The organism is Dysgonomonas sp. UBA7630 (assembly GCF_002483985.1).
Lineage (GTDB): Bacteria > Bacteroidota > Bacteroidia > Bacteroidales > Dysgonomonadaceae > Dysgonomonas.
In genome coordinates, this window is sequence record NZ_DLIY01000037.1 from 123,076 (window position 1) to 180,746 (window position 57,671).

At 37.4% G+C, this 57,671-nt stretch carries 45 protein-coding genes and 1 pseudogene (2 of these 46 only partly in view); 19 read left to right on the forward strand and 27 right to left on the reverse strand.

What is annotated here, in order from left to right; genetic code table 11:
• From B3P17_RS15320 to B3P17_RS15330, 3 genes are all read left to right on the forward strand, one after another.
• Window positions 1-299, forward strand: the 3' portion of a protein-coding gene (locus B3P17_RS15320) for a DUF1697 domain-containing protein (RefSeq protein WP_252636580.1). 259 nt of this gene lie to the left of the window's left edge; 299 of the gene's 558 nt are visible here — the last part of the coding sequence; its start codon lies off the left edge, out of view; the stop codon is at window positions 297-299.
• A 5-nt stretch (window positions 300-304) separates the two neighbouring features.
• Window positions 305-1,993, forward strand: a complete 1,689-nt coding sequence (gene ettA / locus B3P17_RS15325; protein ID WP_252636581.1) for an energy-dependent translational throttle protein EttA — start codon at window positions 305-307, stop codon at window positions 1,991-1,993.
• Window positions 1,994-2,123: 130 nt separating this feature from the next.
• Window positions 2,124-4,682 carry a DUF5686 and carboxypeptidase-like regulatory domain-containing protein gene (locus B3P17_RS15330; RefSeq protein WP_252636582.1) on the forward strand — a complete coding sequence of 853 codons (2,559 nt, stop codon included), beginning with the start codon at window positions 2,124-2,126 and terminating at the stop codon, window positions 4,680-4,682.
• A gap of 2 nt (window positions 4,683-4,684) precedes the next feature.
• Here B3P17_RS15330 and B3P17_RS15335 read toward each other — a convergent pair whose 3' ends face one another.
• Window positions 4,685-5,632 carry a diacylglycerol/lipid kinase family protein gene (locus B3P17_RS15335; protein ID WP_252636583.1) on the reverse strand — a complete coding sequence of 316 codons (948 nt, stop codon included), beginning with the start codon at window positions 5,630-5,632 and terminating at the stop codon, window positions 4,685-4,687.
• A gap of 449 nt (window positions 5,633-6,081) precedes the next feature.
• Here B3P17_RS15335 and B3P17_RS15340 point away from each other — a divergent pair, with 449 nt between their 5' ends.
• Window positions 6,082-7,365 (forward strand): serine dehydratase subunit alpha family protein, encoded by a 1,284-nt coding sequence (locus B3P17_RS15340; RefSeq protein WP_252636666.1) that lies wholly within the window; start codon window positions 6,082-6,084, stop codon window positions 7,363-7,365.
• 95 nt (window positions 7,366-7,460) lie between these two features.
• Here the strand turns inward: B3P17_RS15340 and B3P17_RS15345 are convergent, their stop codons facing one another.
• The 4 genes from B3P17_RS15345 to B3P17_RS15360 all read right to left on the reverse strand — a co-directional run bounded on the left by B3P17_RS15345 (window position 7,461) and on the right by B3P17_RS15360 (window position 15,899).
• Entirely contained in the window at window positions 7,461-9,677 is a 2,217-nt protein-coding gene (locus B3P17_RS15345) for a glycoside hydrolase family 97 protein (protein ID WP_252636584.1), read from the reverse strand.
• Window positions 9,678-9,852: 175 nt separating this feature from the next.
• Window positions 9,853-11,247, reverse strand: coding sequence for a SusF/SusE family outer membrane protein (locus B3P17_RS15350; RefSeq protein ID WP_252636585.1), 1,395 nt, complete (start codon window positions 11,245-11,247; stop codon window positions 9,853-9,855).
• A gap of 22 nt (window positions 11,248-11,269) precedes the next feature.
• On the reverse strand, window positions 11,270-12,877 hold the full coding sequence (locus B3P17_RS15355; RefSeq protein ID WP_252636586.1) for a RagB/SusD family nutrient uptake outer membrane protein: 1,608 nt from the start codon (window positions 12,875-12,877) through the stop codon (window positions 11,270-11,272).
• A gap of 13 nt (window positions 12,878-12,890) precedes the next feature.
• Window positions 12,891-15,899 (reverse strand): SusC/RagA family TonB-linked outer membrane protein, encoded by a 3,009-nt coding sequence (locus B3P17_RS15360; RefSeq protein WP_252636587.1) that lies wholly within the window; start codon window positions 15,897-15,899, stop codon window positions 12,891-12,893.
• Window positions 15,900-16,503: 604 nt separating this feature from the next.
• On the opposite strand from B3P17_RS15360, the gene B3P17_RS15365 reads away from it, so the two are divergent.
• Genes B3P17_RS15365 through B3P17_RS15375 form a run of 3 tightly spaced genes read left to right on the forward strand, consistent with a single transcriptional unit; the run spans window position 16,504 to window position 22,197 of the window.
• On the forward strand, window positions 16,504-17,676 hold the full coding sequence (locus B3P17_RS15365; RefSeq protein WP_252636588.1) for an efflux RND transporter periplasmic adaptor subunit: 1,173 nt from the start codon (window positions 16,504-16,506) through the stop codon (window positions 17,674-17,676).
• Window positions 17,673-20,825: an efflux RND transporter permease subunit gene (locus tag B3P17_RS15370; RefSeq protein WP_252636589.1), complete on the forward strand. Its 3,153-nt coding sequence runs from the start codon at window positions 17,673-17,675 to the stop codon at window positions 20,823-20,825. Before B3P17_RS15365 ends, B3P17_RS15370 begins: the two co-directional genes overlap by 4 nt.
• A complete protein-coding gene (locus tag B3P17_RS15375) occupies window positions 20,818-22,197 on the forward strand; it encodes an efflux transporter outer membrane subunit (protein ID WP_252636590.1) in 1,380 nt (459 codons plus the stop codon). Before B3P17_RS15370 ends, B3P17_RS15375 begins: the two co-directional genes overlap by 8 nt.
• An 82-nt stretch (window positions 22,198-22,279) precedes the next feature.
• Here the strand turns inward: B3P17_RS15375 and B3P17_RS15380 are convergent, their stop codons facing one another.
• The 3 genes from B3P17_RS15380 to B3P17_RS15390 all read right to left on the reverse strand — a co-directional run bounded on the left by B3P17_RS15380 (window position 22,280) and on the right by B3P17_RS15390 (window position 27,847).
• On the reverse strand, window positions 22,280-24,931 hold the full coding sequence (locus B3P17_RS15380; RefSeq protein WP_291106196.1) for an AsmA-like C-terminal region-containing protein: 2,652 nt from the start codon (window positions 24,929-24,931) through the stop codon (window positions 22,280-22,282).
• Window positions 24,932-25,234: 303 nt separating this feature from the next.
• Window positions 25,235-26,131, reverse strand: a complete 897-nt coding sequence (locus B3P17_RS15385) for a class I SAM-dependent methyltransferase (protein ID WP_252636592.1) — start codon at window positions 26,129-26,131, stop codon at window positions 25,235-25,237.
• 210 nt (window positions 26,132-26,341) lie between these two features.
• The gene (locus B3P17_RS15390; RefSeq protein WP_252636593.1) at window positions 26,342-27,847 is read right to left on the reverse strand and encodes a helicase HerA-like domain-containing protein; all 1,506 of its coding nucleotides are present in this window, start codon (window positions 27,845-27,847) and stop codon (window positions 26,342-26,344) included.
• 146 nt (window positions 27,848-27,993) lie between these two features.
• Between B3P17_RS15390 and B3P17_RS15395 the strand changes: the two genes are divergently transcribed.
• From B3P17_RS15395 to B3P17_RS15410, 4 genes are all read left to right on the forward strand, one after another.
• Window positions 27,994-29,319 (forward strand): hypothetical protein, encoded by a 1,326-nt coding sequence (locus tag B3P17_RS15395; protein ID WP_252636594.1) that lies wholly within the window; start codon window positions 27,994-27,996, stop codon window positions 29,317-29,319.
• An 83-nt stretch (window positions 29,320-29,402) separates the two neighbouring features.
• Window positions 29,403-31,340, forward strand: coding sequence for an ABC-F family ATP-binding cassette domain-containing protein (locus tag B3P17_RS15400; RefSeq protein ID WP_291106201.1), 1,938 nt, complete (start codon window positions 29,403-29,405; stop codon window positions 31,338-31,340).
• Between the two features lie 11 nt (window positions 31,341-31,351).
• Window positions 31,352-32,020 (forward strand): GDSL-type esterase/lipase family protein, encoded by a 669-nt coding sequence (locus B3P17_RS15405; RefSeq protein WP_252636595.1) that lies wholly within the window; start codon window positions 31,352-31,354, stop codon window positions 32,018-32,020.
• Window positions 32,021-32,034: 14 nt separating this feature from the next.
• Complete coding sequence (locus tag B3P17_RS15410) at window positions 32,035-34,095, forward strand: M13 family metallopeptidase (protein ID WP_252636596.1); 2,061 nt, start codon at window positions 32,035-32,037, stop codon at window positions 34,093-34,095.
• A gap of 69 nt (window positions 34,096-34,164) precedes the next feature.
• On the opposite strand, the gene B3P17_RS15415 is transcribed toward B3P17_RS15410, so the two are convergent.
• Both B3P17_RS15415 and B3P17_RS15420 read right to left on the reverse strand, forming a co-directional pair.
• A complete protein-coding gene (locus B3P17_RS15415) occupies window positions 34,165-34,548 on the reverse strand; it encodes a GH25 family lysozyme (protein WP_291106296.1) in 384 nt (127 codons plus the stop codon).
• Entirely contained in the window at window positions 34,521-34,907 is a 387-nt protein-coding gene (locus tag B3P17_RS15420) for a GH25 family lysozyme (protein WP_291106207.1), read from the reverse strand. The genes B3P17_RS15415 and B3P17_RS15420 overlap by 28 nt, the downstream gene beginning before the upstream one ends.
• Window positions 34,908-35,031: 124 nt before the next feature.
• Between B3P17_RS15420 and B3P17_RS15425 the strand changes: the two genes are divergently transcribed.
• Together B3P17_RS15425 and B3P17_RS15430 are read left to right on the forward strand one after the other, a co-directional pair.
• Window positions 35,032-35,415: a CD225/dispanin family protein gene (locus B3P17_RS15425; protein WP_006842542.1), complete on the forward strand. Its 384-nt coding sequence runs from the start codon at window positions 35,032-35,034 to the stop codon at window positions 35,413-35,415.
• Window positions 35,416-35,478: 63 nt separating this feature from the next.
• Entirely contained in the window at window positions 35,479-35,892 is a 414-nt protein-coding gene (locus B3P17_RS15430) for a DUF2752 domain-containing protein (protein ID WP_252636598.1), read from the forward strand.
• Between the two features lie 30 nt (window positions 35,893-35,922).
• On the opposite strand, the gene B3P17_RS15435 is transcribed toward B3P17_RS15430, so the two are convergent.
• The 17 genes and pseudogenes from B3P17_RS15435 to kdsA form a co-directional block, all read right to left on the reverse strand.
• Window positions 35,923-37,044 (reverse strand): aspartate aminotransferase family protein, encoded by a 1,122-nt coding sequence (locus B3P17_RS15435; RefSeq protein ID WP_252636599.1) that lies wholly within the window; start codon window positions 37,042-37,044, stop codon window positions 35,923-35,925.
• 14 nt (window positions 37,045-37,058) lie between these two features.
• Window positions 37,059-38,396: a MutS-related protein gene (locus tag B3P17_RS15440; protein ID WP_252636600.1), complete on the reverse strand. Its 1,338-nt coding sequence runs from the start codon at window positions 38,394-38,396 to the stop codon at window positions 37,059-37,061.
• 11 nt (window positions 38,397-38,407) lie between these two features.
• The gene (locus B3P17_RS15445; protein ID WP_252636601.1) at window positions 38,408-39,763 is read right to left on the reverse strand and encodes a MutS-related protein; all 1,356 of its coding nucleotides are present in this window, start codon (window positions 39,761-39,763) and stop codon (window positions 38,408-38,410) included.
• A 228-nt stretch (window positions 39,764-39,991) separates the two neighbouring features.
• The gene (locus tag B3P17_RS15450; protein ID WP_252636602.1) at window positions 39,992-41,122 is read right to left on the reverse strand and encodes a glycosyltransferase family 4 protein; all 1,131 of its coding nucleotides are present in this window, start codon (window positions 41,120-41,122) and stop codon (window positions 39,992-39,994) included.
• Window positions 41,123-41,131: 9 nt separating this feature from the next.
• On the reverse strand, window positions 41,132-41,788 hold the full coding sequence (locus B3P17_RS15455; protein ID WP_291106215.1) for a hypothetical protein: 657 nt from the start codon (window positions 41,786-41,788) through the stop codon (window positions 41,132-41,134).
• 10 nt (window positions 41,789-41,798) lie between these two features.
• On the reverse strand, window positions 41,799-42,767 hold the full coding sequence (gene argC / locus B3P17_RS15460; protein ID WP_252636604.1) for an N-acetyl-gamma-glutamyl-phosphate reductase: 969 nt from the start codon (window positions 42,765-42,767) through the stop codon (window positions 41,799-41,801).
• Between the two features lie 43 nt (window positions 42,768-42,810).
• Window positions 42,811-43,185, reverse strand: a complete 375-nt coding sequence (locus B3P17_RS15465; protein WP_252636605.1) for a GxxExxY protein — start codon at window positions 43,183-43,185, stop codon at window positions 42,811-42,813.
• A 46-nt stretch (window positions 43,186-43,231) separates the two neighbouring features.
• A complete protein-coding gene (gene argG, locus B3P17_RS15470) occupies window positions 43,232-44,431 on the reverse strand; it encodes an argininosuccinate synthase (RefSeq protein ID WP_252636606.1) in 1,200 nt (399 codons plus the stop codon).
• Complete coding sequence (locus B3P17_RS15475; protein ID WP_291106220.1) at window positions 44,428-45,066, reverse strand: GNAT family N-acetyltransferase; 639 nt, start codon at window positions 45,064-45,066, stop codon at window positions 44,428-44,430. Before B3P17_RS15475 ends, argG begins: the two co-directional genes overlap by 4 nt.
• Before the next feature lie 10 nt (window positions 45,067-45,076).
• Window positions 45,077-45,571, reverse strand: a complete 495-nt coding sequence (argR, locus tag B3P17_RS15480; protein WP_252636607.1) for an arginine repressor — start codon at window positions 45,569-45,571, stop codon at window positions 45,077-45,079.
• Window positions 45,572-45,637: 66 nt separating this feature from the next.
• Window positions 45,638-46,540, reverse strand: a complete 903-nt coding sequence (locus B3P17_RS15485) for a hypothetical protein (RefSeq protein ID WP_291106223.1) — start codon at window positions 46,538-46,540, stop codon at window positions 45,638-45,640.
• 11 nt (window positions 46,541-46,551) lie between these two features.
• The gene (locus B3P17_RS15490; RefSeq protein ID WP_414647347.1) at window positions 46,552-48,879 is read right to left on the reverse strand and encodes a glycoside hydrolase family 3 N-terminal domain-containing protein; all 2,328 of its coding nucleotides are present in this window, start codon (window positions 48,877-48,879) and stop codon (window positions 46,552-46,554) included.
• A gap of 28 nt (window positions 48,880-48,907) precedes the next feature.
• The gene (locus B3P17_RS15495) at window positions 48,908-49,648 is read right to left on the reverse strand and encodes a biotin--[acetyl-CoA-carboxylase] ligase (RefSeq protein WP_252636610.1); all 741 of its coding nucleotides are present in this window, start codon (window positions 49,646-49,648) and stop codon (window positions 48,908-48,910) included.
• The gene (locus B3P17_RS15500; RefSeq protein ID WP_252636611.1) at window positions 49,645-50,016 is read right to left on the reverse strand and encodes an MmcQ/YjbR family DNA-binding protein; all 372 of its coding nucleotides are present in this window, start codon (window positions 50,014-50,016) and stop codon (window positions 49,645-49,647) included. The genes B3P17_RS15495 and B3P17_RS15500 overlap by 4 nt, the downstream gene beginning before the upstream one ends.
• A gap of 75 nt (window positions 50,017-50,091) precedes the next feature.
• Window positions 50,092-50,457, reverse strand: a pseudogene (locus B3P17_RS15505) (YraN family protein).
• Window positions 50,458-50,464: 7 nt separating this feature from the next.
• Window positions 50,465-51,175 carry a 2-phosphosulfolactate phosphatase gene (locus B3P17_RS15510; protein ID WP_252636613.1) on the reverse strand — a complete coding sequence of 237 codons (711 nt, stop codon included), beginning with the start codon at window positions 51,173-51,175 and terminating at the stop codon, window positions 50,465-50,467.
• Entirely contained in the window at window positions 51,176-51,970 is a 795-nt protein-coding gene (kdsA, locus tag B3P17_RS15515; protein WP_252636614.1) for a 3-deoxy-8-phosphooctulonate synthase, read from the reverse strand.
• Window positions 51,971-52,122: 152 nt separating this feature from the next.
• Between kdsA and B3P17_RS15520 the strand changes: the two genes are divergently transcribed.
• From B3P17_RS15520 to B3P17_RS15545, 6 genes are all read left to right on the forward strand, one after another.
• A complete protein-coding gene (locus B3P17_RS15520) occupies window positions 52,123-53,454 on the forward strand; it encodes a PhoH family protein (RefSeq protein ID WP_252636615.1) in 1,332 nt (443 codons plus the stop codon).
• A 37-nt stretch (window positions 53,455-53,491) separates the two neighbouring features.
• Window positions 53,492-54,589 carry a sialidase family protein gene (locus B3P17_RS15525; protein WP_252636616.1) on the forward strand — a complete coding sequence of 366 codons (1,098 nt, stop codon included), beginning with the start codon at window positions 53,492-53,494 and terminating at the stop codon, window positions 54,587-54,589.
• Between the two features lie 267 nt (window positions 54,590-54,856).
• On the forward strand, window positions 54,857-55,699 hold the full coding sequence (locus tag B3P17_RS15530; RefSeq protein WP_135103901.1) for a prephenate dehydratase: 843 nt from the start codon (window positions 54,857-54,859) through the stop codon (window positions 55,697-55,699).
• Between the two features lie 40 nt (window positions 55,700-55,739).
• Entirely contained in the window at window positions 55,740-56,906 is a 1,167-nt protein-coding gene (locus B3P17_RS15535; RefSeq protein WP_291106231.1) for a pyridoxal phosphate-dependent aminotransferase, read from the forward strand.
• A 3-nt stretch (window positions 56,907-56,909) separates the two neighbouring features.
• A complete protein-coding gene (locus B3P17_RS15540) occupies window positions 56,910-57,446 on the forward strand; it encodes a transposase (protein WP_252636618.1) in 537 nt (178 codons plus the stop codon).
• Window positions 57,447-57,615: 169 nt separating this feature from the next.
• Window positions 57,616-57,671: the 5' portion of a bifunctional 3-deoxy-7-phosphoheptulonate synthase/chorismate mutase type II gene (locus B3P17_RS15545; RefSeq protein ID WP_252636619.1), read on the forward strand. The gene runs 1,006 nt beyond the window's last position; only the first 56 of its 1,062 coding nucleotides appear in the window; the start codon lies at window positions 57,616-57,618; the stop codon falls past the right edge of the window.

Here is a 57,671-nt window from a genome sequence, read left to right on the forward strand (position 1 = left end):
GTATCCCTTTTTCGGAGAATAATATTCGATATATAGAGCAAAATGCAGAAGGTGAAGTGTTCTATTTGTTTCTGTATAAAGAAGCTTTATCTCACGCTAGCAGAGAACGTATATCAGCACGAAAACAAGAAAATGATAGGCTAGAGATAATCAATCGGGATGTATATGTTTTATTTGATAAAACGATCAGAAATTCGAAACTAGCCAATGCTTTGCAGAAAGCAGATGAATATTGCACTTCTCGAAATATAAAAACAATAAATAAATTAGTAGAATTAGGTACAAATAATTTTATATAACAGACATGTCAGTAGACGATAAAAAAATCATCTTTTCAATGATTGGCGTAGGTAAAACGTACCCGCCACAAAAACAAGTATTAAAGAATATCTACCTCTCTTTTTTCTATGGTGCTAAAATTGGCATCATCGGGCTCAACGGTTCGGGTAAGTCAACATTACTAAAGATCATAGCCGGTATAGACAAAGAGTATCAGGGAGAAATTGTATCAGATAAAGGATACTCGGTTGGGTACTTGGAACAAGATCCAAAACTTGACCCCGCAAAAACCGTTAAAGAACTTGTGCAAGAAGGTGTACAACCGATAATGGATGTACTAAAGGAATATGAAGGCATAAACGAGAAATTCGGTCTGCCTGAATATTATGAAGACCCGGACAAAATGGATGCCCTCTTTGCACGTCAGGCAGAATTGCAAGACAAGATAGATGCAAGTGACGCTTGGAATATAGATAACAAACTAGAGCGTGCGATGGATGCTCTTCGTTGTCCGCCCGAAGACCAATTGGCAGCCAACCTGTCGGGAGGAGAAGCCCGCCGTGTAGCTCTGTGTCGTTTGCTATTACAAGAACCTGACGTATTATTGCTGGATGAGCCAACCAACCACCTTGATGCAGAATCAATTGACTGGCTGGAGCAACATCTCCAACAATACAAAGGTACTGTAATTTGTATTACCCACGACCGCTACTTCCTAGACCATGTAGCCGGATGGATTCTTGAGCTCGACCGCGGTGAAGGTATTCCTTGGAAAGGAAACTACACCTCATGGCTCGAACAAAAGACCAAACGTATGGAACAAGAGGAAAAACAAGCAAGCAAACGCCGCAAGACCCTCGAACGTGAGTTAGAATGGGTAAGAATGGCCCCTAAAGCACGTCAGGCAAAAGGGAAAGCCCGCTTGAACGATTACGAAAAACTCTTGAACGCCGACCAAAAAGAACGTGAAGAAAAACTGGAAATATTTATTCCGAATGGGCCTCGTTTAGGAAACAAAGTGATTGAAGCACACGGTGTAGGCAAAGCATTTGGAGATAAACTATTGTTCGACAATCTCGAGTTTATGCTTCCACCATCAGGTATTGTGGGTATTATAGGACCGAATGGTGCAGGAAAAACCACGCTCTTCAGACTGATACAAGGACTCGAGCAAGCGGATAAAGGCACATTCGAAGTGGGCGAAACCGTAAAAATAGGATATGTAGATCAATCACATGCTGATATAGATCCTAACAAAACGGTATATCAGGTAATATCCGGAGGGAGTGAATTTGTTCGTGTAGGAGGCAAAGAAATCAATGCACGTGCTTATCTTTCTCGTTTCAATTTTTCGGGAGGCGATCAGGAAAAGTTGACAGGTGTATTGTCGGGTGGTGAGCGTAACCGCTTGCATTTAGCACTTACACTGAAATCGGAAGCGAATGTATTGTTACTGGATGAGCCGACCAACGATATTGACGTAAACACCTTACGTGCTCTTGAAGAGGGGCTCGAAAACTTTGCAGGCTGTGCAGTGGTTATTTCCCACGACCGTTGGTTCCTCGACCGTATTTGTACTCATATACTGGCATTTGAAGGAAACTCGGAAGTTTTCTTCTTCGAAGGTAGCTATAGCGAATACGAAGAAAATAAAAAAATACGATTGGGTAATGTTGAACCAAGACGTATCCGCTATCGTAAGCTTATGAATTAAAAAAAGTAACGTTTTATGCAACGTTACAGAAATTACATAGTCTAATTAGTATTGATAATCAAGAGTAAATATCGATATTTACTCTTGATTTTTTAAATACAAAAAACAAATGTGATTCCCCAATAAAAGAATGAGTAAAACTCCACAATATATTATACTAAAGAAGACAGTTTTTCTCTTTTTATTCTGTTGTTTTTGTGGCATGACATACGCCCAATCCCTCACAGTAGTACGTGGAACTGTTAGAGATGCTGTAACAAAAGAAAAGTTACCTTTCGTAAGTGTTACGATCGACAATACATCTGCAGTAACATTTTCGGACGAAGATGGTGAATATAGACTAAGCTATAGGGGAAATAGAACGACAGTTTCGGCTTCACTGTTGGGGTACAAAAGCCAATCATTCACGATACATCCGGGCGTAACCACCACAAGAGAGATATTACTAGAACCAGAAGACAAACAACTGAAAGAAGTAATAGTACGTCCACAAAAAGAAAAATATTCGAAAAAGAATAATCCGGCTGTAGAACTGATCAAGAAAGTAATAGCCCACAAAGATATCAATAGTATTTCGGCATTAAAGTACTATCAGTATGAAGAGTACGAGCGTACATTTATAGCTCTGAATGAATTCAAGCCTGAACAATCGCAATTTAAGCGTTACAAATTCCTCCCTAATTATATAGATACATCTTTGATAGATAAAAAGCCTATCTTGCCGGTATCGGTAAGAGAAAAGCTAACAGATGTGTTCTATCGTAAAGATCCGAAAGGCAACAAACGTATTGTAAAAGGCTATCATATAGAAGGTCTTGATCAGACTTTCGAGACCGAAGCTCTCGATGCCATTATCAAAGAAGTTTTTAAGGATATTAATATTACAGACAACTCAATCACTTTACTATTTCAACAATTTGTCAGCCCGCTAAGTGATCACAGCTCTGTAAATTTCTATCGCTGGTATATATCCGACACAGTTAATATAGATCATAACCGATATGTGAAGCTCGACTTTGCCCCGTTCAATTCACGAGATATTGGCTTTACAGGGAACTTATTTATTTCTCTGGATAGTATGTATGCTGTAAAAAGAGCAATATTGAGAACTCCCCAAAAGATGAATATCAATTTTGTGGATGAACTGATCATACAACTCGATTTCAAAAAAACAGCAGACAACAAATGGATTCCGGACAAAGAGCGCATGGCCATAGACCTGTCGATGATAAACATGGTAAAATTCTATGTAGATAAAGTAAAGTCATACGAGAGATTTACAATAGACAATCCGATGGATCCCGTTTTTGCTTTGGCTGCTCCCGAAGCATTTGAAAAAGACTATCTGAAAAGAGATAAAAAATATTGGACTAACAGCCGTCCTCCGGATTTCAAGAAAGATTACCGGATGGATCAGATGATGGAAGATGTAAACAAAGTAGCTCTATTCAAAGTTTTGCTGAATGCTGGAAGTGTATTATCAACAGGCTATTTTCCTACCACCAAAAACAAGGAGGATACAAAGCTGGAAATTGGAAGACTCCCTACAATGTATAGTTTCAACCCTGTTGAAGGGAATCGTTTTAGATTGACCCTCAATACAACGAAGAACCTTCATAAACATCTCTTCTTATACGGATATGCAGCTTATGGTACTAAAGACGAAAAGTTTAAATACTATGGCGAAGCAACATGGGCTTTTAACGATGTAAAATATACCAAAGACGAATACCCAAGAAACAACCTGACGGTAGCTTATAAATATGATGTAAACACGCTTGGGCAACGACAGACACAAGCCGAGAAAGATAACATATTTATGTCGTTTCGCAGATCGAATAATGTGAAGATGACATACAACCGCCAGGCTGAAATATCGTACGATAAAGAATTTTACGGTGGATTCTCATTCACGCTCACCGGGCATACTTTTGATGAAGAAGCAGCCGGAAAACTTCTCTTTGAGAAGATGGACGAAAACGGTAACAAGTACAATGTAAATAGAATACGTACTACCGAAACAATGCTTACCTTGCGCTATGCACCGAATGAGAAATTCTACCAGATGCGCAGAAAGAGAAGTTCGTTGACTGCACCACGAACCATCTATACCTTATCGCATGTGATGGCAGTAAATAATCTCTTTGGTGGGCAATACAATTACAACAGAACTTCATTATCATTCTTCAAACAAATGTGGGTAGCTCCCTACGGAAAGCTGACCTTATCAGCACAGGCTGAAAAGCTGTGGGGCGAAGCTCCTTTTCCATTCTTGATTACGCCAAGCGCTAACAATTCATATACAGTCCAACGTGGTAACTATTATTTGATAGAACCGTTGGAGTTTGTGCACGATGCTCAAGTATCATGGGAAATATATTACCATCTGGGAGGCTGGTTATTCAATAGAATCCCTGTGCTTAAATGGTTGAAATGGAGAGAAGTATTTGGGTTCAGGGGATTCTATGGAGATTTGAGTAAGCGCAACAACCCTCGGTTTAATCACAATTTATTGTTATTTCCACAGGAGACGTTTGCAACCACAAATACCCCTTATATGGAATATAACATAGGTATCGAGAATGTTTTTAAATTCTTCCGAGTAGATTATGTTAGAAGGGTAAATTATCTCTACCATCCGAATGTAGATAAAGACGGAATCAGAATATCATTCGAGCTAACCTTTTAAAATTAGATAGAACCTAAAACTCTCAACAGTAGTTCTTGAGGATCAAGAGGGTGTTTCTTTTGTGTTTTTTTAGGAACAAGGACTTTCAATCCGAATGGAATTATTTTCACATGTATTTCTTTCCCCATCTCTACCGGATCACCGTCAATGTGCATCACCCCGGCTTGCTCTCTGATAATAGTAACTTCATTGGTCAAAAGCTCAACCATCTTACTATTTTCATCTATTTTTTTTGTAAACAATTGTAGTGAAGTTTGAGGTACATCCAATATTGAAAGAGGTTTCAATATCGCCACATTCATCAACCCGTCCTGTATATCGGCATGAGGTGCAATATGGGCATTGTATCCGTACTGCGATGCATTAGCACAAGTAACAACGAAGGCTTTATCCTTTATTGTACCTTCGGGGCATGTAACTATATACTCTTGTGGCTTTTGTTGAAAAAATATTTCAAGCATATTTCTGAGATACATCAAAGAACCTCTATTTTTCCTACCCGAAACCTTAGCTGCAACTTCAGCATCGAACCCTACTCCGCAGGTACAAAGGAATATACGGTCATTCACTGTTCCGTAATCAATGGATATTATATTTTCTTCTAATATGATCTCCATTGCTTTCTTCGGATCGATTGGAATGTTCAGGTCGCGTCCTAAACCATTTCCCGAGCCCATTGGTATAATACCAAGAGCTACATCAGAACCTACGAGAGCCCCTCCTACTTCATTTACGGTACCATCTCCCCCCACGGCAACCACATAGTCGGCCTTATCTTTTATTGCCTGAGTAGCTATTTCTGATCCATGACCGGGATAACCGGTAACAAAAATATGCACATCAAACTTATGGGCGTCAAATGCTTCAGCAATCTTATGCGGAATATTTTGCTTAGCCGAAGTACCCGATTTAGGGTTGATTATTACATATATTTTTTTCTTCTGAACCATAATGAAATGAATCTGTTTTGCGGTACAAAAATACTCTTTTAACTATCACTGTCAAAATAAATAAGTATTGAATTATATGACACGTAAAAAGGCTATTGATGCGATCCTATTATGGGTCTCCATATAAATAAAGTTATATTCTAAATTTATCTTATATATGAAGAAAGGCTTTCATAGATTGCTATAGTATTTTCTATACAAAACGAAAAGTAACACAATAAAATAACTCAAGAACTGTCACCTTTGTCACCTTTTAAACTTAAACATCTGTTTATATGACAATTACAAAAATAACTATTGTTACTTTTTTTATAAACTAAAACATCATCTATTGTTTGACTTATTGTCAATTATTTCTTTGCTTTTCCTTTTTTATGAAGCCTTTAACAATAAATAGAAAGAAGAACCTGTATCTTTGTCTCAATAAAACCTAAATCAGCTAAATGAGCATGCTAAACGAATGTGAACGTAGTCTAATCATCAGTTTAATCAAAAAAGAAGTTGTTCCGGCTATTGGATGTACAGAGCCTATTGCGGTCTCCCTATGTGTAGCCAAAGCCACTGAGGTATTGGAAACCGTGCCGGAGAAGATAAAAGTATACCTGAGCGCCAATATATTGAAAAATGCAATGGGCGTTGGTATTCCGGGAACAAAGATGGTAGGACTGCCTATAGCGATCGCACTAGGAGCTTTGATAGGTAAAAGTGAATATGGACTACAGGTGTTGAAAGACTTGAAGCCGGAAGATGTAGATACAGGGAAAGAATATATTGCGGAAAAACGCATAGAAATAGGGCTTAAAGAGGATATAGATGATAATCTATATATTGAGGTGCACTGCCTTAAGAACGAAAATGAAGCTGTAGCTATAATAAAAGGAACACACACACATTTTTCTCACATCTCTAGAAACGGAGAAATAACAGTAAATGAATGTGACAACAGCCTTTGCGAAGAGAATAAAGATGAGATAAAGTTATCCTTTTCAAAAGTATATGAGTTTGCGACAACTACTCCGATAGAAGATATTCGTTTTATACTTCAAGCGGCGGAACTAAACCGTACCGCTTCGAAGCTGTCAGCCCAAGGAAGCTATGGTCACAATGTAGCTAAAACGATGACAGGAGCATTGGGAAAACAAATATTCGGAGATTCAATGCTTACTCACATGATGTCGTATACCGCCGCGGCATGTGACGCACGTATGGATGGTGCTATGATACCGGTAATGAGCAATTCGGGCAGTGGTAATCAAGGAATTACGGCAACCCTGCCGGTTCTGACGTATGCAGAAGATACATATTGCTCGGAAGAGAGTCTGATAAGGGCATTAATTCTCAGCCACCTTACAGTAGTATATATAAAGCAGAAGCTAGGACGATTATCGGCTCTATGTGGTTGTGTTGCAGCTGCAACAGGTGCTAGTTGCGGGATAACTTACTTGATGGGAGGAGATTACAACCAAATAACATTTGCCGTAAAAAACATGGTTGGCAATATCACTGGGATGATTTGCGACGGGGCAAAGCCTAGTTGTGCCTTGAAGATATCCAGCGGAGTGTCTACAGCCGTGCTTTCGGCAATTATGGCAATGGAGCAAAAAGTAGTTTCTTCGCTAGAGGGTATTGTTGATGACGACGTGGACAAAACCATAGAGAACCTGACAAGTATAGGTGCTGTAGGTATGCAGGAAACAGACAAATTGGTGTTAAAGATAATGACCAGCAAATAACTCTTATGATTCATAGATTGAAATAAAAGAGCCGCCCCAAATGGAGCGACTCAAACCTAGATAACCAAACCCTATAACTAACTGTATCTTGCCTTTTAGAGCTTCTTTAAACCTTTTATATCGTTCTTACCTGCTTCTACAATGCTTATTGCATATCCTCCGGCAGGAGCACAGGATTGAGATAGTTTAGACTTATTAGAAATCACTACTTTTCGAATTGTATATGCCTGCGGATTGGTCTTATAATGAGCATCTTTTGCATCGCTATATATTGTAGCAATATATGTTTTTGCCGGATCGAGATAATCAAATGTAATAGTTGATGTACGTCCATTTTCATCACATACACTTCCTACAAACCAATTATTTGAACCCTTTGCCTTACGTGCTATTGTGATATATTCTCCCGGTTCTGCTTCAAGTATCTTACTTTCGTCCCAATCGATAGCTACATCTTTTATAAACTGGAAAGCATCAAGATGCTGTTTATAATTTTCTATCAAGTCGGCGGCCATTTGCAACGGACTATACATCGTCACATACAGTGCCAATTGATTCGCTAACGTACTGTTCACATGTGAATGATTATCAGGATTAATCTTGCTTACATCCATCTGGAAAATACCGGGAGTATAATCCATCGGTCCACCAATCAAACGGGTAAAAGGTAGTATGGTAACATGATTCGGTTTGCTACCTCCAAATGCCTGATATTCTGTTCCACGAGCTGACTCATTACCGATCAGATTAGGGTACGTACGACATACGCCTGTAGGACGAACTGCTTCATGAGCATTCAACATTATTTTATAATCGGCTGCTTTTTCCAAAGCATATTGATAATGATTTACCATCCATTGTCCGTAATGATATTCTCCACGAGGAATGATATCTCCTACATATCCGCTTTTTACAGAGTTATAACCATTATCCACCATAAATTTATATGCCTGATCAATATGGCGCTCATAATTACGAACCGAAGCCGATGTTTCGTGATGCATCATCATTTTAACACCTTTGCTCTTCGCATAATCATGCAATCCTTTCACATCAAAGTCTGGATATGGAGTAACAAAGTCAAACACATAATCTTTTGACTTACCAAACCAATCTTCCCAGCCTACATTCCAGCCTTCAACCAATACAGCATCAAACCCATGTTCTGCTGCAAAATCTATATATTCTTTCACATGAGCGGTATTTGCACCATGCTTACCATTTGGCTTTGTTTTAGAATAGTCTGTAACACCTAGCTGTACGCTATAGACATCATCAGTATAAGCCCATGTGCTTTTACCGGTAATCATCTCCCACCATACACCTACATATTTTACAGGCTTGATCCACGATGTATCTTCAATCTTACACGGCTCATTCAAGTTGAGTGTAATATGAGAAGCCAATACATCACGTGCATCATCACTCACTATCACAGTACGCCATGGCGTGTTACATGGAGCTTGCATATATCCCTTGTTGCCTTGTGCGTCAGGAGTCAACCAAGATTCGAATACCATATTCTTATCATCCAAGTTGAGATGCATACATGCGTAGTTTATCAAAGCAGCCTCATGCAGATTGATATACAACCCGTCATTTGTTTTCATCATCAATGCTGTTTGTACTCCTGTTGGAGAAAACGGTGTCTGAGAAGAGTTAGGAGTAATAGCCTTACTCATCAGCCCTCTTATCTCTGACAACTTCGATGTTGTATAATCATATTCTTGTGTATCATAATCGCCCGGGATCCAGAATGCTTTATGATCGCCTGCCATAGCAAACTGAGTTCGCTCTTCTTTTATAACAAAGTATATAAGATTCTTTTGCTCGGGAAATTCATAGCGAAAACCTAAGCCATCATCAAAGAGGCGAAAACGAATAAGGATGTGCCTGTCTGTTGATTGCTGATTTAGCGTTACAGCTAATTCATTATAATGATTGCGTATTTCTTTTACTTCACCCCATACAGGCTGCCATGTTTCATCAGAAGATGATGTCTTGGTGTCTATAACCTGAAATCCATTAAGTAAAGAAACCTTATCTTCCTTTTGCGAGTCTGTATTTCCTTTTATAGAAAAGTCATTGAAATCGGTATGAGAGTCACTGTTGTCTTTTAACTCCAAACCCAGCTTACTAGGCTTAATTACATCTTTTCCCTTATACGTTAAAGTATAAGTTGGCACACCATTACCCTGCAAATAAAACTTTAATGTAAGATTTCCATTTGGTGATTTGAGTTCTTGCGCTTTCACTGTTCCAAAGATTAAATAAAAGCCAATAAAAATAGAAATACTGATGATTTTTTTCATGATTCTTAAAAAAATATTTTCCTATATACAAAGAAACTACATTTAGAGCTGAGTGTTAGAATCCTTTTCTTGTAAACCAAACAAAATAATCTGCAAACGTTTGCAGATATTATAGCAAAAAGAAGAGATGACCTGATCAGCCATCTCTTCTAATAAGTATTTCGATTAATCTAATTTATTCAATTGTTCCTGTACCGGCATTGAAATCAAGAGTAACTTTTTTGCCTGCAGCAACAGGTACTGCTGCTTGATCGCCTCCGGCTCCTCTATATTCTATTTTTCCATTAAATATATTAAACTCACGAGTCCACCAATCAGTTGTAGCAGCAGATGAACCAGCATAGATTCTTAGATCTCCTGCAGCGGTAGTAGTTATTGTCATTTTATTCCCAGATATTGTAAACGGATATGTAGCCGCATCCCATCCCCCAAAGGCATTACCTATTCCGTATACCTTAGCAGGCTCTATAACAATCTTATCTGCAACCATATCAATGTACACCATGTAAAGACCGTCAGCATCAACTACAGCATTACCATCTTTTATTGAATATCCTTCTTTAGATGCAAGCTCTGAAAAGTCGCCACCATCCCAAGATGGTTGGGGAGCCCACTTGAAACCTTGGTTTGCAGTAAAATATCTTACACACCAGAATGAACCACTAGCTCCATTGACTGGAACCATTTTAACAACACCCGCAGGATCAGAGAACCAATTGCCAAACTCATTTCCTGTCATATAGAGTTCTTCGGGATAGGTAGGCTTTATAATTTCTCCTTGTACTGCTGAAACTGAAAATTTATTAGTACGAAGGTCAAGTTTTAGCGTCACATCGTATGCCGCACCAAGAGGTACACTAAGGTTTTTACCTCCTCCTTTGAGTTCAGTAGAAGACGAAGCAAGTGCAACTCCACCATCAGAGTCTCCGATAGATCCCATATTAGTATGAAATTTAATAGTAGATGATGCATCGTATGGAATAGTAATACCCCAATCTCCATTAAACCTAAACTTCATTTGATCCTTTGTAAAAGGGAAAGTGCCTTTAAATTCAACTGTAGCAGTCGACTCGTTATAGTTAACACTAGTAAAAGGGGATTCGGCATTCCATCCCTGAGGAGTGGCCGCTCCAATAACTCCAAACTTAGCCGGAACTATCGTGAGTTGACTTAAATTACTGTTATAAATAAGAAAATATAAACCATCCTCAGTCACTTTGTAAGCAGGACCTTCTGCTACAAGCTCACTAGTTACAGAAGAAACCTCTGCACCTTTTCCATAATTGATTATATTTCCTGTTGCATCAGCTTTTGTTATAAATAAATCTCCACTTGCTTTTAACCATGTAAAAATAGTAGACACACCTTCTCTCTCATCGGTGTCGGGATCTGGATATCCGGCCTTGAATGATGCTGCCGGTGCAATCGATTTATATACCACAGCCGACCCTGATACATAAACACCAGGCTGCACGTCATCGACTACCACCCAATTATCATTTTCACCACAAGCGGTGAAGCCCAGTATAAGGCAGAGTGTTATTCCCCAATATATAATTTTATTTTTCATCTTATTGCTATTTAATTTAGTATTAATATTTAGGGTTTTGAGTTAGATTCTTATTGTTATCCAAAACTGCGAATGGAATAGGGAACACTTTCCGATATGGCTCAGAAGGACTTCTGTCCATAGCAGCTTTATTAAATTGTCCAAATCGAATCAAATCTTGACGACGGAATCCTTCCCAAGATAATTCTAGCATTCTTTCCTTTAGTATATTTTCCAATGTTGCTGGTCTCTCGGATGCACTAACTCGATCTCGAACTTCTTTTAATAAGGCATCTGCATTTTGTCCGTCTCTAACCATAGCTTCAGCTTTCATCAATAAGACATCGGCGTAGCGATATAACACATAATCGTTGCTAACCAATTGTCCTCCGGCCTGAGCATTAGGGTCAAATTCATATTTTTTCCAACGAGCTCCTGCAGTTTTTTCTGTAGCCTCATTACTCGTATTTATTTTTATAGCATCAGGTTTGTACTCTAACACAACATCTCCATCCATTATATCACTACCATCGGGACCTTGTACCTTTCCTGTAAAGAAGCAGATATTCAGACGAGGATCTTCTCCACCTTCTCTAAAGACCTTTAATAAATCTGTCGTTGCTGATGCTCCATTCCATCCATCTTGTCCCCAAGCTTTAGCGTGAGCATAGTGACGAGTACGCACACAATACATATTTCTCGCTTTATATAATGTAGGATCCATTGGTATGACAAAAATATTTTCTACCGAACCTTCATTTTTAACAGCAAAATTGGCCGAATAACTTGGATTTAATGTGTAACCTTCTTCTTTTATCAAATCACAGTATTTGATAGTAGCTTTCCAAGCTCCTATGTCACTTCCATCAACAGAGAATGAAGTTGAGCCGTTAGGAACTCCGTTATTATCTTCCCAGTTATCGTCAGAATAGACCTGAGCATTTAATGCCAGCTTGGCTAGAAGAAAGTATGCTACAGATTTTGTCATACGCCCATAATATTCTCCCGGGACTGCACTCTTTGCCGATTTTAACAGGGGTAACGCTTCCTGTAATTCTGTCTTTACAAAGTTGAAAACTTCACTCCTTTCAGCTTGTTTTACCTCACTGATCTCTGTAGAAGAAGATGTTACAATAGGTACGCGGGCAAAATTATCTAATAAATAATAGTAATACATAGCACGAAGCGCTCTTACCTCTGCAATATATTCTTTAAGGTATACATTTTCACTATCCTGATCTAAATAGAACTGCATCTTATCTATCGACTGATTACACTTACCAACAACACGGTAGAGGTAGTCCCAAGAACCTTTTACAAGGTCGTTAGTAGATGTCCATTGATGCTGATACAGATTTACCCATAGCCCTCCATCGTACCAGTCAGCTCCTCTGGTTGGCAAAACAGCTTCATCTGCAGTAAAAAGATTGAGGTCATTCAAACCACGATCAGTTCCTGCCAAGCCACTACCTCCTCCATCAGCTCCAATCTCTGTATACAATCCAGCTACAGCATTCAAGTAGATCAACTGCTGACTTTTGTAAGCCTCATCTTCCGGCAATTGATCAATCGGTTTTTCGTCCAAAGAGCAAGCATTAAGTCCTAGAATAACTGCTCCTGCAATAAAACTATATAGAAATTTCTTTTTCATAATTGCTTATTCTTTAAAAATTAATATTAAGACCAATAGAGTATGTACGGCTCAATGGATAGAAACGTTTATCATCTATACCTAGATCGTTATCTGTTTTATTAGCATCTAGTGTCGAGCTATTAATCATCGGAGAAAGACCTTTATAAGCTGTGAATGTATGTAAATTGTTTACAGACGCAGTAATACGCATCGTCTTTATATATTTGCTAAACTTAGATGTATTGATATTATAGCCTAAAGTTAAATATGCTATATTTAGATAATCACCTTTCTCCAGCCAATAATCACTTACTCTGTTGTCTCTTATGTTCATCTTAGGAGCATCAGGCAGCACATTGTATGTTGGAAAATTATTCATATTCATATAAGATAAGTATGTACCGTTGAATATTTTATGTCCAAATGCGCCATTCAATTGAGTTTGAATATCAAAGTCCTTATACCTAAAGTTTATGTTTGCCCCAAGGAAAAACTTAGGAATTGACTGTCCTGCTATATAACGATCTTTACCCGCAGAAGTAATCACTGAGCCATCATTATCCAAGTCCAAAATATTATAAGAATAGCTATCAAAGCCATCGTTGATAATACCAGTCGCCTTAGGAAGATAAAATACGCCTAATGGTTGACCGACCAAATTGTAAACCACGTTGTTATCACCCCCGATCGATCCTGCACCAGAGATACCTCCAAGAGACATGTAAGTAGCAGCATTAATCTCCTGACCTTTGTACACACCATCTAGAGACAATAACTTATTTTTCTGGTATGCGCCATTAGCAGAAATAGTCAGCCCCATATCTTTTTTCTTTATCGGAGTAAAGTTTACTGCCAGTTCGAGCCCTTGATTCTCCATTGACCCCATATTAGCAAGTAAAGTAGGATGAATAAATGGAGGTACCGGTACTGTATAATTGAATAACAAGTCTGAAGTTTTAGAATAATAATAGTCAAAGGTTATATCTAACTTATTTTTCAAGATAGACAAATCAAATCCAGCATCAAAAGTTTTTTTAGTTTCCCATTTCAAATCAGGGTTAGGATTTCTTAAGTAGCCATATGATACAGCAGGGTCGCCATTTACGGTAACAAGTCCTGTAGGCCCCATTAACTGTAATGAATTATATGCAGAAATTGCATCCTGATTACCCGTAACACCATAACCAGCTCTCAGTTTAAAATTATCGATAACAGATATATTTTTGATAAATTCTTCTTCACTCATATTCCATGCTAGTGATCCTGAAGGGAAGAAGCCCCATTTGTTGTTATCTCCTAATTTAGAGGATCCATCGCTTCTTAAATTGACTGTTGCGATATATTTTCCATTATATACATAGTTAAAGCGTCCAAGTATTGAAAATATATCATATCCATTTCTGTATGAGCTGACATCTCCATATTTTACCAAAGCACCACCTTTCAAATTATCTGTATCAAAATAATTAGTACCAAAGCCTCTCGACTGAGAGGTAAAACCATGATATTTATAATTTTGACCTTCAACTAACCCTAGAATGTCAATAGCATGTACATCATTTAGGGTCTTCTTATAATTTAATCCTAGATTACCCATTAATATGTCTGAATTAGCCAATCCTCTATAGGCTAACCCCTTCTCTCTTATACCTTCTTTTATGTTTGTTGGTAAATACTTCGAATTTTCTTTCGAATTATATGTATATGATCCAAATGCACTAAACTTAAGTCCATCTATTATCGTCCAAGTCAATTTAGCATGAGCATTCAGATAAGCATTATTTTCTCTATCATTGATAGTCAAACGCCCTAGAGGATTATCAACCTCGTTAGCATTAACATCTTCCGGCCATGTTCCATCTTCATTTTGTGTAGCTGGAAATGTAGGATTAAATGAAGCCGCTGAATAAAAAGTCTTTTGATAGTTATTTACATATCGTTGTTCTTTCTTAGAACCGAATATCCCCATTTCCAATTGAATTTTTTTATCGAAAAAGAACTGGCTAATATCAATTTTAGCAGTATAGTTTTTCATCCAGTTATTTTTGATTATACCTTTCTGATCTACAATACCTAGAGATGCCCGATAGTTTGAATCCTCTGTTCCTCCACCAAAGGCAATTCTATGATTCTGGGTATAACCAAGTTGTTGCATTTCTTCTAAGAAATTAGTATTGGCTCCTCCATCAATAGCATTTGTCAATCCCAAATCCTGAACTGCCTGACGATATTGGTTTCCGTTAAGCATTTTGATATTCTTATACACCGATTCAATACCAAAAGTTCCATCATAACTCAAGCTTCTAACTCCATATTTTCCCTTTGTAGTTGTTACCACAATAACACCACTAGCCCCACGAGATCCATACTGAGCAGTTTCTGAAGCATCCTTCAATATCGTAAAACTCTCAATATCAGAAGGAGCAATTGCATTAAGTAACCCTAAATCTCCAAATACTCCATCGATAATAACAAGTGGATCATTACCTCCTGACAAAGAAGTCGTTCCACGCACACGAATAGAAGCCCCTGCTGTTGGATCTCCTCCAACCTTAGAAATATTAACTCCGGCAACTTTACCTTTAAGTGCATCTAATGGATTATTAACCACTCCGGCATTCATATCCTCTTTACTGATTTTTTGTACAGCACCAGATACAGTATGCTTACTACCGGTAGCATACCCAATAGCTATTACATCTGACAACATAACAGCGTCTTCTTCCATTAACACATTAATATTTGTTTTTCCTGATACAGAGACTTCTATGTTTTTGAAGCCGATATAAGAAAAAACCAAAGTACCATTGGACGGAACATTATTGATTTCATAATTACCATCCAAATCTGTTATAGTACCATTAGTTGTACCCTTAACAACAACACTACCACTAATGATAGGTTCACCGTTATTGTCCTTCACATTACCTTTAACTGTGATATTTTCGCCTTGCGCAAAAATATTTGATGTTGACACCAATATTCCTAGCATAAATAGTAGGAATACATTTAAACATCTGTTCTTAATCTTTCTTTTCATGCGAAATAATATTAAGATTAACATTAATATTGATTAGTTTATTACTTATTTCTATATAATCGGTTTATATATTCTATCGTACATAACATACTATTCGTATTCAATAAAAATTCTTATCAACCCTGAATTTTAAATAGAGGACAGAAGAGACAAATGTTATATTTTGTATATTTTTAAATAAATCTCGGTCTAGATTTAACATTAGAAACACTTGTATTTTCATGACATTTTAGGATTATAGTACAAATATGAGAAGACCTATTTTGTTTTGTATCAAAAGATTTTATAAAAAGCTGCTTTTTGNNGCAAACGATTGCAATCGGATTGTAACATATATTTTGTTTATCAACCTTTTATAATCTTTAATATAACCATTATACATAATATATTAAATGAATGTGTACATTTGCGATGATATGCTGGACATTTGCAATTAGCAAAACTTATTTCGAAACGAAGACAATTTCTATACGATATATATACACAATTATAGAAGACTCTAAATTGCCGTCCCCTGTACACTAAAAGAAATAATATAAACTCAATATATGTTAAACAAAAAAGCTTAATGGGTTGTTTAAGATTTGACTACAATTAATTATTTATGAATAACATAAAAAGTATTTTATCTATCACCTTACTTAGTACATTACTACTATGCGCATGTAAAAAAACTCAAGTCGAGGCTCCAATTGTTGAAGTTGAAACTGTAACAACAGATAATTTCGAAATATACGGAGAATACGTGGGCCTTATTAAAGCATCACGTAATGTGGAAATTCATGCACGTGTAGAGGGATTCCTCGAAAAGATGACCTTTAATGAAGGAAAAGGAGTGAAAGCGGGAGAACCTTTATTTTACATTAACGACAGAACTTACAAAGCTAAAGTTGAAAAAGCAAAAGCAAAGCTAAAAAGAGATGAAGCGCAGGCTCTAAAAGCAGAAAGTGATCTCAAAAGAATAGAACCTTTATATAATCAAAATGCTGCCAGCAAGCTAGACCTTGACAATGCAGTAGCTGCACTGAATATGTCGAAAGCTGATGTGGCTATGAGTAAAGCCGACTTGGAACAAGCCGAACTGGAGTTAAGCTATACAGTGGTACGGTCTCCCCTATCCGGCTATATTAGCGAACGGTATGTGGACATAGGAACATTGGTAGGAAATTCGAAGTCGTTATTGGCTACAGTAGTAAAAAGAGACACCGTATTGGTCGATTTCAAACTTACTTCTCTCGACTATCTAAGAAGTCAACGCAGGAATGTGCATTTAGGCGAACTGGATACAACTCGGTCGTGGCAGCCAACTGTTACTGTTACGCTTGCAGACAACTCTGTATACAGCGAAAAAGGAATTGTAGACTTTGCATCCCCCCTTGTTGACCCTAAAACAGGAACTTTTGGCGTTCGTGCCGTATTGCCTAATCCCAATCAGGTTCTTCTACCGGGACAATTCACGCGTGTAAAACTATTACTAAATGTATTGGAGAATGTTGTCGTTATTCCCCGCAAAGCTATTTCGATAGAAAAAGGAGGAGCTCATATATTCGTTATACGTCCGGACAGTATAGTAGAAAAACGCTATGTAGAGACCGGCCCCGAACATGATAATAAGATAGTAGTTATCCGTGGATTGAGTCCGAATGAGCACATTGTTGTAGAAGGATATCAAAAGCTTACTCACGGACAAAAGGTTATATCGAGGACTACTAAAGAGGAAGCAAAAATAGAGGCTCTCGAGAAAGCGGATGAAAAGAAGAAGGAGGATAAAAAATGAAGCCGGGATTATTTATAGACAGGCCTGTACTTTCTACCGTCTTATCCTTACTGATTGTTATTATAGGTATCATTGGGCTGGTACTATTGCCGATAGAACAGTATCCGCAAATAACACCTCCCGTTGTAAAAATAGGAGCTTCTTACCCGGGAGCAAATGCAACAACAGTTTCTCAAGCAGTGGCAACACCCATCGAACAAGAGTTGAACGGTACGCCCGGTATGATATATATGGAATCAAGCAGTTCCAATTCGGGAGGACTATCCATCACCGTTACGTTTGATGTAAATACCAATGCTGACCTCGCAGCAGTAGAAATACAAAACAGGGTAAAGTTAGCCGAAAGTCGTCTACCGGCTGAAGTTCTACAAGGTGGGATTTCTGTTGAAAAGCAAGCACCCGGACAATTAATGACTATTGCTTTGACATCTGACGACCCTAAATATGACGAGATATACTTAAGCAACTATGCAACTATAAATATACTTGACGTTATCAGGCGTATACCCGGAGTGGGACGTGTTTCGAATGTCGGCAGCCGATATTATGGCATGCAAATATGGGTATATCCGGACAGGCTCGCCAGTTTTGGACTAACAATCAAAGATTTGCAGGATGCTCTAAAAGATCAGAATAGAGAGTCGGCTGCGGGTGAACTCGGTAAACAACCAATTGTTCATGTGGATGTGACTATGCCCATCACAGCACAAGGACGTTTGTCTACAGTGAGTGAATTTGAAGATATTGTAGTAAAAGCCAACAACGACGGTTCGTTCATACGCATGAGAGACGTTGCAAGAGTCTCTCTGGAAGCATCATCATATAGTACAGAAAGTGGTTTGAATGGCAAATATGCAACCATGTTGAGCATCTATCTTCTTCCCGGTGCTAATGCGATGGAAGTAGCGGATGAAGTAAAGGCAGCCATGGGAAATATAAAACAAGATTTTCCCGAAGGCTTAGATTATCTGATACCTTTCGATATGACGGAATACATCGGAGAATCTATCCACGAAGTTTATAAAACATTGTTCGAAGCTCTGACGCTTGTTATTATAGTAGTATTCCTTTCGTTACAAAATTGGCGTGCGGCTATTATTCCGATAGTTGCCGTGCCTATTTCCTTGATAGGAACATTCGGATTTATGCTTATGATGGGATTCTCCCTTAATATGCTGACTCTTTTGGGATTAGTTTTAGCGATCGGTATTGTTGTGGATGATGCGATTGTCGTCGTCGAGAACGTAGAACGTATTATGGAACAGAAGGGGGTAAATGCACGGGAAGCCACACACAGGGCAATGAAAGAGCTGACAGGCGCTTTGATTGCCACATCGTTAGTATTGGCTGCTGTATTCGTTCCGGTAAGCTTCCTTGACGGGATAACTGGAGCACTCTACAGGCAATTCTCTGTAACCATTGTCGTATCGGTACTTATTTCTGCAGTAGTAGCTCTTACACTTAGTCCTGCCATGTGTGCTATAATATTAAAGCCATCGAAAAAGAAAAAGCACTTCATCTTCCGCAAAATAAATATCTGGCTAGGGAATGGCAATAAGAAATATGCCAATATCTTACTAAAGGTTATAAACAACCCTAGACGTACGATGGCTGCATTTGGTATGGTGCTTGTATTTATTTTCGTATTGAATAAAATAGTTCCTACCAGTTTCATTCCGCAAGAAGATCAAGGTTATTTTACCGTAGAGCTTGAAATGCCCGAAGGCACAACACTAGAGCGTATGCGAACGGTTACGGATAGAGCTGTAGCTTATCTGGACAATCATGAAGCAGTAGAGTATGTACAAAATGTGACAGGATCAAGCCCTCGTGTAGGAACCAATCAGGGACGCACAACACTGACGGTTATCCTTAAACCGTGGAAAGAAAGAAGTACGGGAGTGGATCAAGTGATGCGTGATGCTCAAAAAGAATTCTACAATTACCCCGAAATAAGAGCATTTGTGAGTCGCCCTCCCGTCATTCCGGGACTCGGATCGGCAGGTGGCGTTGAAATGAAGCTTCAAGCCCGCTCCGATGCTCAATGGGACGATCTGGTGGCTGCGTCTGATACTTTTATGTATTATGCAAATAAGTCTAAGATCATTTCAAATGTATCTTCCTCTCTACAATCAGAAATACCTCAACTATATTTTGACGTAGACCGTGATCAGGCAATGCTACTCGGAGTGCCAATGTCTGATATTTTTTCAACAATGAAAGCCTATCTGGGGTCAGTATATGTAAATGATTTCAATATGTTTAACCGCATATACAAAGTATACATTCAGGCCGATCAATCATACAGGGCAACAGCCAGCGATATCAATCTTTTTTTCGTGAAAACGAAAAGTGGAGACATGGTTCCGCTTACAGCTTTGGGTAAAACCAGCTATACCACAGGACCGGGGAATATATCGCGCTTCAATATGTACACATCGGCATCTATGCAGGTTACCCCTTCGGCAGGACATAGCTCGGGACAAGCGATGAGCGAAATTGTAAACATCGCAAAAGAACACCTACCCGCTAATATCGGGGTAGCATGGAGCGGTCTCTCTTTTCAGGAACAAAAGGCTAGCGGGCAAACAGGTACAGTTTTAATACTGGTTCTGATATTTGTATTCTTGTTCTTAGCTGCATTATACGAAAGTTGGACTGTACCAATTTCTGTGATATTATCCTTACCCATTGCTGCGCTAGGAGCATTTATCGGCATTTGGATATTAGGACTGGACAATGATGTGTATTTTCAGATCGGACTCGTAACCTTAATCGGATTAGCCGCTAAAAATGCTATTCTGATCGTAGAATTTGCCAAGATACAGGTCGATGCAGGTATGCAACCAATATTTGCAGCAATGCAAGCAGCCAAATTACGTTTCCGCCCGATATTGATGACATCTTTAGCATTCGTACTGGGTATGTTACCGATGGTAATAGCTTCCGGACCGGGATCAGCAAGTAGGCATTCGATAGGAACAGGTGTATTTTTCGGTATGATTGTAGCTATAACATTAGGAATAATACTTGTGCCATTCTTCTTTGTGATAGTATATAAAGTAAAGGATAAGTTTAAGATTCCGGAACTTAAGTTTCCTAAATTCCCGAAAATAAAGAAACTTATAAAAAGAGATAACAATGAATAAACTTACATATATACTACTCATTTCCATAGTATTACTCTCATCTTGTAAAATAGGTCAGAAATACGAACAGCCCGAAATGAATATCCCTCAGGCATTCGATGCAAAAATAACGAATGAGGGGAATGCTTCTGACATCGGATGGAGTGCTCTATATAAGGATTCTGTATTACAAGGACTCATCACAAAAGCTCTCGACCACAACAAAGACATGCTCATAGCAGCTGCCCGCATAAAAGAAATGGCTGCAAACAAACGTATATCATTTGCAAACCTATTCCCTGAAGTAGGGGCTGAAGTGGCAGGGCAAAAGGAATATCTGAACTATGGTGGCGATTCGAAAAAATATTCACCTGAGCTAAGAGCCAATCTTAATGTATCGTGGGAATTGGATATATGGGGCAAACTGAGATGGGCCAACGAAGCCGGAATTGCTGCATATCTGCAAACGGTAGAAGCGCAAAAAGCCATGCACCTAACCATCGTAGCACAGGTTGCTCAGGCATACTTTGAATTAAAAGCATTAGATAAAGAGCTTACAATAGTGAAACAGACTCTGGATGCCAGACGTGAAGGAGTTCGTTTTGCCAAATTGCGCTACGAAGGTGGTTTGACATCTGAAATACCATACAGGCAAAGCCTTGTTGAACTTGCCCGTACCGAAACGCTGATTCCAAATCTAGAAAATGAGATAAAACTGAAAGAGAATGATCTTTTTGTACTCGTTGGAGAGTTTCCCATCGGAAACATTCCCAGAGGCAAAGATGACATTAGCCACCTGCAAGTTCCAGCCAGCCTACCTATCGATTTACCGTCGTCGCTACTGAAACGCCGTCCGGATATGATACAGGCAGAGCAAAAGCTGATAGAGGCTAATGCTAAAGTAGGGATGGCCTACACGGATATGTTTCCTTCGTTAAGACTTACAGGGCGTTTAGGTGGAGAAAATACCGAACTGACAGACTTTCTTAAAAGTCCGACATGGTTTATCTCGGGAGTACTTACCGGCCCTATATTCAATATGGGTAAAAACAAAGCAAAACATAATGCGGCAAAGGCTGCATACGAGCAAGAAGTATATAGCTACGAAAAATCTGTATTGAATGTATTTAAGGAAGTAAACAACTCTATCATTACGTTCAATAAAATGAAAGAGGTATATCTGTCACAAGAAGCTTTATACAATTCAGCTAACTCTTATCACGAGCTGGCTAAGTTGCAATATGTAAATGGAGCTGTTAAGTATATCGATGTGCTGGATGCTCAACGTCAGTTGTTCGATGCCGAGATAGCTTTGAACAATGCTACGTTAAACGAACTCTATTCGTTAGTTGCTCTCTACAAAGCATTGGGTGGAGGGCTTAATAGGGACTAAAAAAACTGTCTGAAAAGAAGATTTGTATTGTATATTGGCATTTTGAGTCTTCTTTTCAGACAGCTTTTAATTATATTATTTATCAGTTACCCGTGCCTTCTACTTTCTTTATTTGTTCTTCGGCTTTATCTCTCAAATTCTGACCTTGCTTTTTAGCTTCTTCTACAAGCTTCTTTCCTGCCGCCTTAGCTGCGGCTTTTGCAAGAGGATTACTTCCTGCCTTTTCTTCCAAAGCCTGTGATTGTTTCTCAGCCTCAACCACCAACTTTGTTGCAGTCGCATCCGCTTCCGATCTAATCCTTTCTATTTGTTTCGCTTTTTCTTCAGACACCTTCGCTGAAATATGAGCTCCTTTCTCTCCACCCAAAAGCTCATTTACGGCAGACGAAGCAGCTCCGGCAACCAACGCCTTGGTGTCTATTCCAATTTTGGGATTTGTAAATGTACCGCCTATTGTAATCGGGACAGACGACACGTAATGATTTGCTAGCGATTTAGGAAGCGTAACAGTGCCTTTATAGTCGATACTTTGATCAAGGCCAGTAGCCCCCTCTAATTTCATAACACCTCCATTGCCAAAGTTTACATTGAAAGGCTTGGTATTCAGTTTTCCATTATTTATAGTAAAAGGCAGATTCAAATCTTTTGTAGAGAATGATTTCAAAGCATCAGTTTTCAATGAAGACGACAAAGCGGTCAAAGCCTCAACACCTTCTATCTTCACATCATTGGTTTGTAATGCACCACTACCTGTAAGACCCGCTAAAGTCTGCATAATTGTCTCACCTAAAGATGTATTAAATTTGAAGTTCATAGAATATGTTCCTCCTAATTTTTCGAATATAGGAGCAAACTTTTGCACAGATTCTACCGACTTGAATGTTTCTGTAAATGACACTTTCGACAAAGCCAAATCAAAGTTAACCTTCGGAGTTTTAGGGCTTGATGTATCATACGTTCCGCTAACCTTACAAGAACCACCCAAAGCATTAGCGCCAACATTATTAAGAGTAAGCACTCCATTTTTAACAGTGATATTGCCAACCATATTTGTAATATTCATTTTTCCATATACAATTTGGTTGAGGGCTGCGTTCAATACAAAATCTATATTTTTAGGAATAATAATGTCTTCTGTTGTTGATGATGCTGTTTCTTCTGTTCCGGCAGTTTCGCTACTGATAAAATCATTCGCATTCAGATAGTTTGATTTTATATTCAACTGACCTTTCAGTGTTTGATCTTTCAATGCATAAGCAATAAAATTTTCGAGTCGTCCTGTAGCTGACAGATCATTTTTACCAATCTTCAGGTTCAGTGACGATAGATTTACATAGCNNGAAAATTCCAATCCGGCATCGTTAATCACCACATCTTGCATGTCTTGAGACTTATAAGTCATATTGCTCAATTTCAAACTACCTGCTGCCGATACATTCTCATATTGTTCTTTTTCGATTGCAGACATCCGAGCAGCAACATTCAGATTAGCAGTCATCTTACCATTTAAAGCTGTACCTTTCTCTAACGGGTATACATCTTTAATCATACCTAAATCAATCGTCCCATTTGCCTGTGCTTTCAGGTTAGGATCGCTCATCGGAGTGGACACATTCAGGCTTCCCGAGAAAGGATTCCCCCCCAAATTGAAACTAAACTTACTGATATCAACAATCATATTATCCAACGAGCCTCCTTTACTGTTTATCGCCATAGCAACATTTATATTATTAACAGCTTTGGGTAAAGAAGGGTATTGGAACATCGCATCGTTCACCATTATCTTTACATCAAACGCTGGATAACTATCACCATGCATAAGACCTTTGATATATGCCTCCAACTTTGCTGTTCCTGATGTTTTCACATCTTTAAAGTCGGCTGTATACATCGCCGGAACAAGAGATAAGATATCTTTAAATTGGGTATCCGGCGCATTCAGCTTAAGATCGAACTCCATATCTTCATAATCCTTACCCACCATAGCAAAAGTACCATCAATAGATGCTTTAAGATCATTTAGTTGTAGGTTACTTTCCTTAAAGGCAAATTCCATCTTATCAAGATTCGCATTGATGGTAGCATCGGCCACACCTTGTATTTTATTCAAATATGGAATGCCATCCATAACAAATGTAACTTCGCCGATAGTAGAATTTGTATTTAATGTTGTTTCGCTAGCTGAAAAATCGCCATGCAGGTCTCCGTTCCATTTATTAAGTGTCACTTTCATCTTTGTAGAATCGTTCTGGTAAACAAAACTACAATCGTTGACCGTAATTTTTTTCAAATTGAGTTTGAAAGCAGATTCACTTTCGGTTGAAGCAGATACAGTAGAGTCAACCTTCATTATATCCCAGTTGGCACGTCCGTCTTCAAGCACTTTTGTATATATAGAAGCCTTATCCAGATTGATTTTGGATATATTATATTCGCTGCCAAAAAGACTCATCAAGTCGATAGTAACACTTGCCGACTTAGCACTCAATAGTGTATCTTTCTGAAAGTCTCCGACACCTACTACCGAAGCATTGTTTAGGGAGAGTGTTGCATTAGGAAAATTGGAAAACAAGTTCAGTCCAAAATCCTTAATATCCACTGTAGCGTTTAGTTTTTCGTTTGCGGCATTCAATACGGCAGTTTTGATTTTATCTTTAAACAAGAAAGGAATTGCTATCATAGCCACTATAAGCACAACGACAACAACCCCCGCAATAGTTAGAGCTTTTTTCATACTTTTCTCTTCGATTTTTATACTATGTATTTGTGTTTGTTTATTTTATTAACGGTTTATTCGCAATTTTGTTATAAGTCATGTTATGAAATATATTATGTTCGTATATAGCTATATCATGAAAGATTATTCTTGAAAGTTATCATATATTATGAGTAAATGTAATAAAAGAAACATCTCAAAAGTTACAAATAAAAAGAATGAAACAACTGTCACTTTTGTCACCTTTTGCTCACAAAAATCCATATAACACCATATATACAAGACCCTTACACGAGAAACGCAAAGATACAGAAAGTGACACTATTTTCTGATAAAACGGATATAAATACTCAGAGGTAAATTTTTACCGGATTTTTCAGGAACAATCAGTTCTCCGTACGTGCGATCTTTGACATCTGGAAAATAATCCTTTATAAGGTTATCAGCTATCACAGCAGAAAAGCCCATAGAGTATAGATTTAGTATAAGAAATGAATTGGAATCCTCCAGCAATTGCGAACAAAGAGACATTATTTCGGCTATATTCTCTTCCAATATCCACTTCTCGCCATCAGGACCACGACCATACGCAGGAGGGTCTAGTATTATCCCGTTATATTTCTTTCCTCTTTTTACTTCGCGGCGGCAAAATTTAAGAGCGTCTTCTACAATCCAGCGTATATCATGAAGATCAGAAGCATCCATATTTTCACGCGACCACGTGATTACTTGCTTCACAGAATCTACATGCGTCACATCAGCTCCTGCACTTTTAGCCGCAATTGAAGCTCCACCTGTATATGCAAAAAGATTCAAGACTTTTGGTTCAGAAACATTGAGGCTTCGAACTGTATCGTATATGAAATCCCAATTCTCCGATTGTTCGGGAAACACCCCTACATGCTTGAAAGATGTAAGACCTAAACGAAACCGAAGCTTCATTTCCTTATATTGATAGTTGATGAACCACTGGTCGGGCATTCCATTTTTTTGTACCCAAACTCCTTTGTCGTTGCCATCTTGAGAAGTCTTTCCTTTCTCCTTCTTGAAAGTGGCATCGGATGCGTCCTCCCACTGTTTCTCGGGCAGAGACTTACGCCATACTGCCTGTGGTTCGGGACGTCGGATAATGTATTTACCAAAACGTTCTAATTTTTCATAATCGCCCGAGTCGATCAGTTCATAATCTTTCCAATGCTGCGGTCTGAGTAATTGCATCTTTATTTCCTTTTANNCGAAATCAATGCTCAACAAATGTTCGTATTTGAAGATTTTATTGTTTTCTGGGTTCAAGACTACAAAGGTAGGACGATAAATTAATCCGACAGTAAATTTTGAAAAAAAATAAACAAGATTGTATCTATAAAGAAAACAGCCGAATGGTTGATTCCTGTCGACTGTCTTTCTATAATTTATATATATCAGGTTCTATCTTTTCTTTGATGAGCTTTTGAGAAACACGTTCAACACCTGTTTGGCAATAGGGACAAGCACTGTCGTTGCCATTCTACTCCAGAATCGTTTGTTTTCTACAGCATTCTTTTGGTCAATCTTAGCCTGTTCACGCTGTGCCCTTTCGGCTTCTTTCTGAGCTTTTGCGGTTGCTTTATCCTGCGCCACTTGTTCTTTCTCGCTCAAAGTACCTTGCAAACGCTCAGTTAAGATTTCGTAAGCTGATTCTCTATCTACTACTTGTGCATAATGGCGATACAATATAGAACCCTGCGTCATCTGATTACGGGCAGCAGTATCCAATGGTCCGATTTGCCCTTCAGGAGGTAGAATAAAAGCTCTTTCGACCATATTGGGTCGACCTTTTTCATCTAATAGCGAGACTAAAGCCTCTCCCGTAGCCAGTTCCGAGATTGCCTGTTCTGTATCAAATTTAGGATTCGCTCTGAAAGTTTGCGCCGCAACCTTGACGGCTTTCTGATCTTTCGGCGTATAGGCTCTCAATGCATGTTGTACACGATTCCCTAACTGACCTAATACAGAGTCGGGAATGTCTGCAGGAGTCTGTGATATAAAATAGACGCCTATCCCTTTCGAACGAATGAGACGGACAACCTGCTCTATCTTTTCCAACAATGCCTTCGGGGCATCACTAAAAAGTAAATGAGCTTCATCGAAAAAGAATACCAGTTTTGGTTTATCCGGATCTCCCACTTCGGGCATCACTTCAAACAGCTTGGTCATCAACCACATCAGGAATGTAGTATATACACGTGGAGAATTCATCAGCTTATCTGCTGCCAATATATTTATAACGCCCTTCTCTCCTACTGTTTGTATCAGATCGTCGATATTCAGATTTGGTTCTCCGAAGAATTTATCAGCACCTTCTTGCTCTAACGCAATTAATCCACGCTGTATAGCTCCAATACTTGCCGTAGAGATATTGCCATAGCTTGTTGTAAAACGATTAGCATTATTTCCTACATATTCCAATAGCTTTTGTAAGTCTTTCAAGTCGATGATATCTAAAGACTCATCTTTCGCCAATTTAAAGATAATAGTAAGAACTGCCGATTGAGTGTCATTGAGAGATAAAAGCCGGCTTAATAGAAGCGGCCCCATATCTGCAACCGTAGCTCTGATAGGTGCTCCTTGATCTCCAAAGACATCCCAAAACTGAACAGGGAAATCTTGAAATTTAAATCCTTTGTCTGCCAATTTGTATGATTCTACACGTTGGGTAACGCTCTCCTTATTTCCTCCAACGGCGGCTACACCAGATAAATCTCCCTTCACATCTGCTGCAAATACAGGAACTCCCATTTTACTGAATGTCTCGGCTAAGGTCTGCAATGTTACTGTTTTTCCTGTACCTGTGGCTCCGGTGATAAGTCCGTGTCGATTAGCCATTTTAGGAACCATACAGACTTCCTGTTCGGGAGAAATAGCTATAAAAGCTCTTTTTTCATTATCATACATTGGCTTATATTTTTTAAGTTTGTTTTCTTATTATATAAAATCAAAAAGGAGTATAAAAAGTTCGCTAATGGTATTACAAAAATAATTATTTATTGCAATACACATCACCAATCGATATAAAGCTTAATTTTATCAAAAAGAATTTATTGAACACATTCGCTAAAATAAGAAAATGGGTAACAGATAATCCGATAAAAAGCATCATTATTGTCGGTACTTTAGTTCGCTTAGTTGTTGCCTTTTTATATCAGTATATAACCCTCTATCCTGATAGTGAAGGGTATGTAGAGTTAGCTAAGAGAATACTCAATTTTGATTTTTCAGGCTATGAAGGCCAACGTTCTCCGGGATATCCTATTTTACTTGCGTTAAGTAATATCTCTTATTCTACAACGGGTGCAATACAGTTTATTATAGGAATAGTTACTCTTATTTACTTCTACAAAACATGCCTATCGGTGAGGTTGAACAAAAAAATATCTTTTTATTTAACTCTTATATTAAGTTGCTATTTACCAACTATTTTCTTTGAGGTAGCTATTCTTACAGAAACACTTACATTACTCGTTGTAACAATTATATTGTATCTGTTTTTTAGAATTCGAAGCGGAAAGTCGGATCAATACATAGGACTAAGTATATTGTGTGGATACCTTGTTTTGATAAAGCCTTTTTATATATTCTTACCCGTAATTCTCTTTTTTATTCTATTAAATGTAAGTTCTTTCAAGTCTCTCTTAACTAAACTGTCTTTTATGTTAGTAATTCCTCTTTTTGTTTTTCTAGGTTGGTCTTATGTAAACAAAAAGAATACAGGCTATTTCACCTCCACAACTTTTTACGGATTCAATCTTGCTCAAAACTGTGTCAACTTTGCAGAAAAAACAACACCCGAATATGCTCCAATAGGCAATATATATGCCAAGTATAGAGACAATAGAATTTCGGACAAGGAAATAGCAATGACTATCTGGGAAGCATACCCTGAATTGGAATCGGAAACCGGCTTATCGTTCCCCGACTTATCCAACAGGCTTTATAATTATAGTATTGCTACAATTAAAGAGAACCAGACAGCGTACTTGCAGCAGGTTTTTATCTCGTGGCGTGATTTTTGGAAAACATCATTGTATTGGGAATATGATAAATTTGCTATTCCTCATGCCAATGAAATACTATTGTATATATGCTACTTAGAAAGGATTCTGTTACAATTAATAAAGATTGCGTTTATAATCCTCATCCCATACAATATATCCAGAGGTATAAAGCAAAAGAAAATTACCCCTCAACTTACAATATCTATAATAGTATTCACAGCATCGATACTACAAGCTTTTGTTACATACGGAACAAATTCACGATTTAGCTTTCCATTCGAAATGCTTATTGTATTATCTGTCATATTAAATGTTTTAGACATAAGATATAAAAAACTCGAAAGATCTGATATACAATTCGAGTCGAAATAGGCTTCAACGCTGAAAATAAAGATCAAAAATAGCCAGATGCAGTAAAATTGACTATTTTTGTACGTTTTATAAACTTAATTGATGTGATTTCAGTAGAAGGACTAACGGTAGAATTTGGAGGTTTCAGCCTCTTTGACGATATATCTTTTGTTATCAACAAGAAGGAAAGAATAGCCCTTGTTGGTAAAAATGGAGCAGGTAAATCAACCATGCTTAAAATATTTGCAGGGCTGCAAGCTCCTACACGAGGGAATCTTTCCGTGCCCAAAGACATAACGATTGGTTATCTGCCGCAGCACATGACCCTAAAAGAAGGTAATACTGTTTTTGAAGAGGCTTCTTTAGCATTTTCTCACATACAGAAGATAGAAACCGAATTAGACTATGTAAACAAACAGTTGGCTGAAAGAACCGACTATGAATCGGAAGCCTATCACAACCTGATAGAGAAATCATCTTATCTCAACGAGGAGTTTATGATGTCGGGGGGCGGTAACTTTCAGGCAGAAATAGAAAAAACACTGACTGGTCTGGGATTTAGGCGTACAGACTTTGAACGTCCAACCAGTGAGTTTAGCGGAGGATGGCGTATGCGTATCGAATTAGCCAAACTGCTTCTTCAACGTCCTGACGTACTTTTGCTCGACGAGCCGACCAACCACCTTGATATAGAGTCGATTCAGTGGCTCGAAACATTTCTTTCGACCCGAGCCAATGCTGTCTTACTTGTATCGCACGACCGTGCTTTTTTGGATGCTGTAACCCAACGCACAATAGAAATATCTCTCGGACGTATTTACGATTATAAAGTACCCTATACCAAATATGTGGAACTGAGGCAGGAGCACCGCGAGCATCAAATACGTGCTTTTGAAAATCAGCAAAAGCAAATACAGAAAACCGAAGAGTTTATAGAGCGTTTCCGCTACAAAGCGACAAAATCAGTACAAGTACAATCACGCATAAAGCAATTGGATAAGCTAGAACGGTTGGAAGTAGATGATGAAGATAATGCTATGCTGAATCTTAAATTTCCTCCCGCACCACGTTCAGGCTCTTATCCTGTAATTGTAGAAAATGTGGAAAAAAGCTATGGGGATCATCTGATCTTCAAAGATGTAACATTTACAATACATAGAGGAGACAAAGTAGCTTTTGTTGGGAAGAATGGAGAAGGGAAATCTACCTTAGTGAAATGCATCATGAACGAGATTGACTTCAAAGGCAAACTCGAACTAGGACATAATGTGAAAATAGGCTACTTCGCACAGAATCAAGCACAGTTATTAAACGGGGATCATACCGTGTTCGAAACAATAGACTATGTGGCTGTAGGTGACATCCGAACTAAGATCAGAGACATACTGGGAGCCTTTATGTTTGGTGGCGAAGCATCTGACAAAAAAGTAAAAGTTTTGTCGGGAGGAGAACGTAGCCGCTTGGCAATGATACGCTTACTACTCGAACCCGTAAATCTGCTTATTCTCGATGAGCCGACCAATCATCTCGATATGCGTTCGAAGGATGTTTTGAAAAAAGCAATTAAAGAATTTGACGGAACAGTTATCGTAGTATCCCATGATCGAGATTTCTTAAACGGGCTTGTAGAAAAAGTTTATGAATTTGGTAACCAACAAGTAATAGAGCACTTAGGCGGAATCTATGAATTTCTTGAAAAGAAAAAGATGGATAGCCTCAAAGAACTTGAAGTGTCTACATCTCCACTTAATGAATCTGATAAGACTACAGATCAAGAATCTGTAAATAAGCTATCTTACGAAGAGCGAAAAGAATTAGGCCGTCAAATCAAACGAGTAGAAAAGCAGATTTCGGATATAGAAAAAACTATAGAAAGTAAAGAGAACGAAATAGCCGAAATAGAACTTAAACTAACAACACCCGAAGGTGCAGCCGATGCTTCTCTTTTCGAAAGGCATGGGCTATTAACAAAAGAGTTGGAAGACGATATGCTCAAATGGGAAGAATTGACAGTTGAACTTCAAAACATTTCGAAAGACTAAATTTGCATTCTATGAGAACTATATTATCAATTTTGATGTTATTTTGTACAATGATTTTATCGGCACAGGAAATACAAGAAAATATCCTTGAAAATAAAACCTATCTCGAAAGAATGGCTTACTTCAAGGCAAACCCTCTGACTAATGGGCAAATAATATTCTTAGGAAATAGTTTGACACAAGGCGGGAAATGGAATGAATACTTCCCTACTCAAAAACCTGTAAACAGAGGTATATCTGGTGACAATACATTGGGTATGCTCAATCGGTTAAACGAAATTATAATTGCTAAGCCAAAGAAGGTATTCCTCATGGCAGGAATCAATGATATATCTCTCAGCAGATCGAATGAGAAAATAATGATAGGCATCAAGTCTATCATCTACCAGATAGAAACAGGCTCGCCTTATACAAAAATCTATGTTCAAAGTCTATTGCCAATCAACAACAATAGAAATGTGTATCAACGAATGTTGAATAAAGAATGGCAGATAGAACAGTTGAATAAAGAGTTAAAAGCTTTCTGTGAAAAGGAGAATATAACCTTTATCAATATTTATCCTGCATTTTTGAGCGAAGACAGAACCTTAGATGCAAAGTACACAACGGACGGATTGCATCTGAACGATAACGGATATACAGTTTGGGTAGACCAAATACGAAAATATGTAGAAGAGTAACTAATTTAATTTATATGAACAAAATCTATTTCTATTTACCGATTGCCGCTCTCGCTCTAACGCAAGTGAGCTGTAAACAAAAGGCAAGCGCACAGGACTCGGATGCAGATATTATGAATATCGCACAGAAATTTGATACTGCCAATCTGGATATTACAGCTATCCCCGGCAATAACTTTTACCAATACGCTACAGGCGGTTGGGCAAAAGCAAACCCTATGAAAGACGAATATGCACGCTATGGCTCGTTTGATCAATTGGCTGAACGAAACCAAGAGCAAGTAAAAGGTCTTATCGAAGAATTGGGTAAAACAAAACATGAGCAAGGTTCTATTGCTCAAAAGATTGGAGACCTGTTTGCGTTGGGAATGGATAGTACGAAGCTGAATGCCGACGGAGCTAAACCAATAAAAGCTCAGTTGGATAATATAAACAAAGCTTCGACAACGGCTGATATAGTAAAACTAACCGGAGAATTAAGAAAGTATGCGAACTCTCCATTCTTTGGTCTATATGTAGGTGCCGACGACAAAAATAGTTCTATGAATATTGTTCAACTATACCAAGGAGGTCTGGGATTAGGTGAACGTGATTACTATGTTGCACAAGACTCTACATCGGTTGCTATCCGTAAGGGATATCTCAACTTGATAAAGACTCAATTTGTAAATGCGGGCTACAGCGAAGCTGATGCACAAAAATCAGCTGACGTAGTTCTAAAAATAGAAACAGCTTTAGCAAAAGATCACTTCAAAAAAGAAGACACCAGAATTCCAGAATTGAATTATCACAAAATGAATGTTACCGATTTGAATAAATCAGTAGCTAATTTTGACTGGAAAGCCTTCTTTGATGCAGCCGATGCTAAAGACTTCACAGAGATCAATGTAGCTCAGGTTAAACCGATTGCAACAGCCGTAAATTTGATCCATACACTACCTATCGATGAGTCGAAAGCTTATCTTTCATGGTGCTTGATAAATTCTGCAGCCGGGTATCTTAGCGACAACTTTGTAAATGCAAACTTTGACTTCTACGGAAAACAACTTAGTGGCCGCAAAGTATTACAGCCTCGTTGGAAGCGTGCTGTAGGAGTTGTTGATGGAGCTCTTAGTGAAGCTGTAGGTCAAATGTATGTAGAAAAATACTTCCCTGCTGAAGCTAAAGAAAGAATGCTGAAGTTGGTGAAAAATCTACAAGTAACATTGGGCGAACGCATCAACAACTTGACATGGATGAGCGATGCAACGAAAGCTAAAGCTCAGGAAAAACTGAACTCTTTTACAGTTAAGATTGGTTATCCGGACAAATGGAAAGACTATTCAACGCTTAATATAAAGAAAGACTCTTATTGGGAAAATGTAGTACGGGCAAGTGAGTTCGATCATAACGAAATGATCAAAAAAATCAACAAGCCTGTAGATAAGAGCGAATGGCATATGCCTCCACAAATGGTGAATGCATACTATAATCCAACAACAAATGAAATTTGTTTCCCTGCGGGAATTCTACAACCGCCATTCTTCTATTTAAACGAAGATGATGCGGTTAACTATGGAGCTATCGGTGTTGTTATCGGTCATGAAATGTCTCACGGATTTGACGATCAAGGATCTAAATATGACAAAGATGGTAACCTGTCGGACTGGTGGACAAAAGAAGACTCTAAGAAATTCAACGAAAGAGCTCAGGTGCTTGTTCAACACTTCAACAAGATAGAGGTTCTTCCGGGTGTATTTGCAAATGGAACATTTACTTTGGGCGAAAACATCGGAGACTTTGGTGGACTTCAAATTTCATACAATGCATTCGAAAAAACAGATGAAGCTAAGAAAGGCGATAAAATAGACGGCTTTACTCCGGCTCAACGTTTCTTCTTATCTTATGCAGGAGTATGGGCAGGTAATATTCGTGATGCAGAAATCCTACGTCGCACAAAAACAGACCCGCACTCTTTAGGAAAATGGCGTGTAAACGGTACATTACCTCATATCGATGCATGGTATAAAGCATTTAATATCACAGAAAAAGATTCTCTATATATTCCAAAAGAAAAGAGAGCTGATATCTGGTAATATAAATAGGTTTTAAAAGAAATGGGTTCGTTTTCTGCGAACCCATTTTTTATTTTATACCCTTATATATCAGTCTTTTTTTATCAGTTGATCAAATTCCTCTCTAGTTCCGGCAAATGCATTCAGGTCAACATCCGTTTTTATGCCTTCTATTTTCCCTTTATTCGTATATTGCCAAAACAACCATTTACGCCCATCAGGCAGCTTTGGCTTAGAAACTATATCTCTTATCCAAATGGGATTATCCATGAACTGCCCGATCATGTAGTTCTTATAGAACTCATTTGTAGTGTAGATAAGCACCTTTCGTTGATAATGATTTTCTAAGATCTCTATAAACTTTGCAATTTCTGCTATAATATCTTCCTTGCGATTTTCCTGCTGGCAATTCCCACCATACTCCAAGTCAATAATCGGCGGAAGGTCTATACTATCCTTAGGTACATAATGAATATAATTTCTGGCTTGTGCATCCCCATCTTTACAAAATGTAAAAAAATGATAAGCACCTNNCCTACCGGTACATTATGATGAATGGCTAGTCTCCAGTTTTCCTGAAAAAGAGAATCTTTATGATTACCTCCTTCTGTGGCTTTTATAAAAGCAAATTGAACGGATCGCTTGTCTAATTTTCCCCAATCAATTGTTTGTTGATGATGAGAAACATCTATGCCTTGTACCGGATACTCCTCAAAAGAAGGGTAGTTCATTCGTATATATCCTTTGGTATAAGCAAAGTATAAGCCGGTTATAACAAGAGCTATAATCAATATCGCACCAAGGGAAGAATATATGATGAGTTTCTTTTTCATACAGATATTAAAGTTAACACGATAATATTATTTTTAGTGAAGATAATAATTACTATTTTCTTTTAATATGTAGAAATTATATTTATTTTTGATAAAAATTATTAATCTTAAAAATCAGATAGTTATGTCAGAATTTAACTCAGAAAATCAAAGTTACCAATCTTCTCCCTATCAGGCTAATAATTTAGATGATTTTGCTAAACCTGTTAAACCTGATAATAACTTGGTATTATCAATTGTAGGTACAGTACTTGGACTCTGTTCACCATGCTGTATAGGACTCATATTAGGTGTTATTGCAATCGTGTTTTCGACACAAGTAGACTCAAAATATAATGCCGGAGAATATGAAGCAGCACAGGGAAATGCACAGAAGGCTAAGATTTTTGCCCTGATTGCCATCGGATTATTCGCACTCAATTTAATCTATGGTATTATTATGTTTATCACAGGCGGAATGGATGCTGTACTGGAACAATACAAAGAGGTTCTAAAATATGCAGAATAAATAAATACTAAATAATTAATATATTTGGAAAGGTAATCGTAGCAATTACCTTTCCTTTTTTATATGAGAAAATATATAGGATATATCATTATCATAGCTATTCCTTTAATCATAGCATTTGTCTATTACAATTATTATGCAACAACAGGGAATATATGGAGCAAACAGTGTAGTTTTCACGAGTTCACAGGACTTCAGTGTCCGGGATGTGGCGGGCAACGATCTTTTTATCATCTGCTACACGGAAATATATTGCAAGCATTACGGTATAATGCTCTATTAATAATTATACTCCCCTTCCTGCTATATATATATTTCCTCTTAGCTCAGGTTTACATATTAAAGAATAAGAAATATCTCAAATACTTTAACTTTTCAGAGAAGCTGGGATATATCTTTATCGCCGGATTGGTCATATTCTTTATCCTACGGAACATCCCCATATCTCCTTTTATTTACTTATCTCCTCCTCAGTAAAAGAAAGAAAGTGGCTTTCGCCACTTTGCATTATATTACTTTCTTAAATCTTTCGAGGAATATATTTGCCTGATCGATAGTCAAACAAAGTGGAGGCAATAAGCGGAACACATGAGTTCCTGTAGCTCCTGTAAAGACTTTCTCTTCGAAAAGAAGCTTCGAACGTTTCTCTTTAATAGGTTCATTAAATTCTATCCCAATCATCAAACCTCGTCCACGAACTTCTTTTATCTGAGGGATCTCCTTCAACTCTTGCATCAGGTATTCACCAACATTGTAAGCATTCTCTATCAGCTTCTCTTCTTTCATAATATCCAATACTGCAATAGCTGCAGCACAAGCCAAATGATTTCCACCAAAAGTAGTACCAAGTTGACCATATACAGCCTTAAACATCGGATTGATAAGCACGCCTGCCATAGGAAAACCATTACCGATACCTTTAGCTACAGTTATAATATCAGCTTGTATATCTGCATACTGGTGAGCGAAGAATTTACCACTACGCCCATATCCCGATTGTATTTCATCCAATATAAGAATAGTTCCTGTCTCGGTACAAACATCACGAAGCTGCTTTAAGAAGCTGTCTTCAGGCACTTTTATTCCCGCAACCCCCTGAATACCTTCAATCAAAACAGATGAATACTCTTTAGTTGCAAGCTCTTTCTTTATAAATTCAATATCATTGAATGGAGCAAACACATAATTCGGATTCATATTCACAGGAGCTGAATATGCCGGAATATCTGTAGCTGCCACCGTAGCTGAAGTGCGCCCATGAAACGCTTTGGCAAAGGCCAACACTTTTTTTCGTCCATTATGGAAAGAAGCAAGTTTTATGGCATTTTCGTTTGCTTCTGCACCCGAATTTATCAGAAACAGAAAATAATCGGGATAGCCACATTGTTCTCCAAGTTTCTGGGCAACCTCCTGTTGCAATTTGTTTATTACTGAGTTTGAATAAAACCCAAGTTTATTCAATTGATTTGTTAGTTTTTCTACATAGTACGGATGAGTATGCCCAACCGATATCACAGCATGCCCTCCATACAAATCCAGGTATTCATTTCCCTTGTCATCATATACATAGCATCCATTACCTTTCACTATGTTAATATCAAACAATGGGAACACATCAAATAATTTCATTTTCTATATATTAATTAGTTATTTATTTCTTTTATTGTCTCTATCAATTTCTCTTGCTGAAGTATATACATTCCAAGTCTGTTTTCAGAAATCCCTTCTTTTAGTTTATAGGTATATTCGGGAATATTATCTCGCTTTATAATTTCTAAATAAGCAAATTGTATGTTCGATGTATCGTTCAATTTATAAGCTGCTTCTACAATATGAGTAGATACTGCAAAGAACGAATTCTTCACCTCAGTTAATGCTTCAACAACAGCCAAAGTTCCATCATAAGCATCTTTTACATTAGTACCTCTAAATAACTCATCAAATATAACCAATGCTCTGTTTTCTTTCAATTCGTTCGCCACATATTTTACCCTCAACACCTCAGAATAGAAATGACTATAGCCCGAATTTAGACTATCTGCTATATTTATAGTTGTATATAGCCCTGTTAGAACACTAATATCCATTTTCTCCGCAGGTACAGGAAAACCTGCATGAGCCAAATATACAGCAACGCCTAAAGATTTCAAGAACGTAGATTTACCTGCCATATTAGGTCCTGTTACAAAAATTATATTCCTTTCTGATTCAAACCCTACATCATTCCTTACAGAATTCTCTACAAAGGGATGAAATAATCCATTTATTTGCATTCTATTTTGACCCGATGGCAATATATTTGAATAAGAGAATTTATACTTATTAGCGACCTTTGCTACTGCTATAAATGCATCATATTCATATATAAGATGAAGTAAAAAACGAATTCGTTCTTTATGCGTATAGCGAAATATGTAATCATACTTTGCAGTACTATAACTATCAATCTTTTCGAGGCTTTTGATCTTTAGTATCTCTGAATATTCTGTCTCAGAGAACAAAGCCAGAACTTTATCATTATTTCTTTTTATTAAGGTCGGACACTCTTTTTGTGTCAACATTTTAGAAAAACGATATATTATGTTTATCATATCGATAGTATAATCAACACCTCTTTCAACTATATAATATTCATTCTTAGGGTTTAATTTATTAATAAACTTTTTCTCTATAGCACCCAATTTGGATGGTGGCGTTGTCGGATAATTCTCTTGTATTAAATAATGCTCTACGAAATCAAGAGAATTTTTATCTATTTCCAATTCTTCTTTTATCTGATTGGAACTAAAGAAAGATATTGCCTCTTTTCTTTCGTTTATCTCAAGATAGTCACAAAGAGGATATCTCAGGAAATCATAAAGCTTATTTTTACCACCTAAACAACGGGTAAGATTGAATAAATTGAATATAGACTTTCCTCCCTTTACTGTTTCAAAAAGTTCAAGATCCTTTAATGTCTGACTATCAATTTTAAATTCCATTCAATCTATTTTTATGTACAATTTATATTATTTATCAAATCTATCACACCTTCTTTGTTTATGATATACATTCCAAGCCTTACATCCGAGACCCCCTCTTTCAATTTATAAGTATAAACCGGATGTCCGTCTTCTTCCTTTATATCAAAGTAACTGAACTGAATATTAGCTTTTGACTCCAACTCTCTCGCTGCTTCTACAATATGGGTTGATATAACAAAAAATGAGGTTCTAATTTTAGCAAAAGCAGAAACGACCGCTATTGTTCCATCATAAGCATCTTTCACATTTGTTCCTCTAAAAAGTTCGTCGAATAGAACTAATATCCTGTTATTTGCTTCCAGCCTATGAGCCACATCCTTGATCCTCATTACTTCGGCATAGAAATGGCTATACCCTGTACTCAGATTATCCGAAATATTTATAGTTGTACTCAATCCGGACAAAATACCGATTTTCATTTTACTGGCAGGAACAGGAAAACCTGCATGTGCCAAGTATACAGCGACACCTAGCGCTTTTAGGAATGTTGACTTACCCGCCATATTAGGTCCCGATATGAATAATAGATTCGACAGGTTGTCGAAATGCACATCATTCGAGATAGCATTTTCTACAAAAGGATGAAATAGCCCTTCCAGTTCAAGTACAGTCTCTGTTTCAGGTAATATGTCAGGATATTGCAAATTATATTTAGCAGCAGCTTTTGCCACCGCAAACAACGCATCATATTCATGTACAAGGTCTAGGAAGAAATGTATATGTTTCTTATCGGTATAGCGAAACATATAATCGAGCCTCATTATATCATAAGACTTGTATTTCTTCATATCCTTTATCTCTTTGTATGCCTCTTTTTGGAAAAGCTCCAGAACAATTTCGTTATTCTTCACTAAGAATACAGGAGCATCACCTTCTTTAAGTTTGTCTGCCAAGGCAATGGAAAATTGATATATATTCTTTAGTAGGTCTACAGTCGAAGTAACTCCTTTTTCGGCAAGATAATATTCATTACTGCTTGTACTTATCTTGTCAGCAATCATTTTCTCTATAGCCGTAAACCAAGAAGGCATCCGTGTAGGATAATCGGGCTGCCGTAGATAGTATTCAGTAAAATCCAATGCATCCTTATCAAGATTCAGACCATTCGGGAAATGCTTATGAAAAAAGGCAATCGTCTCCTTTCTTTCCGTGATCTGCTTATAGTCAGCCAAAGGATTAGCAAGATACTCGTATAACTTTTTCTTACCTCCAATGCACTGTGTATGATTAAATAAACCAACAACAGACAGCCCTTCTTTGACTGTTTCAAAGATTTCTAGATCCTTCTTCGTCTGACTGTCTACTTCAAATTTCATATATTTCATGATTATAAGGTTTTATCGGTTCTATACAAAATAGATATACTGTAGAACCTTTTTCCATAAACCTTATCGTTTTTTATTTTAAGAACTCTGACTCTCTACTAAAAGGTGCCAACCAACTGTCACAGGAGCGAAGCGTATGTAAAAGTAACACTTACCAGTATACTCTTTATTGTTACTTTATCCTTAAAAAACTTCTATAATAGTAATCTTATAAGCGGAATATAATCCTTACAATTCTTTCATATAACCTACAATGGTCTTCATTGCCGTATCCCAATTCAATCGGGCTTCGAAATCATGGTAAGCCGACAGAGCCAACTCATTATAATAGCTTTTGTTTTCGAATGTTTTATATATCTGTTGCGCATACTCTTTGGGTTCTACTTGGGGGCTTAGGATTATTCCATTCGTATCATTCACAATAGAGGGAATTCCTCCTGTTGCAGCCGATACACACGGAACAGCATACGACATAGCTTCAGAAAAAACAATCGGTGTACAATCTGCCCGTGATGGGATAAAAAGAAAATGGCTTTGCAAAATCAAATCTTCTACCTTTTTCATCCCTTCGGGAGTAGCTTTACTTATACGCCCATGATTGATTATATAAGGTGGCAGGTTCTCTGCCGGTAGATTATCGATACCTACAATATGTAATTCGGCTGGTTGACGTAGTTCTTCATTCAAACACCTAACAGCATCGATGGCAATATCACCACCTTTACGAAACCAGTCAACACCTAGGAAAAGAATCTTACAAACATCTGTACTTCTTTTTTTAAGTATATCTTTTATCTCCTCTAAAGATATTTTCTGTGTAGAGATATTTCCACCAAAAGGTACAATCCTTACTTTATCCCTATCCGCATTATAATCTTTGATTGCACTATCTGCAGCCCACTGAGAACTATAAATAGCCAAACTACTTGAGTCTAATGATAATTGCTCCATCTGATTTCCTTCTTTAATATACTGCTGACTAAGATTTGAAAAATAGTCATAGTAATTTATCATCGAAGCAAACGTAGCATCAGTATATATAACCTTATGCTTATTTGTTTTCAGATAAGACATAAGAGTAGAGCTGTGAGAAAATAATATATCTGTAGTCGGATTCAGTTGTGCTGAGATCTGCCTTGCATAACTTTTTCCGAATTCGGGTGACCTGTCTGCACGATATATTTTGTTTCGCCCATATAACTTATTCTTTGCCTTTAGCGAGAATGTCCAATCTTCCTGCAAACCTGTTATATAATCCACATTGGAGTATTTAGCCAGATTTGTTGCCATAAAATGTACAGTACCCGACCAATGCTTTATGTCTGTGGATGGAAAGTTTGTTACATAGGTTATGATCATAACTCATAGTTATTTATATGTTCTGACTACAAAATAATGAATTATTTTATTGGAAGAGAATGCATATATTGATAATAATACAAATAATATGATAATTAACAATAAAAAAAAGAAAGGAACTACTATAATTATACCGAAAAATTCTTTTCTAAAAGCCCATAATAGCCCAATAGCTATAAATATATAAACATAAGGTAAAATAATTCTTTCTGTATTATGAGTTATCCATCTATGATAAAACTCTTTATACTCATCCAACTTCACCAATTCTTTAAATATTTTATTAGATGCTTTATACTTTTTTAATCTTCCTAAATTAATAGCAATCCATTTTTTACTTCCTATATACAAAGTATTATACTCATAGTAGTTTTTATCCAATTTGCCTATTAGAACCTCTAGTTGATCAGCAACTATTTTCCCTTTCTTATACTCTCCTTTATCATCAAGAATTCTTATATACATTATTTTCAGATAGATAAACTTTGAAATTGTAATATTTGTATTCGCATTCTCTAAATCATCAAAAAAACTTAGATTGTGCTTATAAAAATTTAAGAAAAGTTCATCTCTTTTCCCTTTTGGCACATCTTTCTTTAGAATATTATCCAGTTCAATAAGGATAGGGTGCTTAGATTTGTCTGAATTATTAGGAGGAGTATACATAAATATTTCTTTAAAAAGCAGATGCTTTCAAATTCAACCCTACAGTTTCTTCCAAACCAAAAATCAGATTCATATTATGCACTGCCTGACCGGAAGCTCCTTTTACTAAATTGTCGATACATGAAAGAATAAGCAGTTTATTACCATGCTTCTCAAGATGCAGAACACATTTATTTGTATTTATAACTTGTTTTAAATCGATATTCTTATCTGATATAATCGTAAATGGACTATCCTTATAATAATCTTTATACAATTTCTGGGCATCCTCTATTGTACCGTCGTAATTGAGATAGGTAGATACAAAAATACCTCTCGTGAAGTTTCCTCGCACAGGAATAAAGTTAATATCTTCACCAAAATTTGCCTGCAACTGATTTAGAGACTGTTTAATTTCAGTCAGATGCTGATGTTCGAAAGCTTTATAAACTGATATATTGTTTTCACGCCAACTGAAATGCGATGTAGCAGAAGGCTTCACCCCTGCTCCTGTAGATCCTGTGATAGCATTCACATGAATCTCAGAAGTCAGCTTATTTGCTTTTGCCAAAGGTAACAATCCTAGCTGTATAGCAGTTGCGAAACATCCCGGATTAGCCACATAGGAAGACTGCTTGATTCCTTCTTTATTCAACTCAGGAAGACCATAAATAAACTTATTTCCTACTGCTTTATGTCGATAATCTGTAGAAAGATCAATTATTTTCAGGTGATTAGGGATATCATTCGCATCCAAGAACTTCTTAGTATCACCATGTGCTGTACAGAAGAATAAAACATCAATCTTATCATAAGGTAACTGATCGGTGAAACTCATATCTGTTTCTCCCAACAGACCTCCATGTACATCTGTCAGCTTATTCCCTGCATTACTTGTACTATTTACGAATACAAGTTCTACTTGCGGATGATTGAGCAATATCCTTATCAGTTCTCCGGCTGTATAGCCTGCTCCACCTATTATTCCTGCTTTTATCATTTATTTTTATATTTACCACAGAGTGAACGGAGTCTCTCGGAGTTTATAAAATGTATCTCTTGATACCGTCCTTTAATGATTTTACATTAAAATTCATCAAGAAACCAACTTCTACTGTTGAAAGTTTCATATAAGTTAGAAGTTGAGCTGTATGAATATCCAATAGTTCTTTAACTGATTTCAATTCAACAATAACAGTCTCTTCTATTAAGAGATCTATACGATAACCCGCATCAATTTCTATTCCTTTATATTCTACAGGTAATTCTAATTGTTTTTCAACAGATAATCCATTTTTCGTTAATTCGTAGAATAAACATTCCTCATAGACTTTTTCAAACAAACCCGGCCCTAACTCAGAATGTACAGCGTACGCACACTTTAGTATTTCTCCGGTAAGTTCTGCCTGCTTTAACATAAATAACTCCGAGCGACTCCATTCACTCCGTGGTTGATCTTAAATATTATTTTCCGTTTTTCTTCTGCACACTATGATATATCTTATTTGTCATAGCGTATATTTTGGTAAATCCTTTAGCATCATCCGAAGTCCAAGCTTTATTCATTTCGCCATATTCACCAAAGTCTGCCTTCATCAGGTCAAAATCGCTTTCTACACCTACAAGCGTATAATGATAAGGTTTGAGCTCTACGATAACACGTCCTGTGACATTACGTTGCGAACTTTCGAGCATCGCTTCTATATCACGCATCACAGGCTCTAGGTACTGCGCTTCATGTAGAAACATTCCATACCAGTTACCTACCTGATCTTTCCAGTATTGTTGCCATTTAGTAAGCGTATGCTTTTCCAACATTTTATGGGCATTGATGATAACAATAGGTGCAGCAGCTTCAAAACCTACACGTCCCTTAATACCTATAATAGTATCACCTATATGCATATCACGACCTATAGCATAAGCGGATGCAATTTCTTCAATTTTCTGTATCGCCTTTACTTTATCGGTATATTTTTCACCATTAACAGCAGCTATTTCGCCTTCTTCGAAATCAATAGTCAGTGTTTCCGACTCTTGCTTTTTCAACTGAGAAGGATATGCTTCCTCAGGAAGAGTTTGGTTCGATTTCAATGTTTCTTTTCCACCGATACTTGTACCCCAAAGACCTTTGTTGATGGAATACTCCATTTTTGTGAAGTCAGCTTCATACCCATGCTCTTTCAGATAATTGATTTCATACTCACGGGTCAATAAGAGGTCACGAGTTGGAGTAATTATTTCGATACCTGGAGCAAGGACATCAAAGGTCAGGTCGAAACGAACCTGATCATTTCCGGCACCTGTACTTCCATGCGCTACGGCATCAGCACCTATTTCTTTTGCATAATTGATAATAGCAATTGCCTGAAAAATACGCTCCGAACTAACAGATATAGGATATGTACCATTACGCAGCACATTGCCGAAGATCATATATTTGATACTCTTCTCATAATACTCTTGTGTTATATCAAGACTAACATGTTTTGAAGCACCTAGTTTATATGCCTTTTGCTCTATAACCTCAAGTTCGTCAGCAGTAAATCCACCTGTGTTTGCTATTGCTGTATATACCTCATAACCAAGGTCAGCAGATAAATATTTAGCGCAAAACGATGTATCTAATCCCCCACTGAATGCTAAAACGACTTTCTTCTTCATTTCTTCAATTGCTTTTTTAGGTCTTTTATGATTGTTTTTATTTCTTTCTTGTCTTTCTGCTTCTCGGGATCGAAAAGCATCGCTGTACAAATACAGTATTTACGCTCGGTACGAGTAAGCACATCGTAATTTACACAACCTTGACAACCACGCCAGAAAGCGTCATCATCCGTCAGCTGAGCAAATGACACAGGTACATAGCCAAGTTCGGTATTTATTTTCATTACTGCTGCTCCCGAAGTCAGACCAAATACCTTTGCATCAGGAAACATCGCTCTAGCCAACGAAAAGGCATGTTGTTTGATTTTTTTCGCTAATCCATGTTGTCTGAATTTCTCAACAACAATAAGTCCCGAGTTTGCAACATATTGCTTGTTTCCCCACGATTCGATATAACAGAAACCTGCAAATTCCTCTCCTATAAGAGCTATAATTGCTTTGCCTTCTTTTATTTTGAGTTCCAAGTATTCAGGTGAACGTTTTGCGATCCCTGTGCCACGCACTTTTGCCGCAGCTTCTATAGTATTTAATATTGTCTGCACATAGCCAAGATGCTCTTCTCCTGCTATTTGTATGGTGAGTTGTTGTTGCGCATCCATTTTTTTGTCTAACACAAGTTCTTCTATATTGTTCATTTTAGTTGATCTATTCAATGTTTGGAATAAAGGTAGATAGTGAAGCTATAACTTCTTCTCTGCTCACATTTTCTTTTGGTATAATCAGTATGGTATCATCACCAGCCACTGTCCCCAAAATATATTTCGAAGCTTTATTATCTATTTCACCTGCTATCGCCATTGCATATCCCGGACGGGTTTTAATGATAGCCAGTTGTCCCGAGAATTCTATCCCTACGAAACCGAAGGATGAAAGCGGAGATTCCTCCGAAGTCGTACCCTTTGCATCTGGTAACTGATATATATATGTTCCTTTCGACGTCGGTGCTTTTACGACTTTCAACTCTTTAATATCGCGCGACAACGTAGCCTGAGTAAGCTCAAAGCCCTTTTCAGTTAGTATCTTAAGCAGCATATCCTGACTATTTATCTCATTAGCCTGAAGTACTTCTTTTATTATTTTATGTCTAATTTTTTTAGTCATACATGTATAAATATACAAACAAGATGCAAAAATATACATAATAATGCATATCTAAAATTTTAGATGTATAAAAATTATAAATTTCTAAGGATATGTGTATAAAAATCAATCAATGGGTTTCGCTGCCGGTATTCCCATATCTTCAGCTTCGTCACTATCAAATTTTCCAGAATACTCTTCGGATCGGCTTATATGGTATTCTCCGTATTCATCATTTGTATATCTTTCATTTGTTGAGTTGAGTAAGAAACTATCGCTGAAAGAAACCTCCTTTTCAAGCCCGAGATCTTTTAGGCTATAAGTTTTACCTTCATGCTTTATAGAATCAGAAAATTCATATAGGTGAGCCTTATAAATTGCATCCTGATATTGTTTCTCTATGATTAGTAAATCTAGATTATAGTACTTCCCATTCGATGAAGAACCATCTGAAGAAACAGAGAACTCAAATCCATGAGACGTCTCAATCTGCATAATCCGATCTTGCAAATCCCATTCGAAAGAACATTGTTCAAAATGAGAACTTATAAAGAATGAATATTTGGGTTGACCATATTTTTCTTTAAACCCATGCATAAAACGAGCTCTGTCTTCAAGTGTATTAAATCTCCCTGTAGCATAATAGGCTACAGGCTTTTTGTCTCTATTTGTTAATATAGATAATTTATCAAAGTATGCATTTCTAAATTTGGCAACACTATCCAAAGTCGGAGTTTGATATAAATACCCAAATTCCTCTTTAGGCACTTTCAGCTCTAAAGCATCGGATATTACAGTGTTAATTGTATACCTCAGCATATCATCAGTCAGTTTGCCATCTCTTATACTGTCATATTCTGCGTAACCATCTTTAAGAATAAGATGTCGGGAATATAAGAGAGAAACATTCTCCTGAAAATTGACTCTTTCCAAGTCGAAAGCACCACACTTCTCGAGAGTAGCGGGGTGCTTGATACATGAAAATAATAATAGGAATGTAAAAGTAAGTGATAAGGTTATTTTAATCATATTTTTTATAGCTATAAATTCAACATCATTTTCTCTTGCAATTTAATATTATCAGATGCGCTGCCTACCATAAAAGTGAAGTCTCCGTTAGGCTCAACGACTCTATTCATTTTCTTATCAATAATAGAAAAGTCGTCCTTTGTCAATATAAGTCTAATCATTTTAGTCTCACCTTTCTTCAAATTGACTCTTTCAAAGGCTTTCAACTGCATAATGGGCTGCACAACAGAAGCCCTATTATTTCTCAGATATAACTGAACAACTTCGTCTCCATCAAAATTTCCTGAATTTCGAAGTTCTACCGTAACTTCAACACCTGAATTGCTCTTATTGATCTTCAAATTGCTATATTCGAAACTGGTAAAGCTAAGCCCATAACCGAAACTATACAATGGCTTACTAGTCATCTCCACATAATCGTGACTTGCCGGATTCCTGTGATTATAATATACAGGCAATTGCCCTACCGATTTGGCTACCGACATTGGTAGACGTCCCGCAGGGTTATATTCACCAAACAGAACATCAGCTATCGCATTGCCACCTTCTTGTCCCGGATACCAAGCTGATAGTAGTGCATCTGCATTTTCTGACGCCCAGTTCATATTCAAAGGACGACCTTGAATATACACCACGACAACAGGTTTGCCTGTGGCTTTTATAGCCTTCAATAACTCTAATTGTTTCCCCATAAGATCTAAACTAACTCTATCAAAGCCTTCGCCGCTCTCCATATCGCTTATGCTATGCTCATCAGTAACAGCAGCACCTGTTTCTATATATTTTGTTTTAAAATCACGTGCACTGGAACCTCCAACTACAACGACAGCCACATCTGATCTTAAGACGGCTTGCACAGCCTTATCTATATCAGTATTTAGGGTATCTCTGATAGCACAGCCTTTCACATATTCTATTTGCGACTGTTTGAGTTTAGATCTGATACCATCCAAAACAGTCTTAACATTGCTATCATCCTGTGGTGCTGTATAATCGCCTAACTGATTGTATACATTATCAGCATTAGGACCTATCACTGCTATCTTCTTTATTTTACTCTTATTAAGAGGTAAGATATTATTTTTGTTTTCGAGTAATACAATCGACTCTCTTGCTACTTGTCTTGCCAATGCCATATTTTCTTGTGTTCTAACAACCTGTTGTGCATTGTTTTCATCGACATATGGATTTTCGAAAAGTCCCATATCGAATTTCAATTTCACTATTTTATATACAGCCGAGTCAATCTGAGTTTCACTAACCATGCCTTTTTTTACAGCATCAGACAATGTAAAGAAAGCATTACCTCCCAAATCACAATCAAGTCCTGACGTTAATGATAATATAGCTGCGTCCTGTATTGTTGATACAACATAGTGACTTCCTCTCAATCCTTCGATACTACCCAAATCTGACACAGTAAAGCCTTTAAAACCCCAATCTTTACAAAGAACATCTTTTAGCAAATATTCGTTCGATGTACAAGGAATACCATCCACCGAATTATAGGCAGTCATCACTGACAAAGCGCCTGCTTTAACAGCTTTTTCGAATGGAGGTAAATAGTTTTCTTTCAAGTCGCGCATTCCCACACTGTTGCTATTACCATTATGTCCGCCATCGGGGATTCCATAAGCTACAAAATGCTTCAATGTAGAGATTAAACTGTATGGTTTACTCAAATCTCCACTTCCAAAACCTGTCACAAAGGCTTCTCCCATTTTAGAGATCAGTACAGGATCTTCTCCATACGTTTCTTCCACACGAGACCACCTAGCTTCCCTCGCCAAATCTAACACAGGGCCATATCCGATATGCGAACCCTGAGAGCGAGCTTCTTTGGATATCACCGCACTCATTTGTTGTATAAGACTAGGGTTCCATGTTGCCGCTTGTCCTATTGCAGTGGGGAAAACAGTAGTACCAATCGCCATATGACCATGAGGACACTCTTCAGCTAGGAAAATAGGAATACCCAAGCGTGTATTCTCCATTATATAACGTTGTAAAGCATTACCCGCTTTAGCTGCCAACTTCGGATTTACTCCGTTTTCTAATGTTTTTTTAGTCCATGGATCTGCCCGAAAAGTGGCCCAAAGCATACCTATATGACGCTGTTGAACATATTCTTCAAACTTTTTAGAGTGTGTCACCTGATCTCCGTTGCGTTCATACATCTCCCAACCGAGAGGACAAAGCAACTGACCTACTTTTTCCTCCAATGTCATGTGACTGATAAGGTCGACGGTACGCTCTTCGCTTGACAGCTTTGGATTTTTGTACTTATACGCTTGTGAGCACTTATTGTTTGAAATAAAAAGAGAGCAATAATGCTTAATTTAAAATAATTCATAAGTATATGTGTTCTTATATGATATATTTAACTTCTTTAAAGGCAAAATGTCTTTCTTCACCTTCTTTCGTTTTTAAAATAAGGATTCCCGAAGAATTAACATCTTGTATTCGGGCAAGGAAATTCGATAGTCCATCATTGTACAGATGATAACCATCTTTCCTGAAAAGAGATTCTTTATATTGTTTTATCAGAGAATCGGTCTTGCCAATTTTTATTTGCTGGTAATACACATTGATATTATCAACAACAGTCTTTAGTATTTCTTCAAGATTATAGTCTCTGTTAGTTATCTGTTTCAGAGATACAGGATTCGGAGCATCGCTTCTGAAATCTACCTGATTGATATTAATACCAATACCGGCAACAGAATGACCTATATTATCTTCGAGAATAGTGTTTTCTAATAGGATACCACATATTTTCTTTTCATTCCAATAGATATCATTAGGCCATTTTATAGATATACCCTCTGTATATTCTTGCAGACAATTTGCTACGGCTAGAGATACAATCTGTGATAGTATAAATTGCTCTCCCGCTTTTATAAAGCCAGGGAACAAAACAATACTAAAAAGAATATTTTTTCCCGCTTCCGACTCCCAGCCATTCCCTCTCTGACCTTTCCCTGCCGACTGAAAATCTGCCCAAACGACAGTACCTTCATCAACATTCTGTGTCTGGAGTAGTTCTTTTAAATAATTATTAGTCGAGTTAGTCTCCCTAATGTGAATTATCTCAGGCACAGTCGTCAACTATTTGGTAAGTTATTATATTCTGTTTGTTTTACTTTGGGTAGTTTCTTTATTACTTCGTCTACTGAGTGAAGAATCAATTCTTTAATAAGTTTATCTGGCACATCGCTATCAAGAACAATTGTATTCCAATATTTTTTATTAGAATGAAATCCGGGTTTTATCCCCGTATACTGTTCACGCAGCTCGATCGCTTTCTCCGGATCGCACTTGAGGTTAAGCCAAAATTCTCCATCTTTACTATCCAACGCCATATAAGCATACATCTTATCCATGATCTTGTAAACTAAGACATCCTCCCCAAAAGGAAATGTCTCTGTCCCTCCTTTTATCGCAATACAGGCTTCGCGCGCTTCTTCTATATTCATTTTCTGATTTATTAGATCTTGTTCTTCAAATAAGATTTTCTTAAATTTATACAGATGATCGCAAATAATGAGGTATCAGTTTATAGGCGCAAAAAATGCATCATCTATATGGTCTATTTCGAACTTCTGTCCTGTCCAAATTGCTGCAATAACATCAAAGCGGGCCGGTAAATCTATATTAAATTCCTTCAAATAGAAATCTGCCGCCTCTACAATCCTTTTTATTTTCCGTTTCGATACTGCGTCTTCCGGATGTCCCTAATAATTACTACTTCTTGTCTTTACTTCTACAAAAATAATAAACTCTTCGTTTCGAGCAATAATATCTATTTCGTATTTCTCATGAGTCCAATTTTGCTCAATGATCTTGTACCCCTTTTGTTTTAGAAGATTAACTGCTGCTTCCTCACCTCTTTTCCCAAGATCATTATGCTCAGCCATAGACTACTTAAAGTTTTAGAACTTTATTTACATTATCATATAAAGGAACGAGATTTGCTGTATCCACAGTTAAGCAGTACTCAACAGAATCTTGCAAGTTATTTGCTTCAAGCCTCTTGATATGTTCGGTACGATTAATATAGCCTCTCAAATCAGACTTAGCCTCTTGCCACATCGATAAAGCAACCTGAGTGGCATCTGAAGCAGACGCATATCCTTTTGCCATCAACCTATCGGCTAAAGCTCCGCCAAATAATGTATCTTCAATATTAAAACGATTGTTCCACCCCGCGCAGAGTATCATTACGTCTTTTTGCTTTTGTATACAAAATTCAGTCAATGCACTTATATTCGAAAAAGCTCCGATAGTCAAAATATCTGCATTTGCAGCGGCTTCGATTGCCTGAGTTCCGTTTGTCGTTGTAAATACTATTTCTTTACCCTCTACTTTTTCCTTTGTATAGTCAAACGGTGAATTTCCAAAATCAGCAAAATCACAACGTTTCACATTCCGCTCTGCTCCAACCAGATATCCTTTAGCCTTATATTGTTGAGCCTCTTCGATAGAAGCTACGGGAATAATACACTTAGCTCCATTTTTCAGGGCAGCACACATGGTTGTAGTAGCCCTGAATATATCAACCACTACTACAATATAGTTGTTGCTATCGACATAGTAAGGATACAAAGCTGGAGAAAAACAAACATCAACTTTCATCTATAATGCTGCTTTTATTCTTACTAACTTCTCCATCAAGCCTTCAAGCTGGTCTAGCGGAAGCATATTAGCTCCGTCAGACAAAGCATTTGCTGTATCGAAGTGTGTTTCAATAAACAATCCATCTACACCTGTAGCAATACCCGCTTTACACATCGTTTCTATCAATTTTGGCTGCCCGCCTGTTACACCCGAAGCCTGATTCGGCTTTTGCAGGCAGTGTGTTGCATCCAATACGACAGGAAAACCAAATTCTTTCATTTCAGGTATTCCCCGAAAGTCAACAACAAGATCAGAATAGCCAAAAGATGTACCACGGTCGGTAAGGATTACATTCTTATTTCCCGAATCCAATACTTTCTGCGCTGCAAATTGCATTCCACTCGGAGCCAGAAACTGACCTTTCTTTATGTTTACTATTTTACCTGTCTCTGCAGCAGCAATAAGCAGGTCGGTCTGACGGCAAAGAAATGCCGGAATCTGCAAAACATCAACATATTCTGCAGCCATTGCAGCCTCGTGAGTTTCGTGAATATCTGTTACAGTAGGAATACCAAAAGTTTCGCCTACCTTGCGAAGTATCTTTAAAGCTTTCTCATCTCCAATCCCGGTGAAAGAATCTACACGAGATCGATTTGCTTTCTTATAAGAACCCTTAAATACATAGGGAATATTTAGTCTATCTGTTATAGTTTTAACTTTTTCTGCAATACGAAGTGCCATTTCTTCTCCCTCGATGACACATGGTCCTGCCAGCAAGAAAAAATTATCATTTTTTAAGTTCTCTATATTCATTTTTTATTTGTTTGATTACTAGATAAAATAGTCTTCAAAGGTACAAACATTCTGCCATTTTCAGAAATTTTAGGTTTGTCATTGATATTATTTATTAGCAATATTAAAGGAATTAAGCTATTTTTATTGTTATATAAAAAAACATGATAATTATGGGAAAAGCCAAGAAGAAAAACTTTGTATTGGATACAAATGTAATACTACATGATTTCAGGTGCTTAGATAATTTTGAAGAAAATGACATATATATTCCCATTGTAGTTTTGGAAGAACTGGATAAGTTCAAAAAAGGGAATGATCAGATTAACTATAATGCCCGCGAATTTCTCCGCCAGCTCGATGCAATAACAGACGACAACTTATTTACGAAAGGAATATCTTTAGGCAACGGTTTAGGCAATCTCTTTATTGATACAAGTATAAAATCTCAAGAAAGGATAACCGAGATATTTCCGGAGAGAATACCCGATCATCGTATATTATCATCTGTTCTTGACATTTCGGAGCGTGACGGCAAAATAAAGACCATATTGGTAACCAAAGACATAAATCTGCGAATGAAGGCTCGTGCAATCGGGCTCCTGGCAGAAGATTATATAAATGACAAAGTTCCTGATATCTTTTTATTTGAAAGACAGCACAAAACATTCAAGGATATGGAGTCTTCGGTTATCGATGAACTGTATGCGAACCCGAACGGTGTTGATCTCGACCAGTTCAATCTGGAAACTTCGGTGAATGCGAATGAATGCTTCGTGATGAAGAACGGTAAAAAAAGTGTGCTCTCCAGATACAACCCGTTTACTAAAAAGATAAAGAAAATAGACAAGCAGATTTGTTACGGCATACAACCTCGAAATGCGGAACAAACATTTGCGATGGAGGTACTCACCGATCCCGAAATAAAATTAGTAGCGCTTACAGGAAAAGCGGGAACAGGAAAAACGTTACTGGCCTTAGCCTCAGCATTGAAACAAAGCGAGAACTTTGACCAAATACTCCTCGCCCGCCCGATCGTTGCATTAGGAAACAAAGAATTGGGATTCTTACCCGGTGACGAAAAACAAAAAATAGCACCTTATATGCAGCCTCTTTTCGACAATTTATCTGTAATAAAAAATCACATTCCTTACGGTGGTGCTGAGTACAAGAATATAGAAGCGATGCAGGCAAGTAAGAAGCTGGAAATAGAAGCATTAGCTTATATCCGAGGACGAAGTTTATCAGAGATGATCTGTATTATCGATGAAGCTCAAAACCTGACACCTCACGAAATAAAAACCATTATAACCCGTGCAGGTGAAGGAACGAAAATGATTTTTGCAGGAGATTTACAACAGATCGACTCTCCTTATCTTGATGCTCAGTCAAACGGGTTGGCTTACATGATAGATAAAATGACAGGACAAGATATTTTTGCACATGTCAATCTGATAAAAGGAGAAAGAAGTAAGCTATCTGAGATAGCAAGTATATTATTGTAATAACAATCTAAAAACAATAACATTTCAAGAAATATAAATGGACAAATTCTATCTCAGAGCTTATAGTATACTCATCGTAACAATGAGTATACTCACCATCCCTTGTTTAGCCCAAACTGTAGATAATCATAAATGGAAAGAAGGTATCCTAGTGGATGAATTCATTTATGATTCTGCTGAATTCCCCTCGGTTCATGCAGCTACAATTGCTGAAACCCCGTCGGGTTTGATTACGGCATTTTTTGGCGGAAAATATGAAGGACACCCCGAAGTCAATATATATACTTCTCGTTATACAGCCACAGGATGGACTCAGCCAGTGAAGGTAGCGGATGGCATCGTGAGCGATACTTTAAGGAAGGCCTGCTATAACCCGGTCTTATTTCAATATCCCGATGGCGAATTGCTATTGTTTTATAAAATAGGAAAGAATGTGCAAGATTGGACAGGTTATCTTATCCGCTCATACGATGACGGACAAACATGGACAAAACCCGAAGCGCTACCGGAAGGTTTTCTGGGTCCAATAAAAAACAAACCTATTCTGATTGGGAATAAACTAATTTGCGCATCGAGTACAGAGAATGACGGATGGCAGGTTCACATGGAAATTACCGAAGATAGAGGGAAAACTTGGAGAAAAACATCTCCGATCAACAGCAAGCCTTGGAATATTATTCAACCAAGTATATTAACATTAAACAATAATGTATTGCAAATTGTATGTCGCTCTCAGAACGAACATATCATATCGGCTTTTTCGAAAGATGAAGGAGAGACGTGGAGCGATCCTATAGCTCTTTACTTACCGAATAATAATTCGGGGACGGATGCCGTAACACTCAAAGACGGACGCCAACTAATGGTGTACAATCATGTAGCAGCATCGGAGAGTGCATATAAGGATAAAGCTCGTACACCGTTGAATGTCGCTCTATCTGACGATGGAATTACCTGGAAAGCATCGCTCATTCTCGAAGACTCGCCAATAAAGGAATATTCCTACCCATCGGTTATACAAGGACATGACGGTATGATACACATAGTATACACGTGGCGCAGAGAAAAAATTAAATATGTAAAAGTTGATCCGTCACTACTTAAAAGTGAAACAATCGTAAACGGAAAGTGGTAATAACAACTATAAATCCTCATTTTTACAATTTTCTGAATAAAAAAAGAATGAAATGCTTGCAATATTCAAAAAAATATTACTTTTGTAATCACATTTAAAACAACAAGCGTTAGAATGAATATTTTTTCTTATACATACTTTTTCTTTTTTTACTTTTACTTTAGAAAGTAGAACAGGATTTTGTATGAGAAATTTGGAGTGAATTAAAACAACAAGAATATATGGAATCCTGTCAAATATGACGGGATTTTTTTTTGATAACATTTTATGAAAAGAGTTGCGATACAAGGAGGATTAGGTGCATATCATGGGATAGCCGCAGAGAATTTTTTCGGAGAAGAAGTCGAAATTGTTCCATGCATTACTTTTCGTGATATTTTCACAACAATCAAAAAAGAACCGAATACGATCGGGATTATAGCCATAGAGAACACTATCGCCGGTAGCCTTCTGGGCAACTACGATCTGCTAAAAGAAAATAAACTCCCAATAGCAGGAGAATACAAACAACGCATCTCTCATTGTCTGGCGGCATTGCCCGGCCAAACAATTCATGATATAAAAGAAGTGGAATCGCATCCGATTGCACTCATGCAATGTACAGAATTCCTAGATACACTACCGGGTGTTAGGATTATAGAGCATGAAGATACGGCTTTGGCTGCAAAAGATGTAGCAGAGAAACATCTATCGACCACTGCTGCGATATGCAGCACCAAAGCGGCCGAAATTTATGGACTAAACATCTTAGCGAGGGGAATTGAGACAAATAAGCACAATTTTACTCGCTTTCTTATTATAGCAAACCCATGGGTGGTAGACGAACTACAAAAAGGAGAAGTTCTGAATAAATCGTCTATTGTATTTACAACTCCACATAGCGAAGGCAGCTTATCGAAAGTATTATCGGTATTTTCTTTCTACGGCATCAATTTGACTAAGATACAATCTCTACCAATAATAGGTAGAGAATGGGAATATCAGTTCTATGTAGACCTTACATTTTCTGATCTTACGCGATACAAGCAATCGCTACAGGCAATCCGCCCTTTAACAAGCGAACTAAAGCTTTTGGGAGAATATCCAAACGGAAAACAAAGCGAATTATAAAAAAACCACGATTTAACAATAGCAAACTGCTAATAACAATATGAGAACAATAGTACCGGCAGACCGCCTTAATACAGTAAGTGAATACTACTTTTCGAAAAAACTAAGAGAAGTAGCCGAAATGAACGCAATGGGGAAAAATGTGATTAGCCTCGGAGTGGGAAGTCCAGACCTCCCTCCTTCCGAAGAAACCACAAAAGCCCTATGTGAATCTGTAATAAAAAAAGATGTACACGGCTATCAACCACATGTGGGTATTGCCGAATTGCGTAAGGCTTTTGCTGATTGGTACAAAAGAACATATAATGTGAATCTCGACTTTGCAAATGAAATACAACCCTTGATAGGCTCAAAGGAAGGGATTTTACATATCTCGCTGGCATTTCTCAATCCGGGAGACGGAGTATTAGTGCCTAATCCGGGGTATCCGACATATAGTTCAGTGAGCAAGCTTGTTGGGGCAAATATTGTCTCTTACGAATTGGATGAGAATAACAATTGGCAACCGGATTTCGATGCATTGGAAAAGCTAGACTTATCGAATGTAAAACTAATGTGGATTAATTATCCTAACATGCCTACAGGTGCAAACGCTACGGTCGAATTATTTGAAAAAATAGTTGCTTTTGGAAAGAAACATGGCATAATCATAGCTCATGATAATCCTTATAGTCTTATTCTTAACGAAAAGCCATTAAGTATACTGCAAGTAGAAGGAGCGAAAGATATATGTATAGAACTCAATTCGATGAGTAAATCGCACAATATGCCCGGATGGAGAATTGGGACATTGGCTTCAAATGCACAATTTATACAATGGGTGCTAAAGGTTCTGACCAACATCGAGAGTGGAATACTAAAACCTATACAGTTGGCAGCCATTGCCGCTCTGAACAATTCGGGCGAATGGCACAAAGAAAACAATATCAAATTATACGCCAATCGCCGTCAATATGCAGAAGCTATTATGAAAGAGCTAGGTTGCACTTTTGATAAAAAACAATCGGGAATGTTTCTTTGGGGAAAGATTCCGGCAGAATACAAAAGCAGCGAAGAATTGGCTGACAAAATTTTATACGAAGCGAATGTTTTCTTAACCCCGGGATTNNTCGGGAACAAAGGAGAAGGATATATACGTATCTCTTTGTGCTGCAATGAAGACATGCTTAAAGAGGCTTTGGAAAGAATAAAAAAGGTAACAAATTAATATATGTCTTCTAAACTTCCTCAACGGAGGAGTATCCGATTCGCAAATTATGATTACAGTCAGGTAGGATTATATTTCGTGACGATATGTTGCGAAAATAGAATTTGTCGCTTTGGTAAAATACAAAACACTGATATCGTATTGAATGAGGCCGGTAGGATGATAAATACAGAGTGGAACAATTTAAAGAAACGTTTCTCGAATATAGAATTACATAATTATATTATTATGCCAAATCATTTTCATGGAATAATAGAAATTACAGATGTAGGGATACCCCTTGTGGGTATCCGAAAGACGAATGGGCAACCACAAGGGATTGCCCCTACTTTGGGCAAAATATTGGGAGCTTTTAAATCAATAACGACCGTCAAATATACCCATGGGGTTACTCAATTAGGTTGGGAACCCTACGATCAAAGAATATGGCAACGTAATTATTATGAACATATCATCAGAGATGAAAAATCACACCAGAATATATCTGATTATATAACAAACAATCCATATAACTGGGAAAATGACGAGTATTATATTTAATGTTTTAGATTGGAGAACAGATAATCAGGATAGCCGAAATTTATCTATTGTAGAGTAGTAAATTATAAGCAGTAAATAAAAGGTAACAGATAAAAACAGAATAAAAGTTGTCACCTTTGTCACTTTTTAGCTAAAATATAGAATAATCAAAAAACAAATTAAAATAAATATGAAACTAGATTCAATTTTACTTCCGGGAGTTGACCCGAAACGTCCTCTTGTAAT

Coding starts and splice junctions, on each gene's coding strand:
- ettA (WP_252636581.1), top strand. CDS start 305: ATGTCAGTAGACGATAAAAAAATCATCTTTTCAATGATTGGCGTAGGT.
- B3P17_RS15330 (WP_252636582.1), top strand. CDS start 2,124: ATGAGTAAAACTCCACAATATATTATACTAAAGAAGACAGTTTTTCTC.
- B3P17_RS15335 (WP_252636583.1), bottom strand. CDS start 5,632: ATGGTTCAGAAGAAAAAAATATATGTAATAATCAACCCTAAATCGGGT.
- B3P17_RS15340 (WP_252636666.1), top strand. CDS start 6,082: ATGCTAAACGAATGTGAACGTAGTCTAATCATCAGTTTAATCAAAAAA.
- B3P17_RS15345 (WP_252636584.1), bottom strand. CDS start 9,677: ATGAAAAAAATCATCAGTATTTCTATTTTTATTGGCTTTTATTTAATC.
- B3P17_RS15350 (WP_252636585.1), bottom strand. CDS start 11,247: ATGAAAAATAAAATTATATATTGGGGAATAACACTCTGCCTTATACTG.
- B3P17_RS15355 (WP_252636586.1), bottom strand. CDS start 12,877: ATGAAAAAGAAATTTCTATATAGTTTTATTGCAGGAGCAGTTATTCTA.
- B3P17_RS15360 (WP_252636587.1), bottom strand. CDS start 15,899: ATGAAAAGAAAGATTAAGAACAGATGTTTAAATGTATTCCTACTATTT.
- B3P17_RS15365 (WP_252636588.1), top strand. CDS start 16,504: ATGAATAACATAAAAAGTATTTTATCTATCACCTTACTTAGTACATTA.
- B3P17_RS15370 (WP_252636589.1), top strand. CDS start 17,673: ATGAAGCCGGGATTATTTATAGACAGGCCTGTACTTTCTACCGTCTTA.
- B3P17_RS15375 (WP_252636590.1), top strand. CDS start 20,818: ATGAATAAACTTACATATATACTACTCATTTCCATAGTATTACTCTCA.
- B3P17_RS15385 (WP_252636592.1), bottom strand. CDS start 26,131: ATGCAATTACTCAGACCGCAGCATTGGAAAGATTATGAACTGATCGAC.
- B3P17_RS15390 (WP_252636593.1), bottom strand. CDS start 27,847: ATGTATGATAATGAAAAAAGAGCTTTTATAGCTATTTCTCCCGAACAG.
- B3P17_RS15405 (WP_252636595.1), top strand. CDS start 31,352: ATGAGAACTATATTATCAATTTTGATGTTATTTTGTACAATGATTTTA.
- B3P17_RS15410 (WP_252636596.1), top strand. CDS start 32,035: ATGAACAAAATCTATTTCTATTTACCGATTGCCGCTCTCGCTCTAACG.
- B3P17_RS15425 (WP_006842542.1), top strand. CDS start 35,032: ATGTCAGAATTTAACTCAGAAAATCAAAGTTACCAATCTTCTCCCTAT.
- B3P17_RS15430 (WP_252636598.1), top strand. CDS start 35,479: ATGAGAAAATATATAGGATATATCATTATCATAGCTATTCCTTTAATC.
- B3P17_RS15435 (WP_252636599.1), bottom strand. CDS start 37,044: ATGAAATTATTTGATGTGTTCCCATTGTTTGATATTAACATAGTGAAA.
- B3P17_RS15440 (WP_252636600.1), bottom strand. CDS start 38,396: ATGGAATTTAAAATTGATAGTCAGACATTAAAGGATCTTGAACTTTTT.
- B3P17_RS15445 (WP_252636601.1), bottom strand. CDS start 39,763: ATGAAATATATGAAATTTGAAGTAGACAGTCAGACGAAGAAGGATCTA.
- B3P17_RS15450 (WP_252636602.1), bottom strand. CDS start 41,122: ATGATCATAACCTATGTAACAAACTTTCCATCCACAGACATAAAGCAT.
- B3P17_RS15455 (WP_291106215.1), bottom strand. CDS start 41,788: ATGTATACTCCTCCTAATAATTCAGACAAATCTAAGCACCCTATCCTT.
- argC (WP_252636604.1), bottom strand. CDS start 42,767: ATGATAAAAGCAGGAATAATAGGTGGAGCAGGCTATACAGCCGGAGAA.
- B3P17_RS15465 (WP_252636605.1), bottom strand. CDS start 43,185: ATGTTAAAGCAGGCAGAACTTACCGGAGAAATACTAAAGTGTGCGTAC.
- argG (WP_252636606.1), bottom strand. CDS start 44,431: ATGAAGAAGAAAGTCGTTTTAGCATTCAGTGGGGGATTAGATACATCG.
- B3P17_RS15475 (WP_291106220.1), bottom strand. CDS start 45,066: ATGAACAATATAGAAGAACTTGTGTTAGACAAAAAAATGGATGCGCAA.
- argR (WP_252636607.1), bottom strand. CDS start 45,571: ATGTATATTTTTGCATCTTGTTTGTATATTTATACATGTATGACTAAA.
- B3P17_RS15485 (WP_291106223.1), bottom strand. CDS start 46,540: ATGATTAAAATAACCTTATCACTTACTTTTACATTCCTATTATTATTT.
- B3P17_RS15500 (WP_252636611.1), bottom strand. CDS start 50,016: ATGAATATAGAAGAAGCGCGCGAAGCCTGTATTGCGATAAAAGGAGGG.
- B3P17_RS15510 (WP_252636613.1), bottom strand. CDS start 51,175: ATGAAAGTTGATGTTTGTTTTTCTCCAGCTTTGTATCCTTACTATGTC.
- kdsA (WP_252636614.1), bottom strand. CDS start 51,970: ATGAATATAGAGAACTTAAAAAATGATAATTTTTTCTTGCTGGCAGGA.
- B3P17_RS15520 (WP_252636615.1), top strand. CDS start 52,123: ATGGGAAAAGCCAAGAAGAAAAACTTTGTATTGGATACAAATGTAATA.
- B3P17_RS15525 (WP_252636616.1), top strand. CDS start 53,492: ATGGACAAATTCTATCTCAGAGCTTATAGTATACTCATCGTAACAATG.
- B3P17_RS15530 (WP_135103901.1), top strand. CDS start 54,857: ATGAAAAGAGTTGCGATACAAGGAGGATTAGGTGCATATCATGGGATA.
- B3P17_RS15540 (WP_252636618.1), top strand. CDS start 56,910: ATGTCTTCTAAACTTCCTCAACGGAGGAGTATCCGATTCGCAAATTAT.